The 57671-nt window shown below is 55.3% G+C and carries 53 protein-coding genes (2 of these 53 running past the window's edge); 44 read left to right on the top strand and 9 right to left on the bottom strand.

Going from position 1 to position 57671, the window contains the following annotated elements; translation table 11 throughout:
• The 21 genes from mnmE to ypfJ form a co-directional block, all read left to right on the top strand.
• Positions 1–249 carry the 3' end of a tRNA uridine-5-carboxymethylaminomethyl(34) synthesis GTPase MnmE gene (mnmE, locus tag FBR45_RS22930; RefSeq protein WP_138506706.1) on the top strand. Its footprint begins 1143 nt before the window's first position, so the window shows 249 of its 1392 coding nt (coding positions 1144–1392); the start codon falls outside the window, past its left edge; its stop codon occupies positions 247–249.
• Between the two features lie 316 nt (positions 250–565).
• Entirely contained in the window at positions 566–772 is a 207-nt protein-coding gene (locus FBR45_RS22925) for a helix-turn-helix transcriptional regulator (protein ID WP_138506704.1), read from the top strand.
• A gap of 4 nt (positions 773–776) precedes the next feature.
• Positions 777–1106, top strand: coding sequence for a HipA N-terminal domain-containing protein (locus FBR45_RS22920; RefSeq protein WP_138506702.1), 330 nt, complete (start codon positions 777–779; stop codon positions 1104–1106).
• Positions 1103–2113, top strand: a complete 1011-nt coding sequence (locus FBR45_RS22915; RefSeq protein WP_138506700.1) for a type II toxin-antitoxin system HipA family toxin — start codon at positions 1103–1105, stop codon at positions 2111–2113. Before FBR45_RS22920 ends, FBR45_RS22915 begins: the two co-directional genes overlap by 4 nt.
• A gap of 130 nt (positions 2114–2243) precedes the next feature.
• Positions 2244–2651, top strand: coding sequence for a hypothetical protein (locus FBR45_RS22910; RefSeq protein ID WP_138506698.1), 408 nt, complete (start codon positions 2244–2246; stop codon positions 2649–2651).
• Positions 2652–2787: 136 nt separating this feature from the next.
• Complete coding sequence (locus FBR45_RS22905) at positions 2788–3945, top strand: efflux RND transporter periplasmic adaptor subunit (protein ID WP_138506696.1); 1158 nt, start codon at positions 2788–2790, stop codon at positions 3943–3945.
• A 12-nt stretch (positions 3946–3957) separates the two neighbouring features.
• Positions 3958–7143 (top strand): efflux RND transporter permease subunit, encoded by a 3186-nt coding sequence (locus FBR45_RS22900; protein WP_138506693.1) that lies wholly within the window; start codon positions 3958–3960, stop codon positions 7141–7143.
• Positions 7130–8572 (top strand): efflux transporter outer membrane subunit, encoded by a 1443-nt coding sequence (locus FBR45_RS22895; RefSeq protein WP_246082353.1) that lies wholly within the window; start codon positions 7130–7132, stop codon positions 8570–8572. The genes FBR45_RS22900 and FBR45_RS22895 overlap by 14 nt, the downstream gene beginning before the upstream one ends.
• Before the next feature lie 131 nt (positions 8573–8703).
• Complete coding sequence (locus tag FBR45_RS22890) at positions 8704–9765, top strand: AI-2E family transporter (protein WP_138506691.1); 1062 nt, start codon at positions 8704–8706, stop codon at positions 9763–9765.
• A 261-nt stretch (positions 9766–10026) separates the two neighbouring features.
• Positions 10027–10866, top strand: a complete 840-nt coding sequence (gene aac(3) / locus FBR45_RS22885; protein WP_138506689.1) for an aminoglycoside 3-N-acetyltransferase — start codon at positions 10027–10029, stop codon at positions 10864–10866.
• A 43-nt stretch (positions 10867–10909) separates the two neighbouring features.
• Positions 10910–11827, top strand: coding sequence for a YihY/virulence factor BrkB family protein (locus FBR45_RS22880; RefSeq protein ID WP_246082352.1), 918 nt, complete (start codon positions 10910–10912; stop codon positions 11825–11827).
• 181 nt (positions 11828–12008) lie between these two features.
• Entirely contained in the window at positions 12009–12623 is a 615-nt protein-coding gene (locus tag FBR45_RS22875; protein WP_138506687.1) for an RNA polymerase sigma factor, read from the top strand.
• Between the two features lie 185 nt (positions 12624–12808).
• Positions 12809–13948 (top strand): FecR family protein, encoded by a 1140-nt coding sequence (locus FBR45_RS22870; protein WP_171044948.1) that lies wholly within the window; start codon positions 12809–12811, stop codon positions 13946–13948.
• 242 nt (positions 13949–14190) lie between these two features.
• Entirely contained in the window at positions 14191–17469 is a 3279-nt protein-coding gene (locus FBR45_RS22865) for a TonB-dependent receptor (RefSeq protein WP_246082351.1), read from the top strand.
• A 25-nt stretch (positions 17470–17494) separates the two neighbouring features.
• Entirely contained in the window at positions 17495–19144 is a 1650-nt protein-coding gene (locus tag FBR45_RS22860; protein ID WP_138506683.1) for a RagB/SusD family nutrient uptake outer membrane protein, read from the top strand.
• A gap of 108 nt (positions 19145–19252) precedes the next feature.
• Positions 19253–20596, top strand: a complete 1344-nt coding sequence (locus tag FBR45_RS22855) for a Gfo/Idh/MocA family protein (protein ID WP_138506681.1) — start codon at positions 19253–19255, stop codon at positions 20594–20596.
• A 171-nt stretch (positions 20597–20767) separates the two neighbouring features.
• Positions 20768–21430, top strand: a complete 663-nt coding sequence (locus FBR45_RS22850) for an arginine-tRNA-protein transferase (protein ID WP_138506679.1) — start codon at positions 20768–20770, stop codon at positions 21428–21430.
• Positions 21431–21499: 69 nt separating this feature from the next.
• Positions 21500–21760 (top strand): hypothetical protein, encoded by a 261-nt coding sequence (locus FBR45_RS22845; protein WP_138506676.1) that lies wholly within the window; start codon positions 21500–21502, stop codon positions 21758–21760.
• A gap of 260 nt (positions 21761–22020) precedes the next feature.
• The gene (locus FBR45_RS22840; RefSeq protein ID WP_138506674.1) at positions 22021–23013 is read left to right on the top strand and encodes an alpha/beta fold hydrolase; all 993 of its coding nucleotides are present in this window, start codon (positions 22021–22023) and stop codon (positions 23011–23013) included.
• An 82-nt stretch (positions 23014–23095) separates the two neighbouring features.
• Positions 23096–24151, top strand: a complete 1056-nt coding sequence (locus tag FBR45_RS22835; protein ID WP_138506672.1) for an SDR family NAD(P)-dependent oxidoreductase — start codon at positions 23096–23098, stop codon at positions 24149–24151.
• A gap of 157 nt (positions 24152–24308) precedes the next feature.
• Positions 24309–25178 (top strand): KPN_02809 family neutral zinc metallopeptidase, encoded by an 870-nt coding sequence (gene ypfJ, locus FBR45_RS22830; protein ID WP_138506670.1) that lies wholly within the window; start codon positions 24309–24311, stop codon positions 25176–25178.
• A 111-nt stretch (positions 25179–25289) separates the two neighbouring features.
• On the opposite strand, the gene FBR45_RS22825 is transcribed toward ypfJ, so the two are convergent.
• The 6 genes from FBR45_RS22825 to pgi form a co-directional block, all read right to left on the bottom strand.
• The gene (locus FBR45_RS22825; protein ID WP_138506668.1) at positions 25290–25841 is read right to left on the bottom strand and encodes a hypothetical protein; all 552 of its coding nucleotides are present in this window, start codon (positions 25839–25841) and stop codon (positions 25290–25292) included.
• Positions 25842–26014: 173 nt separating this feature from the next.
• Positions 26015–26581 (bottom strand): precorrin-2 dehydrogenase/sirohydrochlorin ferrochelatase family protein, encoded by a 567-nt coding sequence (locus tag FBR45_RS22820; RefSeq protein ID WP_138506666.1) that lies wholly within the window; start codon positions 26579–26581, stop codon positions 26015–26017.
• A gap of 90 nt (positions 26582–26671) precedes the next feature.
• Positions 26672–27577: a hypothetical protein gene (locus FBR45_RS22815; RefSeq protein WP_138506664.1), complete on the bottom strand. Its 906-nt coding sequence runs from the start codon at positions 27575–27577 to the stop codon at positions 26672–26674.
• A 157-nt stretch (positions 27578–27734) separates the two neighbouring features.
• Positions 27735–28571 carry a PorT family protein gene (locus tag FBR45_RS22810; RefSeq protein ID WP_246082350.1) on the bottom strand — a complete coding sequence of 279 codons (837 nt, stop codon included), beginning with the start codon at positions 28569–28571 and terminating at the stop codon, positions 27735–27737.
• Positions 28572–28709: 138 nt separating this feature from the next.
• On the bottom strand, positions 28710–29549 hold the full coding sequence (locus FBR45_RS22805; protein ID WP_138506662.1) for an outer membrane beta-barrel protein: 840 nt from the start codon (positions 29547–29549) through the stop codon (positions 28710–28712).
• Between the two features lie 141 nt (positions 29550–29690).
• Entirely contained in the window at positions 29691–31346 is a 1656-nt protein-coding gene (gene pgi / locus FBR45_RS22800) for a glucose-6-phosphate isomerase (RefSeq protein ID WP_138506764.1), read from the bottom strand.
• A gap of 199 nt (positions 31347–31545) precedes the next feature.
• On the opposite strand from pgi, the gene FBR45_RS22795 reads away from it, so the two are divergent.
• The 7 genes from FBR45_RS22795 (at position 31546) to FBR45_RS22765 (ending at position 40133) form a co-directional block, all read left to right on the top strand.
• A complete protein-coding gene (locus FBR45_RS22795; RefSeq protein ID WP_138506661.1) occupies positions 31546–33210 on the top strand; it encodes an ArnT family glycosyltransferase in 1665 nt (554 codons plus the stop codon).
• Between the two features lie 193 nt (positions 33211–33403).
• The gene (locus FBR45_RS22790) at positions 33404–33799 is read left to right on the top strand and encodes a hypothetical protein (protein ID WP_138506659.1); all 396 of its coding nucleotides are present in this window, start codon (positions 33404–33406) and stop codon (positions 33797–33799) included.
• Positions 33800–33929: 130 nt separating this feature from the next.
• Entirely contained in the window at positions 33930–36785 is a 2856-nt protein-coding gene (locus FBR45_RS22785; RefSeq protein ID WP_138506657.1) for a M14 family zinc carboxypeptidase, read from the top strand.
• Positions 36786–37417: 632 nt separating this feature from the next.
• Complete coding sequence (locus FBR45_RS22780) at positions 37418–38239, top strand: hypothetical protein (protein ID WP_138506655.1); 822 nt, start codon at positions 37418–37420, stop codon at positions 38237–38239.
• Positions 38240–38326: 87 nt separating this feature from the next.
• Positions 38327–38860: an SdpA family antimicrobial peptide system protein gene (locus FBR45_RS22775; RefSeq protein WP_171044947.1), complete on the top strand. Its 534-nt coding sequence runs from the start codon at positions 38327–38329 to the stop codon at positions 38858–38860.
• Positions 38857–39753 carry a sporulation-delaying protein SdpB family protein gene (locus FBR45_RS22770; protein WP_138506651.1) on the top strand — a complete coding sequence of 299 codons (897 nt, stop codon included), beginning with the start codon at positions 38857–38859 and terminating at the stop codon, positions 39751–39753. Before FBR45_RS22775 ends, FBR45_RS22770 begins: the two co-directional genes overlap by 4 nt.
• Positions 39750–40133, top strand: coding sequence for an SdpI family protein (locus FBR45_RS22765; RefSeq protein ID WP_138506649.1), 384 nt, complete (start codon positions 39750–39752; stop codon positions 40131–40133). Before FBR45_RS22770 ends, FBR45_RS22765 begins: the two co-directional genes overlap by 4 nt.
• 195 nt (positions 40134–40328) lie before the next feature.
• Here FBR45_RS22765 and FBR45_RS22760 read toward each other — a convergent pair whose 3' ends face one another.
• The gene (locus FBR45_RS22760) at positions 40329–40895 is read right to left on the bottom strand and encodes a hypothetical protein (protein ID WP_138506647.1); all 567 of its coding nucleotides are present in this window, start codon (positions 40893–40895) and stop codon (positions 40329–40331) included.
• A gap of 456 nt (positions 40896–41351) precedes the next feature.
• Here FBR45_RS22760 and FBR45_RS22755 point away from each other — a divergent pair, with 456 nt between their 5' ends.
• From FBR45_RS22755 to FBR45_RS22710, 10 genes are all read left to right on the top strand, one after another.
• Positions 41352–41672: an ArsR/SmtB family transcription factor gene (locus FBR45_RS22755; protein WP_138506645.1), complete on the top strand. Its 321-nt coding sequence runs from the start codon at positions 41352–41354 to the stop codon at positions 41670–41672.
• The gene (locus FBR45_RS22750; protein WP_138506643.1) at positions 41669–42160 is read left to right on the top strand and encodes an SRPBCC family protein; all 492 of its coding nucleotides are present in this window, start codon (positions 41669–41671) and stop codon (positions 42158–42160) included. The genes FBR45_RS22755 and FBR45_RS22750 overlap by 4 nt, the downstream gene beginning before the upstream one ends.
• 67 nt (positions 42161–42227) lie before the next feature.
• Positions 42228–42680, top strand: a complete 453-nt coding sequence (locus FBR45_RS22745) for a DUF5990 family protein (protein ID WP_138506641.1) — start codon at positions 42228–42230, stop codon at positions 42678–42680.
• Positions 42681–42741: 61 nt separating this feature from the next.
• The gene (locus tag FBR45_RS22740) at positions 42742–43797 is read left to right on the top strand and encodes an NHL repeat-containing protein (RefSeq protein WP_138506639.1); all 1056 of its coding nucleotides are present in this window, start codon (positions 42742–42744) and stop codon (positions 43795–43797) included.
• 177 nt (positions 43798–43974) lie between these two features.
• The gene (locus tag FBR45_RS22735; RefSeq protein WP_138506637.1) at positions 43975–44346 is read left to right on the top strand and encodes a nuclear transport factor 2 family protein; all 372 of its coding nucleotides are present in this window, start codon (positions 43975–43977) and stop codon (positions 44344–44346) included.
• A 97-nt stretch (positions 44347–44443) separates the two neighbouring features.
• On the top strand, positions 44444–45055 hold the full coding sequence (locus tag FBR45_RS22730) for a DUF6624 domain-containing protein (protein ID WP_138506635.1): 612 nt from the start codon (positions 44444–44446) through the stop codon (positions 45053–45055).
• Positions 45056–45123: 68 nt separating this feature from the next.
• Positions 45124–46062: an ADP-ribosylglycohydrolase family protein gene (locus FBR45_RS22725; protein ID WP_138506633.1), complete on the top strand. Its 939-nt coding sequence runs from the start codon at positions 45124–45126 to the stop codon at positions 46060–46062.
• A 145-nt stretch (positions 46063–46207) separates the two neighbouring features.
• A complete protein-coding gene (locus tag FBR45_RS22720) occupies positions 46208–46510 on the top strand; it encodes a DUF1330 domain-containing protein (RefSeq protein ID WP_138506631.1) in 303 nt (100 codons plus the stop codon).
• A 102-nt stretch (positions 46511–46612) separates the two neighbouring features.
• Complete coding sequence (locus FBR45_RS22715) at positions 46613–47029, top strand: hypothetical protein (protein ID WP_138506629.1); 417 nt, start codon at positions 46613–46615, stop codon at positions 47027–47029.
• A 157-nt stretch (positions 47030–47186) separates the two neighbouring features.
• On the top strand, positions 47187–47645 hold the full coding sequence (locus tag FBR45_RS22710; RefSeq protein ID WP_246082349.1) for a hypothetical protein: 459 nt from the start codon (positions 47187–47189) through the stop codon (positions 47643–47645).
• Between the two features lie 80 nt (positions 47646–47725).
• Here the strand turns inward: FBR45_RS22710 and FBR45_RS22705 are convergent, their stop codons facing one another.
• Complete coding sequence (locus FBR45_RS22705) at positions 47726–48910, bottom strand: S8 family peptidase (protein WP_138506627.1); 1185 nt, start codon at positions 48908–48910, stop codon at positions 47726–47728.
• A gap of 219 nt (positions 48911–49129) precedes the next feature.
• Between FBR45_RS22705 and FBR45_RS22700 the strand changes: the two genes are divergently transcribed.
• Together FBR45_RS22700 and FBR45_RS22695 are read left to right on the top strand one after the other, a co-directional pair.
• Positions 49130–51616 (top strand): zinc-dependent metalloprotease, encoded by a 2487-nt coding sequence (locus tag FBR45_RS22700; RefSeq protein ID WP_138506625.1) that lies wholly within the window; start codon positions 49130–49132, stop codon positions 51614–51616.
• Positions 51617–51937: 321 nt separating this feature from the next.
• On the top strand, positions 51938–52597 hold the full coding sequence (locus FBR45_RS22695; protein ID WP_138506623.1) for a hypothetical protein: 660 nt from the start codon (positions 51938–51940) through the stop codon (positions 52595–52597).
• Between the two features lie 73 nt (positions 52598–52670).
• Here FBR45_RS22695 and mdh read toward each other — a convergent pair whose 3' ends face one another.
• Entirely contained in the window at positions 52671–53606 is a 936-nt protein-coding gene (gene mdh / locus FBR45_RS22690) for a malate dehydrogenase (protein ID WP_138506621.1), read from the bottom strand.
• A gap of 316 nt (positions 53607–53922) precedes the next feature.
• Here mdh and FBR45_RS22685 point away from each other — a divergent pair, with 316 nt between their 5' ends.
• The 4 genes from FBR45_RS22685 to FBR45_RS22670 all read left to right on the top strand — a co-directional run.
• Positions 53923–54384 carry a YkvA family protein gene (locus tag FBR45_RS22685; RefSeq protein ID WP_138506619.1) on the top strand — a complete coding sequence of 154 codons (462 nt, stop codon included), beginning with the start codon at positions 53923–53925 and terminating at the stop codon, positions 54382–54384.
• 179 nt (positions 54385–54563) lie between these two features.
• Positions 54564–54773 (top strand): Sec-independent protein translocase subunit TatA/TatB, encoded by a 210-nt coding sequence (locus FBR45_RS22680; RefSeq protein ID WP_077921744.1) that lies wholly within the window; start codon positions 54564–54566, stop codon positions 54771–54773.
• A 119-nt stretch (positions 54774–54892) separates the two neighbouring features.
• A complete protein-coding gene (gene gatA, locus FBR45_RS22675; RefSeq protein WP_138506617.1) occupies positions 54893–56317 on the top strand; it encodes an Asp-tRNA(Asn)/Glu-tRNA(Gln) amidotransferase subunit GatA in 1425 nt (474 codons plus the stop codon).
• An 89-nt stretch (positions 56318–56406) separates the two neighbouring features.
• Positions 56407–57671, top strand: partial view of a lytic transglycosylase domain-containing protein gene (locus FBR45_RS22670; protein ID WP_138506615.1) — the 5' portion only. 316 nt of this gene lie beyond the right edge of the window; the window shows 1265 of its 1581 coding nt (coding positions 1–1265); it begins with the start codon at positions 56407–56409; its stop codon lies beyond the right edge, outside the window.

Genomic DNA, 57671 nt, shown 5'->3' with positions numbered 1-57671 from the left:
CATGTCCGCACCGATGCCGCCGTACAGACGGGTAGCGCCGTAGTGACCAACGCCCGTCATTACGAGCACCTCACCGGCACGGACAACGCTCTGGCCCGCGCCATTGCCGGCCTCGACACCGGCGTTACCCCCGACTGGCTGGCGATGGACTTACGGGTTGCCCTGCAACACCTGGGAGAGCTAACCGGCGAGATCACTACCGACGACCTGCTGGATTCGATCTTCAGCAAATTCTGCATCGGCAAGTAACCACACTCAGTAGATTAATACTTTATTTTCATTTTGAGCTATATTCCGTACACTAATGGAATGTACGTATACATGATGTTCAATACATACGTCTGTTTATCGGCGCTGGCTAACTGAACCAGATTCAGAAAATTTACCAGGGCCTCGCGTAGCTTATGTCCTGACTATTGCTTGTAGACCCTGACCCTGTGTTCCAAACAAATAAGCGGTCATTTTAACATTAGTCAACTAGCAACACGTGCACTATACTGCCCTTTTGCACATATATTTACGTTCTGTTCATATTTCACGATCAAAAAGGGCAACATAATGCACTATGGATAAACTAATCTCGGAACTCATTGCGCGTCGGAATACGCTACGCCTGACGCAGGAGTACCTGGCCGAGCTGGCAGGGGTCAGCCTGCGAACGGTAAAAGCCATCGAGTCGGGAGCGGGTAATCCCAGAGTGTCTACCCTGATCAAACTGGCCGACGTATTGGGTATGGAACTCAGATGGATCGTAAAACCACATAATCTGTAATCGCATGCGCCAGGCAGCCGTTTACCGAAACCAGGAACTGGCGGGTTATCTCACCGAAAAGACTACCCAACACTACATCTTCCGCTACGATGAAGGGTGGCTGGTCGACGCGCAAAAACCGGCGATCAGTCTGACCCTGCCTAAACGCCAGGCGCCTTATGAAAGCAATCAGCTCTTCCCGTTTTTTGCCAATCTGCTCAGCGAGGGCGTGAACCGGCGTTTGCAGAGTACTCAGCTGCACATCGACGAGAACGACAGCTTCGGTCTGCTGCTCGCTACGGCCCGATACGATACCATCGGCCCCATCACCGTACAGCCCCTGATTGCCCCATGAGTATACCTGCTGTTTCCTGTTGTCCGGGCACGCTCGCCGAGGGCTTTACAACCTATAGCCCCGCCTGTCTGCGCCAGCTGTTCAACGGCAAGCGGGTGAGCCACCTGTTGCCCTATGAACAGCCGCAGCGCGACGAGGCCGTGGCCGGACTTTTCCTGGAAAATCGTAAACGCATTTCCATATCGGGCGTGCAGGAAAAAGAAAGCCTGCTGCTGGACAGGAACCAACTCCGGCTTACCCAGGCCGGTGAGCAGGGAACGTATATTCTTAAGCCCATTCCGCGCGACGTCCTGAAGGTAGATCAGGTACCGGCCAACGAACACCTGACCATGCAGATTGCCCGGCAGGTGTATGGAATCGATACCGCTGCTAACGCACTGGTATTCTTCCAGGACGGCGCACCCGCCTACCTGACCAAACGCTTCGACGTAAAACCCGACGGGACTAAATGGGGCATCGAGGATTTTGCGTCGCTGGCGGGTAAGACAAACCAGAACGCCGGGCCTAATTTCAAGTACACCTACAGCTATGAAGAAGCGGGACTACTGATCCGGCAGTACGTGGCCGCCTGGCGGGTCGAGATCGAGCGGTATTTCAGGCTGGTCGTCTTCAATTTCCTGTTTTCAAATGGCGACGCGCACCTGAAAAACTTTTCGCTGATGGAGTCGGCCTACGGTGATTACCTGCTCAGCCCGGCCTATGATCTACTCAACACGCACCTGCATGTCAACGATACCGACTTCGCCCTGGACAACGGTCTGTTTGCCGATGGGTACCGATCGGCAATCTTTACCCGCACGAACCATCCGGGACTGAGCGACTTTACCGAGTTTGGCCGGCGGATCGGGGTGGCCGACAGGCGGATCGAACCGCTATTGGCGCCGTTTCGCGAGCGGCAGGCCAGCGTAAGCAGTCTGGTTGAGCGATCGTTTCTGAACGAAAGCAGCAAGCGGGCTTACCTGCTGCATTACAACACCAAACGGAACTACTTAAACACGAGAGAGTAATCACTCTCAGTCGGCAACAGGTAATTCTTCACCAATTAATCACGTACTCACGTGAACTTTATGAGCGGCCAGACCGCTTTGTAGATGTTGTAGCCTAACCGCTTAACTTTGCGTTGCATTAACTCCCCCGATGAACAAACGACGGTCTGGTAATCCGATCTGGCACCGATTATTCTGTCTGTTGATGGCGTTCTACGTCATTAACGTCAGTATCGATGCGCCCGACGGATACGTCACGCCGAACAGCCGGGGCGAATACCGCGAAGACCTCTCCTTTAACGAAATCGAAAGCTTCAGCGAGTTGGTACTGGAGACGATATTCGGCATTCAGGACGCCGTTCCGGAGCATGACGAGTCCGACGAGGAAGAAGACCAGGTATCCAAAATTTTTGTCGACTGGTCAGTTCCCGGACCGGTTGTCATGTACGAGTTTGCGGCTTCTGCCGGCTTTGTAACTGTGCCGGTTCAGGCATTTACCCACACGATCTACCGCTCCAGATCGACCGACATCAATACCCCTCCCCCCCAGATTGCGTAGCGACTAGTGCGCCTATTGGCCGATCAGGGCAGGTCCGTTCCGGGTCTGTGCAGGCTATGGCGCGTCCTGATGTACCGGCTCGTGGCTAGCCCGGTGCCTTTCCATCCATTTTCTCGTTCATTTTACCAAACAGACTATGTCTGCACAACTGGTGACCCGCTCTGGCCGGGTCCAATTGTCGGCGCTTGTCCTGTTCGTTCTGCTGGCTGTTGCCTTATTGCCAGGCTGCTCGAGCGAAACCAAACAGCAAGCTGCCCAAACCGAAACCTATCCGGTCATTCAGCCGGTCATTACCGATACGATCTACGCCAAAGAGTATGTTGCCGACATACAGGCCGTACAGAATGTTGAGATACGCACCCGTATTGAAGGCTATCTCGACCGCATTTACGTTGATGAAGGAACGTTCGTGCAAAAGGGACAACTGCTCTTCACAGTCAGCAACCCCGAGTGCCGGGAAGAACTCCTGAAGGCACAGGCCAGCCTGAAAAATGCCATAGCGGAAGCCAAAACCGCCGATGTTGAGGTCAAAAGTGTTTCCCTGCTGGCGGGTAAACAAATCATTTCAGGCATCGAACTGGAGAAGGCTCAGGCAAAACTAGCGGCCAGCCAGGCCAGAATTGACGAAGCTAGGACGTCCGAAACCGCAGCCAGACTCAAGCTGGCCCTGACCCAGATCCGCGCTCCCTTTGCCGGCACCATTGACCGGATTCCCAATAAAGTGGGGAGTCTGGTTGACGAAGGAACCCTGCTGACGACCCTCTCCGACAACCGGCAGGTATTTGCTTATTTCAACGTACCCGAAGGCGAGTATCTGGATTTCATGACCGCTCAAGACCCGCTGCAAAAACGGGCCGTATCGCTCCTGCTGGCCAATAATCGGCTGCACGGTAGCCCGGGCGCCATCGAAAAAATAGATGGACAGATTGACCGTAGTACCGGAAATATTGCCTTCCGCGCCCGCTTCGCCAACTCCCGGAACCTGCTCAAACACGGGTCGAGCGGTAAAGTTCGAATGAATCAGACCGTGACGAACGCGCTGCTTATTCCGCAGCAGGCGGCCTTCGAGCTCCAGGATAAACTCTTCGTGTTCGTAGTCGGAGCTGACAATAAAGTACAGATGCGGAGCTTCGTGCCCAGGCTTCGGCTGCCGCAGCTCTACGTAGTCGGATCGGGCCTGTCGGCCAGTGACCGGATCCTGTTCGAAGGCATACAAACCGTCAAAGAAGGTGATATCATCCAGCCCAGGCTGCTGTCGGCCCCGCAGGTCATGGCACAGTTAGCCAGGCAATAACTGACCCGTACTATGTTTTCCCGATTTATTGAACGCCCCGTACTGGCTATTGTCATCTCGGTGATTATTACCCTGCTGGGTCTGCTGGCGGTAACCCAGCTCCCGATGACCCAGTTTCCGGCCGTCGCTCCGCCGGAGGTCAACGTGACCACTGAATATACCGGCGCCAACGCCGAAACCTCCGTCAAGGCCGTCATCACGCCCCTCGAACGGGCCATCAACGGCGTACCGGGCATGAAATACATGTCGTCCGATGCCACCAACGACGGTGTGAGCGTCGTGCAGATCATCTTCGAGGTAGGCACCGACCCCGACGTAGCCGCCGTAAACGTACAGAACCGCGTGGCGGCCGTGATGGCCGAGTTACCGTCGGAGGTGATCAAAAACGGGGTAAAAATCGCCAAAGAAGAAAACTCGATGCTGATGTATCTGAATATCTTCAGCGACAATAATGCCCTCGACGAGAAGTTCCTCTATAATTTCACCGACATCAACATCCTGGCCGAGCTCAAGCGGATCAAAGGCGTGGGGTATGCCGACATCATGGGTGCCCGCGAGTATGCCATGCGGATCTGGCTCAAGCCGGACCGGATGCTGGCCTACAACATATCGGCCGATGAGGTGGTTGAAAAGCTACAGGCCCAGAACGTAGAAGCGGCTCCGGGCAAGCTGGGCGAAAGCTCTGACAAGCAGGGACAGGCGTTGCAGTACGTGCTGAAATACACCGGTAAATACACCACCGAAGAAGAGTACGGCAACATTCCCCTGCGGGCCAACACCGACGGGGAACTGCTCCGGCTCAAAGACCTGGCCGATATTGAGTTCAGCACGACGTACTACGATGTTGTATCGAAGCACAACGGGCGCCCGTCGGCTGCCATCATGCTCAGGCAACTGCCGGGTTCCAACGCCAGTGAGGTTATTGCCGGTATCAAGGCCCGCATGGCCGAGCTGAAGCAAACGCGCTTTGCCCCGGGTATGGACTACGAAATTACCTACGACGTATCCCGCTTTCTCGACGCATCCATTCACGAGGTGATCAAGACGCTCATCGAAGCGTTCGTGCTGGTCGCGCTGGTCGTGTTTCTGTTTTTGCAGGACTGGCGGTCTACGCTGATCCCGGCCATTGCCGTGCCGGTAGCGCTGATCGGCACGTTCTTCTTCATGCAGCTTTTTGGCTTCTCCATTAACCTCATCACCCTCTTCGCCCTGGTCCTGGCGATCGGGGTCGTTGTCGACGACTCCATCGTGGTCGTCGAGGCTGTTCATGCCAAAATGGAACAGGACGATCTGGACCCCTGGGCTGCGTCAAAAGCGGCCATGAGCGAGATTGGCGGGGCCGTCGTCGCCATTACGCTGGTGATGGTCGCCGTGTTTGTACCCGTCATGTTTCTGACGGGGCCGGTGGGTATATTCTTTCGGCAGTTTGCCGTGACGATGACCGTGGCTATTCTGATCTCGGCGGTCAATGCCCTGACGCTCAGCCCAGCCCTCTGTGCATTGATTCTGAAAAACACGCACGGCGAACCTAAACAAGGAATGCTCAGCGGCTTCTTTGACCGCTTCAACCGGGTCTACGACGGGCTGGCGCGTCGGTATCAGCGTCTGCTGCGGCTCATCATTAATCGGCGGGTGGTAACGTTCGGTCTGCTGGGGGCGTTCTGCGCGGGCATCTGGGGCACGAGCTCACAGGTAGCGCCGGGCTTTATTCCGAACGATGACCAGGGTACGTTCTACGCCAGCATTACCACCCCGGCGGGCGCTACCCTGGAGCGAACCCGGCAGGTCGTTGACCAGATTCAGCAACTAGCCAAAGGCATTCCCGCGATCAAATCGGTCTCCACGCTGGCGGGTAACAACATCCTCTCCGACGGTACAGGCGCTACCTTCGGCACCTGCCTGGTCAATCTCAAAGCCTGGGACGAGCGGACCGAATCGGTCGATGAGGTGATGGAAGCCCTGGCCGAGAAGACGCGCGGCATCAAAGGTGCGCAGATTGAGTTTTTCCCGCCCCCGGCCGTACCGGGCTACGGAAATGCCAGCGGCCTGGAGTTACGGCTACTCGACCAGACCGGCAAGGGCGACTACAAGCAGATGGAAAGCGTAGTTCGGCGGTTCGTACAGGATTTGGAAGATCGGCCCGAGATCGAAAACACATTCACCATTTTCGACGCCAGCTTTCCCCAGTATATGCTCTACGTAGACCCCGACAAAGCGGCTCAAAAAAGCGTGTCGGTCGGCGAAGCCATGCAGACGCTGCAAACCCTGATCGGTTCGGAGTACGCCACCAATTTCATCCGCTTTGGCCAGATGTACAAGGTGATGGTGCAGGCCCTGCCGAGCTACCGGGCGCAGCTGGATGATCTGCTGAAGTTATACGTCAAGAACGATAATGGTCAAATGGTCCCTTTTTCGGCCTTCATGCGCGTGGAGCGGGTATACGGACTGGAGCAGGCAACCCGCTACAACATGTACCCTTCTGCCGAAATCAACGGGCAGGCAGCGCCCGACTTCAGCAGCGGCAGCGCCATCCGGGCAGTTCAGGAAGTGGCGGCTACCAAACTACCCAAGGGCTACAGCATCGACTGGGCCGGTATCTCCCGCGACGAGGTGCAGTCGGGAAACCAGGCCGTGATTATTTTTCTGATATGCCTGGTGTTCGTTTACCTGATCCTGTCGGCCCAGTACGAAAGCTTCCTGCTCCCGATGCCCGTAATTCTGTCTTTACCAACGGGGGTGTTCGGGGCGTTTTTCTTTTTGTGGATCACGGGGCTGGAAAACAACATATACGCACAGATTGCCATGGTGATGCTGATCGGTCTGCTGGGCAAAAATGCCATTCTGATCGTTGAGTTTGCCAACCAGCGCCGGGCCGAGGGGCTATCCATTGTCCGAGCCGTCATAGAAGGCGCTCTGGCCCGGTTACGGCCTATTCTAATGACGTCCTTTGCCTTCATTGCGGGTCTGATCCCGCTCTGTATCGCTACCGGGGCCGGGGCCGTGGGCAACCGCACCATCGGTACGGCGGCAGCGGGGGGGATGCTGATGGGCACCGTATTCGGGCTGGTCATCGTGCCGGGCCTGTATGTCGTGTTTGCCAGCCTCGCCAATCGCTTCCGCAAACCGCGTTCGGGCTCCCATCAGTCGTCGGCCATCCGTACTTCCTCCACCAGCGCGCCCCTCCATGAACCGGTATAAACTCCATTGGTTATTCTTCGGCGGGTTACTTGCCGGTAGCCTCGGTGGCTGCCGGATCATGCATCAGCCCGCCCCTACACCGGTGATGATGACACCGTCTTCGTTTACCGGCAAAGCCGACTCCACCGGCATTGGGGAGCAGCCCTTCCGCAGCCTGTTTACCGACCCGAACCTGGTAGCGCTCATCGATACGGCCCTGGTGCGCAATCTGGACGTAAAGATCGCCCTGCAACGGATTGAGGGAGCGCGGGCTATGTACAGCATCAGCCAGGGCGCGCTGCTGCCGCAGGTCGACGCGGTAGCAGCGGCCGGCATAGACCGATTTGGTCGGTATACGCTGAACGGGGTCGGCAATTTCGATACGAACCTATCCGATAATGTGCGGGGTAATTTACGGATTCCGAACCCCACGCCTGACTTGTTTGCCGGTTTTCGAGCCTCCTGGGAGCTCGACATCTGGGGAAAACTTCGCAACCGTCGACGGGCAGCTTACAACCGGGTGCTGGCTTCGGTTGAGGGTCGCAATCTGGTCGTTACGGCCCTGGTTGCCGACATTGCCCGGCTCTATTATTCGTTGCTGGCCGACGATGCCGAACTGGAAATTATCCGCGACAATATCGAGCTGCAACAACGGGCGGTCGAGTTAGTGACCGTTCAGAAGCAGGCCGGGCGGGTAACCGAACTGGCGGTGCAGCAGGTCAACGCGCAGTTGCTGAACACCCGCGCCCTGGAAGGGCAGGTGCGGCAACAGATCGTCGAAACGGAGAACCAGCTCAATGGGCTGCTGGGTCGGTACCCTACGCCCATCCCGAGGGGTTCTTCTATTCAGGATCAGCAACTACCCGGATCGGTTCGGGCGGGTGTGCCAGCCCAGCTGGTACGTCGCCGACCCGATATCCGGCAGGCCGAGCGCGAACTGGAAGCGGCCAACGTCGACGTAGCCGTGGCCCGGGCCGAGTTTTTACCGGGGTTGACGCTGACTCCTTATCTGGGCCTCAACGCATTCCGGCCCGGGGTACTGCTGAATCCGGCGTCGGTAGCCACGGGCGTACTGGGGAGTCTGGTGGCGCCGGTGTTTAACCGACGACTGTTGCGGGGCAATCTGGCTAGTTCACAGGCCCAGAGCCGCGAAGCCTACTATGCTTACCAGCGGGCCATTCTGACGGGCGTGGGCGAAGTCGTGAATAGCTTGCAGGGCCTGGAAAACTACCGGGATGTGGCTGATCTGCAGACGCAGGAAGTGGCCGTACTTCGGCAAGCCGCAACGACCGCTAACGATCTGTTTTCCGCCAGCTACGCCACCTACCTGGAAGTAATTACGGCGCAACGATCGGTACTGGATGCCGAATTGGGGTTAATCAACACGAAACAGGCGCAGTTTACCGCCCTGATCGACTTATACCGGGCGCTGGGGGGCGGCTGGCAGTAAATAAACCACCAGATGTATTCATATAAGCCGACCTGATCCTGTCTCAAAGACGGCCTGAGAGAGTTTACCTTTACCGGTTCCCATTGACTACCTTTCGCCCGTCATCCGTTCGTTACGAAAAACCGTCTCCCATGAACACGAATCCAACGTCATCCCGGGTTGAGTTTGCCCGGCGGGTCTGTATTGCCGTCGGCATTGCGCTTTTCTTCGTTCTGGTGACCTGGTTACTGGGCGCGTCATTCAACGTGCTCCTGTTGCTCCTGTGCGCCATTCTGATTGCGCTGCCCCTGCGGGCCGCTGCGCGCTGGCTAAGCCAAAAAACCGGCTGGCGCGAAGGTATAGCCCTGATTGTTGTCGGGCTGACGTTGCTGGGAACGCTGGCCGGCGTTGGCGCCCTGGTAGCTCCGCTCATTGGCGAACAAACGCAGCAACTGCAGCAGGAGTTACCCGGCGTCCTGAAAAACGCGCAGCAGCAGATCGAGAAAACGAGCTGGGGGAAACAGCTGATTGGCCAGATTCCGGAGTCGCCCGAGAAACTCCTCAAAGGGGGCGGGGGCAGCCAACTGGCCGGGCGGGTCTTTGGCGCCGTTTCGGGAACGGTCAGTGTGTTTACGGACCTGTACGTCATTTTCTTTCTGGCCCTGTTCCTGGCTGCCGAGCCCCGGCTGTACACCGACGGGCTGGTCAAACTCATTCCCCCGGCCGGGCGGCAGCGCACCCGGCACATTCTGGCCCAGCTGGATGAGTCGTTGCTGGGCTGGCTGATCGGCACCCTGATCTCCATGGCTATCGTCGGGCTACTAAGCTGGCTGGGCCTCTCGCTGCTGGGGGTTCGGCTGGCCGGTATCCTGGCTTTGTTTGCCTCCCTGATCACCTTTATTCCTAACCTGGGTCCTGTGCTGGCGCTGATCCCGGCCCTGCTGTTTGCCCTGCTCGATGGCCCCCAGCAGGCGCTGAACGTTCTGCTACTGTACGTAGGTATCCAATTCGTGGAAAGCAATCTGGTAACGCCCCTGATCCAGAAGCGGCTCAACGACATTCCGCCCGCCCTGTTGCTGCTCGTGCAGATCATCGTGGGCGCGTTTGCCGGTACGCTGGGCCTGATCATGGCCGCGCCCCTGCTGGCCATTCTCATGGTGCTGGTCAGAACAATTTATCAGGAAGATATGCTGGGCGACAGTAGCGGGGATTAGGTCATGACAAACACCCTGTCGGTCGTACACTACCCATACGAGGTGGCGTTCGGGCAGAAAATGCGATCATAACCAGGCAAATTTGTACCCCATTTGTACCCTTCAACTTAGAGTAAGCCAGTACCGCACAGATAATCAGCGCATAAGAGACTGCCTTTATATTCTGCATCGGCAAGTAAATTTGCAACGTTATAACGCGCGCCAACACCAACCTGGCTTCATGTAATCGGTAGCGCTGATAGTCACTGTCCCCTGTCAAGTATGAACCGTAGCCCGCTACTGGTTGGCGATTGTCTCTACTGGACGCGCCGGGCACTCCGCAAACATATTGAAGCGCTTGGCGTTCGGGCAGGCGATGCCGTTATGGTACATGCCGGGCTCCGATCGGTAGGGCCTATGCTGCACGGACCCGACGCACTGATCGGGGCGCTACTGGATGCAGTCGGGCCAGCCGGCACGCTGCTTTGTTACGTGAACTGGGACCAGCAGTATGAAGATGCGGTGACGGACACGGGCCATGTACCCAACGCGCTCAAAGCCGACATTCCACCCTTTGACCGACTCGGGTCCAGAGCCAGCCGCGACCACGGTGCGTTTGCCGAGTTTGTCCGCACGACCCCGGGGGCACTACGAAGCCAGAATCCCGGTGCGTCGGTGGCGGCCATTGGTGGTCGGGCGGCCTGGTTTACCGCCGACCATCCGCTCCAGTATGGATATGGACCGGGTTCTCCCTTTGAGAAGCTCGTGCTGGCAGGCGGCTCGGTACTCACCATTGGCGCCCCGCTGGATACCATAAGCCTGCTGCATCATGCCGAGCATCTGGCCCGCATACCCGGCAAACGCATAGCCAGGCTGGAGGTTCCTATCCTGACCAATGGCCGCGTCGACTGGCAGATGGTCGAAGAGTTCGATACGAAAGACCCGGTCGTTGAGGGGCTCGACCCGGACTATTTCAAGACCATCGCCGATGCGTTTTTGCTGCATAAGGGTGGCCGGCAGGGGTTGATCGGCGATGCGCCGTCGGTACTGTTACCCGCTGCCGCGCTGGTTGCCTTCGGTGTCGACTGGCTGGAACGGCGTTTCGGCCGGGCGCATCCATAACCACAAGCCGGTTTTTGCAGTTAGGCTAATACAATGTCCTTCTATGGGTGTGCGTAAAATCGTGCCGATTCTTCAACTCCTGGCCCGGGCATTCACCAACCTGAGTGCGAATGATCCTATCCGCATGGCGGCTGCTACGGCCTTCTTTGCTTTTTTCGCCCTTCCTTCCATCCTCATCATTCTGTCGCAGCTGTACGGAGACTGGCTTACGGGCGATCGGCGGTGGGTAAACAGTCAGTTGTTTCGCGAACTGGCCGATCTGTTCGGTCCCTCCAGCGCCCGTCAGCTGCGCGACATTTCGCGTAGTCTCCAGAAACCGCGTTCGTCGGAGTGGCTTACCGCCCTGAGTCTGGTGCTGCTGTTTCTGGCGTCTACTACCCTCTTCACCACCATTAAAAACTCGCTCAACCAACTCTGGAATGTTAAGTCGACTGCCCAGGGCCGGGTCTGGCCGGGTTTACTGACCAAGCTGGTTGCACTGGGCATCATTATTTTCTCCGGCTTTCTGTTTACAGTCTCCCTAAGTCTGCACAAAGCGGTATCAACCCTCAGCGCCGATGCCTCGTCGTACGCCTGGCTGGCGCAGATAGCCCACCAGAGTTTGTCGGTGCTGGTGCTGACCATCTGGTTCGGGCTTGTTTTCAAATACCTGCCCGACGTTCGGATTCACTGGCAGGCGGTTTGGGTGGGCGGTCTGGTAACGGCCCTGCTCGTTGAACTCGGCGAGGTTGTTCTCGACCGGCTGCTGATCAACAGTCCCGTGCGTAGTTTTTACGGCTCAGCAGGCAGTACGATACTCGTGCTGCTCTTCGTTTTTTACTGTTCCCTGATCTTTTATTACGGGGCCAGTTTTACCCGTCAATATGCGCTCTGGCAGGAATTAGCTACCGAACCCGGCGCCAACTCGGTGGCCTACCAGATCAACGAAATACCTGATCAGAAGCCCCCTTCCACCAGCTAACTTGGTAGGATTTACTGAAAACGGGACGCAGCCTGTCGGTCTGTCAATCGGGTCTACCGGTCGAAGAAAATCGCTCTTTCGATAGATCGTCAAAATAAGGTCGGTATAATACTAGTATTTCTTACTTAAACCTTATTGCTTTGAAGCTTCAACCAGTTCTTCGTTCGTTTATTTTATGCCTATGTCCGGGCCATACGGATCGTCATCACCAGATAGTTCAGCCGAGCAGCAACTTTGGGCGCGTTTTCTGGCGGGTGAAGAACCGGCGTTCGACGCGTTGATGACCACGTACTACCGGCCGCTATTCCGGTACGCCACCCGTTTCTCCCGGGACAAAGAGTTTATCAAAGACTGCATTCAGGATCTGTTTCTATACCTCTGGGAACGGCGGGCCTCCCTCCGAACCGACGTCATGCTGAAGCCGTATCTGATGGCGTCGTTACGCCGGTATATGCACCGGCACTTACCAGGGGTGACGCCCGCCACCGAGTTATCGGATGACAAAACTCAGCTGTTCGACTTCGAGTTTTCGGTCGAAGAGCAGTTTATTGACCAGGAAACTACCTTCTACCGATCCCGGCACATGCAGCAGCTGTTGCAAACCCTACCCCGCCGGCAAAAAGAAGTCGTTTACCTGAAATTCTTCCAGGAGATGGAGCGCGAACAAATCGCCGAGGTGATGGACATTGCGCCCCAAACGGTTTCGAATCTCCTTCAGCTGGCCCTCAAACACCTGCGGCAATACTGGAAGATTGAACTCCTAACCCTGCTGGTGGTCCATTTCAACCTGTTTTAGAGCAGCGATTGGGCAGCCACGCCCGTCTGTGAAATTACGCCTGTTTGCCGACAAATAGCCTTCTATGGTATTGGTCTGGTGCAGCTTGCCGGCAGAATCAGAAAAAACCAGAAAAAAATTGCATTAAAAAATGGTATCCGGGGCGAGCTTCTGTCTATCAGCTAATGAGAGGCAGCATAATGGCTATGAAACGATACCTGCAGTACCGTATTGAAGACTTTGTCTGGGACCAGGCTTTCCGGCAGTGGGTGCTGTTGCCCACCCGCGAAACAGACGCCCGCTGGCAGCAGTGGCTAGCCGAGCATCCCGACAAAGTAGCCCTCGTTACGGAAGCCCGGGCTATGGTGCAGTCCCTGCAGCTACGGGAGTTACCGTTGAGCGATCAGGAAATTCGGTATGCCGTTCAGCGGACACTGGGCCAGGCCCGCAAACAGCAGGCCCCCTTCATCCCCGACGCCGACGGGCCCGTGCGTCGGCTTCCGTTCTACCAGCATACCTGGTTCCGGATTGCGGCTTCGCTGATCCTGATTGCCGGGCTTGGCCTCTGGGCCTGGACGGTTCAGCTACCCAGTCAGCTGAATGCGCTGATGCGACCCGACTTCAGCTATGACCAGCTGATCGGCACCCGCCAGTCTATGTTGACCGAAACCGTAAACCGAACCGGTAAGGTTATGCCGGTGAAGCTGAGCGACGGCTCGCTGGTTATCCTTAAAGCCGGCAGCCGCATCAGCTACGTACCCGGGTTCAGTGGCCGTGGCCGGGAAGTCTTTCTGTCGGGTGAGGCTTTTTTTGAAGTGACTAAAAACCCTGCCAGGCCCTTTCTCATCTACGCCAACGGGCTGGTTACCAAAGTCCTGGGCACCAGCTTCCTGATTCGCGCGTACCCCAAAGATCCGGAGGTTGTTGTAGAGGTAAAAACGGGCCGGGTAGCCGTATTTGCCCAGACAGACCCGCAGGCGAGTCGAAAAACGAGCGACCGTGAACTGGACGGAGTAGTGCTGACACCCAACCAGAAGATTGTCTTCGAACGCAGCGAAGTACGGCTGTCGAAATCGCTGGTAGCAGATCCGCAGGTCGTTGCGGGACCGGCCCAGCGCTTCAGCTTTGACGATACCCCGCTACCGACGGTGTTTGCTACTCTCGAACGGGCCTATGGCGTAGACATCGTTTATGACGAAGAGCTACTGGCCAACTGCCCCCTTACAGCCGAACTGGCCGACCAGCCCCTGTTCGAAAAGCTAGATGTGATCTGCCGGGTTATCGAAGCCAGGTATGAGCTGATTGACGGTCAGATTGTCATCAACAGCCGGGGCTGCAAACCCTAGCCGACTTTACAAACGTGATGCTAACCCCTAAACCCGAATCTATGACGTAAACGTACAACCCACAAGAACAAAAAAGTCGGCAATGCTGGAACATTGCCGACCTGAGTACTCCCCATGCCAAGCTGGAACCTGAGCCTATCCCAAGCGGGATAACGGGGATTGTTTTGTCTATTCTTAAACCAACAAAACTGACCAAAAGTATGCAAAAACGGGTACAACCTAAAACAGTACTGCGTAGGGTTATGCAAGTTACCTGTACACAATTAATACTGGCCATGCTGTTCGTCGGCGCGAGTTTTGCGAACGACGGCTTCGCACAGGCCATTCTGGATCAGCGCATTACGTTACAGGTGCAGGAAAAAGATGTCCGCACGGTATTACACGAGATAGAAAAGCAGAGCGACGCCCGGTTTGTGTTCAGTTCACGGCTGATCCAGACCAGCCGAAAAGTATCCATTTCGGCCAGTAACGAAGCTCTGGCCACGGTACTGAACCGGGTGCTGAAACCGCTCCAGATCGAGTACGAAGTAACGAAAAAGCTGATCATGCTCCGCCGGAGCGACGGCACTGGGTTCAAAGCCCCCCAGCCGACCGACAACCCGGAACAAGTGGCAGAACGCACCCTTACCGGCGCCGTTATCGACGAAAAGGGCGAAGGATTGCCCGGCGTAAGCGTCGTGTTGAAAGGATCGCAGCGCGGCACCACCACCGACGTAGCCGGCAACTACCGCCTGTCTATTCCCGACGACGCCACCGAGGCCGTGCTGGTTTTTTCGTTCGTCGGTTTTTTATCGCAGGAAGTAGCCGTGGGCAATCAGTCGGCGGTTAACGTGACGCTGAAGCCAGACACGCGCGCCCTCGACGAAGTGGTGGTCGTTGGCTACGGTACGCAGTCGCGCCGGAACGTGACGGGCTCAGTGGCCAAGGTCGATATGAAGCAGGTGGAGAATCTGCCCAATACCAACGTGACCCAGGCGCTGCGCGGCCGGGTAGCGGGCGTCCAGTTCACCGATAATGGCCGGCCGGGGCAGGGCGGCAGTATTCTCGTACGCGGCACCCGTTCCATTACCGCCAACAACGACCCGCTGATCATTCTGGACGGTGTTTTCTACAATGGGAACCTGGCCGACATCAACCCGAACGACATCGAAACGATGGAGATTCTGAAAGATGCATCATCGGCAGCCATCTACGGCTCACGCGCAGCAAACGGGGTTATTCTGATCACATCCAAAAAAGGCACGACCGAAAAACCGGTCATCCGGTTCAACGCCTACGCGGGCCTGTCGGACTGGAGCCGCCGGATCAAACTCCTCAGTCCCGAACGCTATATCGAGAAAACCCTCGACGTCCGGCGGCAGAGTGGCCAAACGGCCGACCCCGCCCAGGTAGCCAGCTACCTCCAGAATACCGAAGCCGAAAACTTCCGCAACGGCGTCACGATCGACCCCTGGGATGAGATTTCGCAGCAAGGGTCGATTCAGTCGTACGACATCAGCGTATCGGGCCGTACGGGCCGCACGTCTTACTTCATCTCGACAGCGCAGGTATACGAGAAAGGACTAATTTTCAACGACAACGCCAACCGCACGTCGTTCCGGATCAACCTGGAGAACAACATTACCGACTGGCTGCGGGTAGGTGTCACCTCGCAGTACGCCCGGCGCGACCTGTCGGGTAAAGAGTCGGATACGGGGCAGGGCTATACGCTGAGCCCGTTCGGCAAGCTCTATTTCGACGAAGCCAAAACGGACCCGGTCCCCTATCCCGTTGACGACCAGATTCAGCGCAGCCCGATCTTCTATCCCATGCTCGACAAAGACCAGGAGATCAAACACAACCTGTTCGCTAATTTCTACGCCACGGTCGATGTGCCTTTCGTGAAAGGACTGACCTACCGGGTCAACTATTCGCCGAACTACCGCTGGGAGCATCGCTACACCTCATCGCCCATCTACCGGCGCAACGGGCTGAATAACCTCGGCAGTGCCTCCAAGTACAACCGCGAAGATTTCGACTGGGTGCTGGAAAACATCGTCACCTACAGCCGCCAGCTGGCGCCGGATCACGACCTCGACCTGACGCTGCTCTACGGCCGGAATCAGCGGTACTGGGAATCGACCAATGCCAACGGCTCCAACTTCTTTACCGATGTGCTGAGCTGGAACAACCTGAACCTGGCTCAGGTACAGCAAGCCTTCTCGAATGCCCAGCAGGTAGACGGGATCTCATCCATGGCCCGGCTCAACTACCGCTTCCGGAACCGCTACCTGCTGACCCTGACCGCCCGGCGCGATGGCAGCTCCGTATTCGGTGCCAGCCACAAGTACGGTACGTTTCCGTCGGCTGCGCTGGCCTGGATCGCGTCGGATGAACCATTTATGCAGAAACTGCCGGTGTTCAACCTGCTCAAGGTACGACTCTCGGTCGGATCGGTTGGTAATCAGGCTATTGCCCCATACGGATCGCTCAGTACGGCCGGTACGACCCAGTACGTATACGGCGACGGTGGCGCTACGGTCAACGCGGTGTATACGGCTACCATGGCCAACCAGGACCTGCGGTGGGAAACAACGGTTTCCAGCAATGCCGCCGTCGATTTTGAGCTGCTGAAAGGCCGGATTGGCGGTACCCTCGAATATTACCACATGAACACCCGCGACCTGCTGCTGAACCGGGCACTACCCAGTCCGACGGGGTTTGCGCAGGTGCTGACCAACCTGGGGGCCACCCGGAATACCGGCTTCGAGTTTACCCTCAATACCAGCAATGTGCGCAGCGGTACGTTCGAGTGGTCCACCAACCTCAATTTTTCTACCAACCGCAACCGCATCACCCATCTGTACGGCAGCGACCTCAACAACGACGGCCGCGAAGACGACGACCTGGGCAACCGCTGGTTTATCGGCCAACCTATCAACATCAATTACGACTACGTTTTTGACGGCGTATACCAGGTAGGCGACGAACTGCCACCGGGCTACAAGCCAGGGTTCCTGCGCTTCAAGGACCTCAACCAGGACGGGAAACTCGACGCCAGCGACCGCACCATCATCAGCCAGCGGGAGCCCAAATACCGCTGGGGCGTCAACAACACGCTGCGCTACGGCAACCTGTCACTGTCGGTATTCCTGAACGCCATGCAGGGCTGGCAGCAGTCGTTCTACCTGCTCGACCCGGTCAATAACTACCCCAACCGACCGGTCAACATGCTCGACGCCGGCTGGTGGACGGCCGAAAACAAATCGACCACGCGACCGTCGCTGGTTTACACCAACCCGCTGGGCTACGGCTATTATACCTCCCGCGATTTTGTCCGGATTCAGGACGTGAGCCTGGCCTACGACTTTCCGAAACCGCTGCTGTCGCGGCTGAAGGTCAACTCGCTGCGGGCCTATGTGAGCGGCAAAAACCTGCACACGTTCACGAATTACGTTGGTCAGGACCCCGAAAGTGGCTACAACTGGGCGGGCTACCCAACGGCCCGTTCCTTCACGGCGGGGATAAACCTGAGTTTTTAGTCGACACTCCTCAAAAGCTTTACTCATGAAAACACCAACTGTATTACCCGGTCGATATACCGTTCTGAAGCGCGTGCTGCTCGGCCTGATGCTGGTCATTTCCGGCAATGCCTGTAAAGATTCGGTGCTGGACGAAGTACCCCTGGCCTTTCTGAACCCCGATGTGGTGCTGGTGAACAAGTCGGGCTTCGATACCTACATAGCCTCGATCCACGCCGTACTGCGGAGTGCTTATTTTGAAAATGACGATTACGGGTACGGTGCCAACGTCTGGGATTTTCAGGTTGGCACCGACGTAGGCATGACCGGCGACCCCGGTATCAACACCTATGTCGATTACCGCACCTGGGTTACACCCTCTGCCTCGCAGGTGAACCACCACTGGGAATGGGCCTATCTAAAAGCAATTCCGCGGGCCAATACGCTGATCGAATACGCCGAGAAGCCTGCTGCGGTCTGGAAAGACGAGGCTGAAAAAAACGCGGCTGTGGGCGAAGCCCGGTTCCTGCGCGCCTATGCCTATAACATCCTGGCCAACCTGTACGGTGGGGTGCCGATCGTTGACAAGGTTGCCAGCAGCCCCAAGCTCGATTTCGTGCGGGCCACGCGGGAAGAGGTACTGGCCTTCGTGGCTAAGGATCTGGAGTTTGCGTCGCAGTGGCTTCCCAAATCGACCACCCAGGATGGTCGCGTAGTCAAAGCAGCCGCCGACCACCTGCTGGCTGAAGTGTATAACAACCAGAAGCTGTACGACAAAGCGATTGCGAGTGCGTCGGCCGTTATTCAGGATGCGCAGTACCAGCTGATGACCACTCGGTTTGGCAAGTATACCGCCCAGCCCGGCGACGTGTTCTCCGACTTGTTCAAAGACAACAACCAGAACCGCACCACATCCGGCAACAAAGAAACCATCTGGGCGCTTCAGTTCGAGTTTCAGACACCGGGTGGCCTGCCCAAGTCGGGCGGAGGTAACGGCACCCTGCGCGCCTGGGGACCCCGCTATTTTGCCATTAAAGACCCCGACGGAAAAACGGCGATGACCGTTGCCGACAGCCTTGGCCGACCCGTGGGCTGGTATCGCCCCACGTCGTATTTCAATCACCTGATCTGGACCGACCCCAACGACATCCGGAACTCCCGCTTCAACATCCGGCGCGATTTTTACTATAACGACAAGTCGTCGAAATACTTTGGCCAGCGCGTTAACCCCAAAACCGCCAAGGATCTCGACACCATGTACTGGTATTACCCGTACATCCGCAAAATTGAGGGCGAGCCACTGGCCGGCGCTACGTATGGCCGCACCTTCAAGGAGTTTTACCTGATGCGCCTGGCCGAAACCTACCTGCTGCGGGCCGAAGCCTACCTCATGAAGGGAGACCTGCAGAAAGCCGCCGACGACATCAACGTGGTACGCAGCCGGGCCAAAGCCAAACCCGTAGCGGCCAGTGAGGTGACGCTCGACTACCTCCTCGACGAACGGGCGCGGGAGCTGATGCTGGAAGAACTCCGGCGGCTGACCCTCAACCGAATGGGCAAGCTCGTTGAACGGGTGCGCCGGTACAACCCACGCAGTGGCAGCACCATTCAGGACTACCACGCGTTTTTCCCGATTCCGCAGAAATTTATCGATGCCAACCTGGCGGCTAAGGTCGACCAGAACCAGGGCTACTAACCGTCTATCCACACCCAGTCGATCACGAGAGGGCGGCCGTAGCCGAAGTAGACAGGCGGTTGCGGCTCCCTTCTCGCTTATCCTGCATCTTTTTTCCTTCTTACCTCTATGTCCACGAGCGCACAGTTTAGCCGTCGCCATTTTCTGCGTACTGCGTCGGTAGCCGGTACCAGCCTGATCGTATCTCCTTCGCTGTCGGCGGGCGGTTTTTACCGGGGCAAACCCAATGACAAAGTGGTTGTAGCCATCATGGGAACCAACAGCCGGGGCGCCTTTCTGGCCAAAAACTTTGCCCGCATCCCCAATACGGAAGTCGCCTATATCTGCGATGTAGACGAGCGGGTACTGACCAAAACCTGCGCCAGCCTCGACACCCAGACCGGCCGGAAACCGAAAGGATTTACGGACATCCGGAAGCTGCTCGACCAGAAAGATTTCGACGCCCTGGTGGTAGCCGCACCCGACCACTGGCATGCGCCCGCAACGATTCTGGGCTGTCAGGCCGGTAAACACGTGTACGTAGAAAAACCCTGCAGCCACAATCCGCACGAAGGCGAAATGGCCGTTGAAGCCGCCCGCAAGTACAACCGGCTGGTGCAGATGGGCAGCCAGCGCCGGTCGTTCTCCAACGTGCAGGATGCCGTCAAAAAGCTGCACGAAGGCGTCATTGGCCGGGTGTATTTTGCGCGGGGCTGGTATACTAACTGGCGCCCCAGCATCGGTAAAGGCAAGGAAGTAGCGGTTCCGGCCCATCTGCATTACGACCTCTGGCAGGGACCGGCGCCCCACCGCCCTTACCGCGATAACCTGATCCATTACAACTGGCACTGGCTCTGGCACTGGGGTACGGGCGAGGCCCTCAACAACGGCACCCACGAGCTCGACGTCATGCGCTGGGGCCTGGGTGTCGACTACCCCAGCCAGGCCGTTTCGTCGGGCGGGCGCTTTGCTTTCAACGACGACTGGGAAACCCCCGATACACAAACCATTACGTTTACGTTTCCGAACAACACGGCCATGACCTGGGAAGGGCGCAGCTGCAACGGCTACGACTCCGAAGGCAGTGGGCGGGGCGTGGTATTTTACGGCGAGAAAGGAACGCTGGTCTACCCGGGTGCCAACAGTTACAGCATCTACGACCAGAAAAACAAACTGGTCCAGACCGTGACCGACAGCACGCCCTACGATGCGACTAATACTGTAAGCCCCCTGGAGCAGCTCGACGCCCTCCACCTGCAGAATTTCGTACAGACGATCCGGGGCGACGCCAGCCTGCAGGCTCCTATTGCCGAAGGACACAAGTCGACCCTACTTCCCCAGTTGGGCAATATTGCCTACCGCGTGGGGCGGGTGCTCCACTGCGACCCCACGAACGGGCATATCCTGAACGACAAAGAAGCGATGAAGCTCTGGTCGCGCGAGTACAGCAAAGACTGGGTCGTGCGGGTGTAGGCAGGGGCCACTAACCCTGTTATCCACTTAAGGCCAGTGATCAACTCTAGTACCCCCGTCAGCTCCGGAGCCGGCGGGGTTTTTGTTCGGGCTTTTTTACGGGCGGCAACCGGAAAATCCAGTAATTTTAGCCCAACGGGCGCTACCCACAGCCCAGACAGGCACCAAACCATGACAGGGAGAGAGTTGGACTTATACCTGAGCGAAGGTTATTTCCGCATGCAGCAGGACGTGTTTACCTGCCGGTTCATCCTGTTCGACAACCGGCTTTGTCCCGTTCACTGGCTCCGGCTCGATCTGGCGCGGGTCACCTACGGCAAAAGCCAGCGCCAGCTGCTGAAGACTAACGCGCGTTTCTCGGTCGATGTCCGCCCGTTTGTGCTCACCCCTGAGCTGGAGACGCTCTACGCCGAGTATCGGGACAGTATTTCGTTCGACGCTCCGCTGTCGGTAGAGGCCTGCCTGCTCGACGGGTCAGCCTACAACGTCTTCGACAGCTACGTGGTAGAAGTCCGGGACGGTACCCGCCTGATTGCCGCCGGCATCTTTGACGGTGGCGTCCGGAGCATAGCGGGCATTATGAACTTCTACCACCCCGACTACCGGCGCTACAGCCTGGGCAAATACCTGATGCTGCAAAAGATCAGGTACGCGCAGCAACAGCAGAAAGTTTACTATTACCCCGGCTACGTGGTGAGTTATTACCCGAAATTTGATTACAAGCTATACGCCTGCGAGTCGGCTACCGAACTCTTCGACCAACTGAGCGGCAACTGGCTGCCTTTTTCGTGGGAGACTATGAGCACCCTGGCGGCTGCCATGCTGGACGAATAATGGCGCGATACGGGCTGCCTCCAAAAACATCGACCCCGCCCAGCTGTTATGCTGTAAACAATCAATAGCATGGCCCGCCAGGATCCGCACACCGAATATATTGTCAGACAGGAAGACTACGCCAAAGCCCTGGCCAGCTTACCCGCCCGCGGCACAGAGCAGCAGAAAGCCCACTCCGCCCCCATCACCGCCCGTCAGTACCGGCAGAACACCAGCCAGACCATCAACGCCGGCAAATGGTCCATGTGGGGCATCGCCCCCGAATCCTTCGAGTTCGAGTGGCGCAACGGCGCCTGGCGCCCCCCCATCAACCTGGTCATATCCACGTAGGAGACGCAACCGCGACGGCGGCCCGGCCCTTGCGTCTCCTACGCGTCAGCAACCATATTCCTAACGGACGAACTGCTTGGATTGGATCAGGAGACGCAACCACACCGGTGGCCCGGCGCGACGGCGGCCCGGCCCTTGCGTCTCACTCGCGTCAGCAACCCACCCGCGTCAGCAACCCTCACCCACACTGCCCACTACCGGTTCAAGTAAGAACCCGGTCGGGTACCCTTTGCTAGTTGTTGATCAACCCCTACCGCTGTATGCGTACCCCTGTCACTTTACTCCTGTCTATTCTTTTTGTTACACCCGTTTTCGGTCAGCAGCGTTTTGCCGAGCTCGGCAACTTTACTCTGGACAATGGCCAGGTTATTCAGAACTGCCGCATTGGCTACCGGACCTTCGGCAAACTGAACGCCACCCGCTCAAACGCCATCCTGGTACCAACCTGGTTCGGTGGCAGCTCAGAAGCCAAAGCGTTCATAGCCAGTCCGGGCAATGCGGCCGACAGCACCAAATACTTTACCATTGTGGTCGACGCGCTGGGCAATGGTGTCTCGACATCACCATCCAACAGCAGCGCGCAGCCGGGGCCCCAGTTCCCGGCCTTCAGCATCCGCGACATGGTTCGATCGCAATACGAGCTGGTTACCAAAACGCTGAAACTCCCGCATCTGTACGCCGTACTGGGTATTTCGATGGGTGGCATGCAGTCGTTCGAATGGCTGGTCTCCTACCCTGATTTTGTCGATCATGTGGTGCCTATTGTCGGCACACCGAAGCAGAGCAGCTACGACCGGCTCTTCTGGGGCACCCAGCTCACCATCCTGGAACGGGGCAATTTCTCGGCCGAAGCCATGCGTACTGTCGGTAACCTGCACGAACTGAACCTGACTACTCCCAGCCATTTCCTGCGCACACTCAAAGCCGAAGACGAACCCGACTTTGCCCGCAAAAAAGAAGAAGGCTACAGCGGTCGAAACCCCTACGACTGGGCGTCGCAGCTGCGCGCCATGATTGGCCAGGATATTTACCGGGGGCGTACCGCTGCCGACCTGAAAGCGCTCATCAAAGCCCGGCTGCTGGTCATCGTGGCCACGCAGGATCACATGGTCACGCCCGGCACGGCTACCGAACTGGCCCGCGCCCTCAACGTTCCCCTGGTTGAACTGACCGGCGACTGTGGTCACCTGGCTACCGGTTGCGAATCGGACCGGATCAACACCGAAATCGGCGCGTTTCTGGGGCGACGCTAGCCTGGCCGGGTTTCCATACAATCGGTTCCGTCAACCTTCTATTCAGCCGGGGGTTTAGTGTCTATCAACGATATGAATCCCTATGAATCTTCTGACAAAAACCATCGGCTGGACACTGGCGGGCCTGGGAGCCTGGGCTGCTACCAAAGCGTATCTGGCGCAGAAACGAAAGATCGACTTTCGGGATAAAACCATCATCATTACCGGCGGTTCGCGCGGGCTCGGCCTCGAAATGGCCCGGCTGCTGGCGCTGGAAGGGGCTAACCTGGCCCTCTGCGCCCGCGATCAGGACGAGCTCGACCGCGCCCAGTCGGAGCTGAGCCAGTATCAGGTGGATGTATACACCGAAGTGTGCGATATCACCAACAAAACCCAGATCGAGCGATTCGTTGAAAACGTCCGGCAGGCGCTCGGTCCGGTCGATGTGCTGATCAACAACGCGGGCGTGATTATTGTGACGCCTTATGAACACGCTACCGAAACCGATTTCCGGCAGGCCATGGATACCAACTTCTGGGCCGCTTTTCATATGGTCAACGCCGTTCTGCCGCACATGATGGCCCGGCCGGCCAGTGAGCACACCCGGGGGCGTATTGTCAACGTGGCGTCGTTTGGCGGTAAAGTGGCCGTACCCCATCTGGCCCCCTACTCGACCAGCAAGTTTGCGCTGGTTGGTTACTCGGAGGGGCTGCGGGCCGAGCTACTTAAGGATAACATTCAGGTAACGACCATCTGCCCCGGCCTGATCCGGACCGGCAGCCCGCGCAACGCCATCTACAAGGGTCAGAACGAAAAAGAATATACCGTCTTCAAGATTGGCGATTCGCTGCCGTTCGTAACCATCGACTCGACCGACTGCGCCCGTGAAATTATCGACGCCTGCCGCTACGGAGAAGTTGAACGGATTATTACCCTGCCGGCCAAGCTGGGAGCCGCGCTGGAGGGCATTGCCCCGAGTTTTATTGGCGAAACAATGGCCCTGGTCAACAGGCAGCTACCCGGCCCCGGCGGCATTGGCGAGCAGCGAGCTTTCGGCCGCGACAGCGAAACGCCCCTGTCGCAGTCGTTTATTACCCAGCTCACGAACGAAGCCGCCGAGCAGAACAATGAACTAGGTCGCGATGCGTCGGGGCTGTAAACCGGCGGCAGGGCCATAAACAGACCGAACCGGCTACCGTTACAGATTCGATCTGGCGTCGTCTAGTCAGTACAGCAAACAATTTGCGCCGGAAAAAGTAATCGATGGGGGCCTTTGTTCCCAGCTACATAACTACACGACTAAACGAATACACATCATGCGTTGGTTAGGAGGACGCGAAAGCGATAACGTTGACGACCGCCGGGGAAGCGGTGGCGGAGGACTACTGGTTGGCGGTGGCATCGGCACTATTGTCATTGCCATTATCGTCACCCTGCTGGGGGGCGACCCATCGGATATTATCGGTAACCAGCCGCAAACCCAGAGTCCGACCATGCCAGGCTCACAGCGGGCTACCGGACCACAACCCGACGATCAGGCCGCTCAGTTTACGCGCCGGGTACTGGCCAGTACCGAAGATACCTGGACCCAGCTGCTGGCGAAGGAAGGGGGACAATACCGCCCGCCGACGCTGGTGTTTTTTCGGGGACAGACGCCGTCGGGTTGCGGAGCAGCTTCGTCGGCCTCGGGTCCGTTCTACTGCCCCGGCGACAAAAAACTATACATCGATCTGTCCTTCTACGATGACCTGGCCCGGCGCTTCAACGCCCCCGGCGATTTTGCCATGTCCTATGTCATTGCCCATGAAGTCGGGCATTACCTTCAGGATCAGATGGGAATCATGGACAAGGTCCGGGCCGCTCAGGAACGCATGAGCGAGACCCAGGCCAATCGATTGTCGGTGCGGCTCGAACTACAGGCAGACTTTCTGGCTGGCGTCTGGGCGCACCACGCGCAGGGAAAAAGTTTCGTGCTGGAGCCGGGCGATGTGGAAGAAGCCCTAACGGCCGCAAACGCTATCGGTGATGACCGCATCCAGAAAGAAACCCAGGGCTATGTTGTACCCGACGCGTTTACGCACGGCACGGCTGCTCAGCGCGTGTACTGGTTCTCGAAAGGCCTGAAAACCGGCGATATCAACCAGGGCGATACCTTCAACAGCCGCGAAGACGCTAATCTGCAATAGTCGTTTTGATAATGGTATAGAGGGAGGGCGCCCTCCCTCTATGCCTGAAAGCCGTTTTACAACGGTACAGGGCTAACTCTATAAGAGCGCGTGGGCCAGGCGGCTATGCTTTTACTTGTGCCAGCTCCAGACGAATGACCCCTGTAGGCTGGGCTGCTCAGAGCCGTTTCTGGTGAGTTTGCCATACTTGGCAACGCCTTCGATGGAAAAACGGCGGCCCAGGGCGTATTCGACCCCAACGAGCGCATTAAGTTTGGGGCTGTAGTAGGGCGCAGGATCATTTATTGAGCTCCCGTCCAGGTTAAAAACCCGGTCGTGGTACCAGCCGTAGGTAATGCCCCCGCCTACAAAGCCGGACACGAAACTTCCGCTCCAGAGGTAGTAGCGGGCAAACACCCCGCCCTCCCGACGTTTGGCAATCAGATTATGGTATTCGGCTTCTACGCCTACCCAGGTCCGGTTGGCAACAAAGCGCCCTCCTTTGGCCGTTGCGCCCAGCAGCGTCAGGCCAACGCCCGCCATCCAGTTTCCTTTCTGCTGATGCAGGGCGGCTACGGACTTCCATTCCGAATCCTGAATAGGTTGGTCAGCGACCGTTTGCCCCTGACTGCGACCAGCCAGCATACCGAGCAGGCAAGCCAGTAATACGTATCGGTTTTTCATACAGATAAGTGTGGATTTAATTGGTTGTCAATGACAAAACAACACGATAAGAGGCTGGGTAGCAAGGCGTCAAATCAAAAATTATTCATATTTTTAGTATATGGTATACGAGCCATAAAGAGACCGTCTTGAGGCTAACAACAGGGCTACCTGGTTTAGCCAACGAGCAGCCACTATCGCAGAACTTTGGTGATTTCGTTCAGCTTTTCCATCTTCTGCACGAAATCCCCTTTGAGTTGATTCCGGATGGCGGTCAGGTTGTCGAGGGTTTCCTGCAGGCTGTCGGGGAGAATGTCTTCCAGCACTTCGCGGAATCGCTTGGCGAAGGTGGGCGATTTGCCGTTTGTTGAGATAGCAATTTTCAGGTCGCCTTTTTTCACGACCGAGCTCAGGTAAAAATCGCAGAGGTCTGGGGTATCGGCCACGTTGACCAGTATACGACGGGCTTTACAGTCGACCTGCACCTGCCGGTTCACGGCTTTATCATTAGTACCGACAATAACAAGGTCCTTGTCGTCGAGATGTGCGGGCGTGTACGGCTCCTGAATAAGCTGCACATGGGGCGACTGCCGGGCTATCTCCCGAATCTCATCGCGGATCTCGGGCGCTACCAGCGTAGTGCGGGTATCGGGGGCGTTTCCTAGCAAGGCGGTCAGTTTCTCCAGCCCTACGTAGCCCCCCCCCACAATCAGGATATGTAGTTTTTCGGCCTTGACGAAAATAGGAAAGAGTGTGTTCATAAAAGCCGTAGTGGTTAGTCGATAGCGATTAGCTGCGTTCCTGCAAACTTACCACTATTGACTAACCACTACCGGAATAAAGGCTGATTTTTAAAACTTAAAGCCCAGGTTTACGCCCAGCACCCGGCGTTTGGTGTTCGTAACGTCTTTGAGCACATCGGCAAAGCCGTAATGGTACACAAAATCGATGAACAGCGGCCCTGCATCAAAACCCAGGTTAGCCAGGCCATTGATGGTAGCCGCCCGAAAATCCCGCTGCTGAAAGTTGAATTCGTTGTCGCCCACACCCAGCGGAGTAGCATATTCAGCACCGATCTGCAACCGAACGGCCGATACCCCCCGCTCCGACTGCGCCAGCTTCACGCCGATGTAGGCCGGAATATGCAGGTACTTTTGATCAACGTTCGAGGTGATATCTCCAATACTGCCTACCTGCCCATCACCGGCGCGGTAGAAGTCCGAACTCGACGTCAGGTATTCGGCGCCGATCTGTCCGTATACGCGACCACCACCCCGCACGAAGATACCCAGCTGATACCCCAGCCGACCGGCCAGATCGTTACCACCTACGTCTTCGCCCTCGAAGCGGGTCGAGTTAGCACCCCCATAGAGCCCAAACGTAAAGTTCTTGTAGTTCTCCCGGCGCTCCTGACGCTCGGCCACCTCCACACTGCGCTGTCCGTCTTCAAAGCCTTCGTCATAAGCCTGGCTCAGGTCGCGCTCGTCGTACCGGTTTTCGTTGCGGTTACCCCGGTCCATCCGCTCTTCGTAGCGATTGTCGTACCGCCGATCTTCATTGTTGCGACGCATAAACTCACGGCGTTCATCGAAGCGGTCGTTCATACGCCGATCTTCCATCCGCTCATCCCGACGCGACGGGCGATCGTATCGATCATCGTTGCGGTAGCGATCGTCGTACGAGTTTCGCTGCGCATACACGAGTCCTGTACTGCACACCCCCGCCACTAGCAGAGCTGTTTTTGCAAAAGTTTTCATAACGTGTTGAGTTGAGTATATTGACTGCTACCAATCAACGGTTAAACCCCTCCCTGACCGGAATGTTTGCATAACTAATCGTAGACAGAACCGGGCAGGCACAAAAAAAGGGCCGCTTCGTTTGAAACGGCCCCCGCTGTTGATGAAGAACGGCGGTTTAGAATCGGAAACCCAGGTTCAGCGCCAGGATGTTACGCTTGGTATCGTTGGTATCGAATACGTTCTGCAAACCATGGTTGTAAACGGCATCCAGCGTCAGCGGGCCGAGGTTGATACCAGCACCCACCAGCCCGTTCAGGATGGTCCGGTTGAAATCATCTTCGCCGATGCCGAAGCGGTTTTCCGGATTAACGACCAGGGCCGACAGTTCGGCACCCGCCTGAATGCGCAGACCCAGCGCACTACCAATCCGCAGACCTACATAGGCCGGAATAGCGACGAAGTGCTGGTTGATCTGACCGCTAACATTACCCGGCGTTGGGGTTGGCTGACCAGCACCCGACCGAACCAGGTTAGTGGTCGAGTTCCGGTATTCCAGACCGATCTGACCGAAAACGGTACCGCCCGTACGACCGTAGATACCAGCCTGCCAGCCGGCGCGGTAAGCGCCATCCGGAATCGGCTCGTTAACGAAGCGCGAGAAGTTTACCCCGGCGTATACACCAAACTTACCTTCTTTGCCCCAGGCTTTGTCGTCCCCATCCCGACGGGTGGTAGTGGCGGTGTTGGCGTCGCTATTGTAGGTGGTGGTGGTCGTGGTGGTCGTGCCGTAAGCCGGAGCCGCCGTGTTCGTCGTTGCGTTGCTGTTCATCATCGAACTGTTGTTGTTCATGTCCGATGTGCTGGTGGCGGCATTGGTCGTGTCGGTCGTTACCGGTGTCGCGTTGTATGTCGATGTCGTCGTGGTCGACGAATAGGTATTGGAGTTGGTCTGAGCCGTTGCCATACCCATGCTAAACAGGCATAAAGCCAATAGTGAATGTTTACGTTTCATAACGTGAATGTGTTAATCGTTGAGTTGTACAAAAAAAGGGTGTAATCGAAATTACACCCCATTAACAGCCCATCGGCCAGTATTGTTTTTGATTATTCCAACTTCGCCCGATTTCGTTACTCAGTTGAACTACTTAGCTTAGAATTTAAAACCGACGCTGGCGCTCAGGATACGGCGCTGCGAACCGGCAAAGCCCGTGTTGTTCACGGCTTCGATCGAATTGCTGAAACCATGATGGTACGTCAGGTCAATAAGCAGAGGACCAATGTCGAAGCCCAGCTGACCCAGGCCGTTGAACGTACCACTCTTAATCTCTGAATTGGACAGATTGAAGTCACCACTGTTGGAGTTAATCCGGTTGGCGTACTCCAGACCCGCCTGCAGACGAATGGCTGAAATTCCCCGATCCGACTCCAATAATTTGTACCCGATATAAACCGGAATCTGTACGTACTGAATGTTGATCTGGTCACGGATCGTAGCCGCCGAGGTGCCGTCTCCGGCCGTAAAATAGTTCGAGCTCGACGCAAAATACTCGGCCCCCAGCTGACCGTATAACCGGCCGCCACCCCGAACAAAGAAACCAGCCTGGTAACCCAGTCGGCCACTCAGCCGATCGCCGTTTACGTCTTCTCCCGCGAAACGGGTTGAGTTGGCTCCGGCATACAAACCGAAAACAAAGTTTTTGTAGTCTTTCGTATCCCTGGGTCGGGTCGATGTGCTGTACGTATCCGTCGTGGTGGTTGTGTACGTGGGCGATGCGGTACTGTTGGTCATACTGTTCGTACTGCCATCGGTCGAGTTGTACGACGACGAGGGTGACGAGCTGTTGACGGCGTTGGTACTGTCGGTCGTTACCGGCGATGTGCTGTAGGTCGAATTTCCGGACGTTGACGAATAACTATTCGTTGTCGTTTGGGCCTGAGCGAGCCCGAATGAGGCAATACCGATTGCCAGTAGTGAGACATGACGTTTCATTGCGTTTTTCAGTTGTTAGTTGAGTAATAAAAAAATGGGTGCAACCGAAGTTACACCCACTTAACAGGTAGAATATGTATGTTGTTATTTATTAACCCAACTATCTGGCCCGGACTACAGGCTTTCCAGCGGGGCGGGTTCTTAGTGTCGCATTGCTTTGAAGGCATTCATCAGCCCGTTGGTCGAGCTGTCGTGGGTCGACACGGGCGCATCGTCCTTTAGTTCGGGCAGAATCCGGCTGGCCAGCTGTTTACCCAGTTCTACGCCCCACTGGTCGAAGCTGAAGATATTCCAGATTACTCCCTGCGTAAAGATTTTATGCTCGTAGAGGGCAATCAGGCGGCCCAGCGTACGGGGCGTGAGCTTTTTAAACAGGATGGAGTTGGTAGGCCGGTTGCCCGTAAACATTTTGAACGGCGCCAGAGCCGCAATCTCGGCCTCAGACTTGCCGGCCTGGCGAAGCTCGTCGGCCGCTTCGACTTCGGTTTTACCGTTCATCAGCGCTTCGGTCTGCGCAAAATAATTGGCCATCAGAATGGTATGGTGCTCCCCGATGGGCCGTTGGCTAACAGCTGGTGCCAGAAAATCGCACGGAATCAGCTTGGTACCCTGGTGGATGAGCTGGTAGAACGCGTGTTGACCGTTTGTACCCGGCTCCCCCCAGATGATAGGCCCGGTCTGATAATCGACGGGCTGGCCGTTGCGGTCAACCGACTTACCGTTGCTTTCCATGTCGCCCTGCTGAAAATAAGCCGCAAACCGGTGCAGGTACTGATCGTAGGGCAGGATAGCCTCCGTCTGCGCCCCGAAGAAGTTGTTATACCAGATGCCCAGCAGCGCCAGGATAACCGGCAGGTTTTGATCCAGGGGAGCGTCGCGGAAGTGCAGATCCATATCATGCCCACCAGCCAGCAACTCTTCGAACTGATCGAAGCCGATATACAGCGCAATGGACAACCCGATGGCCGACCAGAGCGAATAGCGACCACCTACCCAATCCCAGAAACCGAACATATTGGCCGGGTCGATCCCGAATTTCTCCACGGCCGACTGGTTGGTCGAGAGCGCGGCAAAGTGTTTGGCAATGTCGGCCTCCGAGCCGCCGTTGTCCAGGAACCACTGGCGGGCCGTCTGGGCGTTGGTCATGGTCTCCTGGGTTGTAAACGTCTTGGAGGCAATCAGGAACAGGGTTGTTTCGGGCCGAACGGTTTGCAGGGTTTCGTAGATATGAACGCCATCGACGTTCGACACGAAATGCACGCGCAGCTTCTGATCGTCGGCATAGGGTTTCAGGGCTTCGGTGACCATGACCGGACCTAGGTCCGACCCACCGATGCCAATGTTGACGATATCGGTAATGCCCGCGCCGGTATAGCCCGTCCACTCGCCCGACCGAATCCGGCCGGTAAACGATTTCATCCGGTCCAGCACCTCGTTCACATCGGGCATTACGTCTTTGCCATCGACCAGAATCGGCGTGTTGGCACGGTTACGCAGTGCCACGTGTAGCACGGCGCGGTCTTCGGTCTGGTTGATCCGGTCGCCGGCAAACAGCTTGCCAATGGCGTCGGGCAGCGCGGCCTCTCCAGCCAGTTGCAGCAGCAGGTCGAGGGTGTCGGCGGTGATCCGGTTCTTCGAAAAGTCGAGCAGGATATCGTCAAACCGACGGCTGAACGTGTCGAATCGGGTCGCGTCTTCGGCAAACAAATCCCGAAGGTGCCGGTCTTTCAGCAGGTCATAATGCGCTTGCAGCTGGGCGTAGGCCGGCAAATCGGTAAAGCGATGGTTGGCGAGCATAAACAGGTTCTGGTTTTTGGTTTTCAGTGCGTAGCCTTCGGTTTGCAGGCCGGATTGGCGATGAGCAAACCGAACAGCGTGAGCAGGCACCGGTTGTCGGCGCGAATATCGGCAATCCCCGCAATCTTTTTTTCGGCTAATTTTGCGGGCTCGTAGTTCGATGGCAATCCATCGGCTATCGGCTAACTACTTCGGGTTGATGAATCAAAAACTATTTTATTCGCTACTGCTGGCTGGTTTAGGCGCCTTGTTTTTCCTTCCCTTTCTGGGGGGCGTTCGGTTGTTCGACTGGGACGAAATCAATTTTGCCGAAGCCGCCCGGGAGATGGTTACGTTGGGCGACTACCTGCGCGTTCATATTGATTATCAGCCATTTTACGAGAAGCCGCCTTTCTTTTTCTGGTGCCAGTCGCTTTTTATGAACCTCTTCGGGGTCGACGAGTTTACGGCCCGGCTCCCGAATGCGTTCTGCGGCATCGCCACCCTGATTTACCTCTATCATCTCGGCAAAAAGCTACACGGCCACCGGTTCGGCCTGCTCTGGTCGCTGGCTTATCTGGGCTCGGTAACGCCCCATCTGTATTTCCGGTCGGGCATCATCGACCCCGTTTTCAACCTGTTTATTTTCGTTGGCCTGGTCAATTTAATCTTCGCGTCCTGGAAACGGGAGCGGCTGAGCAGTGCGCTGCTGGTGCCCAAAAGCGAATGGACGTACCTGCTCATCGGTGGTTTTTCGCTGGGGCTGGCCATACTGACCAAAGGGCCGGTGGCGCTGCTGATCCTGGGGCTGGTGGTGCTGACGTACTGGCTGCTGAGCCGGTTGCGGTGGTTTCTGTCGATCGGGCAGGGGCTGGTTTTTGTGCTGGCGGCTTCGGTGCTTCCGCTGGCGTGGGTCGGTCTGGAAACCTACCTCCACGGCCCGGTTTTTGTCAGCGAGTTTCTGACCTACAACATCCGGCTCTTCAGCACACCCGATGCAGGTCATGGCGGCTTTCCGGGTTATCATGTCATCGTCCTGCTGGTGGGCTGTTTTCCGTCATCTATTTTTGCACTGCGGGCCTTTTCACCCCTTTTCATCGAGCGCAACTACCAGCGGGAGTTCCGGCGCTGGATGCTGATGCTGTTCTGGGTGGTGCTGATTCTGTTCAGCATCGTGCAGTCGAAGATTGTGCATTATTCATCGCTGTGCTACTTCCCCATCACCTACCTCGGCGCCCTTACCCTCTCACAGCTTGAAGACCGGAAAATTCAGTTCAGCGGCTGGCTGCGGGCCGGGCTGATCATCGTTGGCGGCATTTTTATTGTAGCCACCATTGGGGCACCCATACTGGCCCAGCGGATGGATATTGTGAAGTCACTGGCCGACAAAGACCCGTTTACGCAGGGTAATCTCGACGCGGCCATCAACTGGACGGGCTGGGAAGCCCTGCCCGGCGTCTGGCTGCTGCTACTGCTGGCGGTAACGATCTACTGGTTCAGCCACCGGCAAACGGCCCAGGCCGCGCTGGTTCTTTTTGTGGGTATGGCCGTATTCGTCACGCTCACGCTCTGGTTCTTCATCGGGCGTATCGAAGGGATCTCACAGGATGCTGCCATGCGTTTTTTCGAGCGGTCGCAGGGGCAGGATGTGTACGTAAAGACCTACGGCTACCGCAGCTACGGACCTTTCTTCTACACCCGCAAGCCGCCCGTCACCAACCCTAATTACTACAACGACGACTGGCTCATGCACGGCCGCATCGACAAAGACGTGTGGTTTATCCGTAAAGCCCAGGAAACCCCCACCCACCTCGACTCTCTGCCCGACGTCCGACGAACCGGTGCCGAGAACGGCTTTATCTTCTACCTCCGAAAAGCCCGCTAGATTGTCGTACATAACCTACTCCAGACTCGGCCCACCATCACCCGTTGCCGTGGGGACACGGCAACCCCTGCGTCAGCCAAACCAACTGGTAGAGTACCACCTGCGCCCCCCGGCAACGTCACGCCAACGGAGCAGCGATCCAGTAGGGTAGTCAGTAAAAAAAACTGTTACCGGCAGAAACGGTTATGCTTGCATGAACCAGCCACAACCTCGTCAATTCGCCGTCTCTTTCTGCCAGCTCGTCTGTACCATCGCAGTGATCACCAGCCTGGCGGCCTGCCGGATGGGCGCCGGTTCAGGAAGCGCCCGCCCTATGAAAGTAGCCGTCGGCGCCATCCAAGAGGTCACGCTAACGGGTAAATCGGTGGTGGGCACGTCCGATAACCAGGAAGTAGTCGACGTGACGACGAAGCCCCTGTCGTCGGCCGACAGCAGCGCCCAGGCGCAGGGCAAAGCCGTGGCCACTACCTTTCTGATCAAGGGGGTTACGGTAGGCACAGCCCGGGTCGTTTTTGCCGAACAGGCGGCCGACAGCTCGCCCGATGGCCGGGTTCGCCAGACCTATGCCGTGCAGGTCGTGAGTCAGTAAAGCGCGTCCGGTTTCGATGCCTGCGCCATACAGATCGGGATAATTAATGACCAGCCGACTCTTTACGCCCTAAAACGCGTATCTTGCTTACGGTCAAAACAACCCGTAATTCCTCACTTACCCCAACTGTATGAAGGTTAAACAGCTACCTGCCCTACTGGCGGCACTGGCCGGTCTCACTATGTCGATTTCGCCCGTCGGGGCGCAGCAGATCGACGAGGTGTACAACCAGAAAATCCGCGAGTACACCACCGATCCGCGTTTCCTGCCCGCATCGGTCCTCAACCTGCCCGACGACCCCACGGTGCCCTCGCCCCGGAAACATTTCGGACAGATCATCGGCACCCCCGGCATCCTGCACCGTACACCCGAGATCTACGGCTACTTCAAAAAACTGGCCGATACCTCGCCCAACGTCAGCATGGAGCCGGTCATGACCAGCGAAGAAGGGCGTCCCATCAACCTGATCGTCATCGGCAACGAAGACGCCCAGAAACGACTCGATCACTACAAACGGCAGCTGGCCCTGCTGGCCGACCCGCGCCAGGTAAATCCTCAGAATCTGAACGCCATACTGGGCGACACCAAACTGGTTTATTACCTCAACGGCGGCATGCACTCGCCCGAAATGGGATCGCCCGAGATGCTGATGGAACTGGCCTACCGGCTCGCTACTGGGCAGACCGAAGAAATCCGCACCATCCGCGATAACATTATCGTGATCATCAACCCCGTGTCGGAACCCGACGGCTGGGACAAGCAGGTCGACTGGTACTACCGCTACTCCAAAAACCGGAAAGACTTCAACGACGGCTTCCCCGGCGTACCGTACTGGGGCAAATACGTTTTCCACGATAACAACCGCGACGGTCTTCAGAACTCGCAGGCCATTACCAAAAGCCTATACAAGATCTACTACGACTGGCACCCCGTAGCCTCTCTCGACCTGCACGAGTCCGTACCGCTGCTCTACATCTCGACCGGCACCGGCCCCTACAACGAGACCATCGACCCCATCACCATCGGCGAATGGCAGATCATGGCCCACCACGACATTACCTCGCTGGCGGCTCAGGGCCTGCCCGGCGTCTTTACCTGGGCGTTCTACGACGGCTGGTATCCCGGCTACGGCCTATGGATCTCCAACAACCACAACTCGGTAGGCCGGTTCTACGAAACCTTCGGCAATGCCGGCGCCAGCACCTACCTCCGCGACCTGGCCGAGCAGAAATACGCCGGCGACCCCGCCACCAGCAAGGAGTGGTACCGGCCCGTACCACCCACCGAAAAAGTGTACTGGTCATACCGCAACAACATCAACTACATGCAGGCCGGGGTACTGGCGTCGCTTTCTTACGGGGCCACCAACAGCCGGCTGATGCTGAAGAATTTTTACCAGAAAGGGCTGAACAACATCCGGAAAGGCACCGAAGAAACGCCACGCGCGTTCGTGATCCGGAAAGACCAGCGCGATCCGGCTATGGCGGCCTACCTCGTCAACCAGCTGCGGGCTCAAGCCATTGAAGTTCACAAAGCCGAAACCGGCAAAAACGCGGGCGACTACGTGGTGCTGCTCAACCAGCCCTACCGCAACCTGGCCATCTCGCTGCTGTCGAAACAGAACTACCCCAAAGAAGCCAAATTTCCGCCCTACGACGACATTGCCTGGACCCTCGGCTACCTTTATGGTGTCGACGTGAAAGCGCAGGACAGCGTGGCCTACGCCCCCACCGACCTCAAAATGCTGACCAGCGATATACAGTACGCCGGCAACCTGACCGGCGAGGGCACCAGCTACGTCCTGAACTACAAAGCACAGAATACCGTGCTGCCCGCCCTCTACTGGGCCAGAGCGCAGAGCAAAACCGCCAGAGCCACCGTCCTCGACGAACGGATAGCGATCGACAAAGACACCCTCCAGGCCGGTTCGGTCGTGTTCAGCGGCCTCTCGCCCGAGCAGGTGCGGAAACTATCGACCCAGTTCGGACTCGACCTGCAGGCCGTTAAAACCCTGCCAAACGGCAAACAGCACGACATAACCCTGCCTCGCGTGGCTATTTATCACAACTGGTACAGCACCCAGGACGAAGGCTGGGCCCGCTATACCTTCGACCAGCGCGGCATTCCGTACACCTCCATCGACAAAGACGACCTCAAAGGGGGCGACCTGCGCAAACGGTTCGACGTAATCCTGATGCCACGTTCGCGGGGAACAGCGGCCGATTTCATTCACGAGATCGACAAAAAATACAGCCCGATGCCGTTTACCAAAACTCCTGAGTTTCCGGCCCATGGCCTGCCCGACGCTACGCCCGACATGACCGGCGGACCGGGTTTCGACGGGGTCAATAACCTGAAAGCGTTCGTAGAAGCGGGTGGCCTGCTCGTCACCCTCGACAATACCTCCATGCAGGTAGCCGAAGCCGGGGTTGTGCGTGAGCTGCGCACCAACACCAGCGCCCAGGCAGCCGGATTGTTCCACCCCGGCTCGGTCGTTATGGCGAAGGGCCGCAAGCCGTCGAGCCCGCTGCTGTACGGCTATCCCGAGAGCTTCCCCATTTTTCGGGGTATCGCGCCCCTATTGCAGACCGAGAAGTACAACCGCGACCTGATGGTGCTGCAGTATGGCAGCAAGCCACTCAAAGACGAAGAAGAATACAAAGGGCTGATTATGGGCATGCCCGACCGGAAGCCCGTCAAAGAACCCGAGACCAAAACCCCGAAAAAAGAAGAGCCTTATGTGCTGTCGGGTATGGTGCGCAACGAGCAGGCTATCATCGGTCACGGCGCCCTCTTCAACGTGCCGGTCGGTGCCGGTCGGGTGGTTGCGTTTACCTTCGACCCGCTACACCGCTTCCTAAACCACCACGACGCCCCGCTGGTCTGGAACGCCCTCATCAACTGGAACCACCTCGGCCCCGATACCAAGCCAGCCCCTGTATCGGCCCTGGGTAGCGGCCCCAAAGCCAAAACCGGCGGTCAGTAAATCCGTCGTATAAACCGGCTCGTTACCGAACCCGCCACAGCCTTTCTGGTTGTGGCGGGTTTCTTTATGGGTAATTCACAGTCTAAGCACCAGGACTGATACATAGAATACTATCAACTTGACAAACACAACCCAGCTTTGTTGACCGTATTGGTCGACCCTGAAGAAGTAATTCGGATAGCTATTAATGTCCCCAAACCGAACTATCGAAGCTGGCTCAACTAAATACTTGCTTATCGAGTAAAAATATCTAAAAAATACGATTACTTACTTTCAAGTAAGTACTCTTTCAATTTACTTTGGCCAAAGGCAACAGCATACAGAGCAAGTTATACCCAACAATCGTCGCGGAACTATAAATAGTCAATTATGTGCAACTTCTAGTCTAGCGACTTTACGTACAATATTGGCTGGGGGCATCGGCCAAAAAGTAGTGCTCGTTTGCGATCTACCGGGCAACAGGATGCAGACCGCCGAGGTTAAGTTTCTTACTCATTGTGCGGGGTTGAAACAGCCTTAGTTAAGTAAATTGATCTCAAGTATCGTAATTCGTAACTCTTGTCAAAAACAATAATACCATGATTAAACTTATGCGTACCTAGGCTCAAAACAGATGGCTCATCTTCTCCTTGGTGGGGTCAGTACTTTTCCTTACCACTAACTGTCAGAACCAAAGCAAAGTTATCCCCTCCAGTCTGACTGGTGAAGAAATATTCAGGGGAGTATTCTTTCTTGAGGGCAACTTCGTTGATAAAATCGGAACGCTGAAAAATCAAAAAGAACTATTTACTGAGGTGAAGGAAAAATACCTGACAAACTTTGGGGCGCAAGAGGCCGCGAAAGTCAAGGTTTTCCAAGAGGGAATAATGGTGCATATAAAAGATAGCGACTCTCGGTTTTTTCTAGACTTTCAAAAGGCTATGACCAGCGGAGACCCATATACAGTGAAGCAGGGCATGATTGAGGCACAGCAGAAGGTAAATACTTACTGGAAGACAGTGAATATGTCTGCTGAGGAACTCGAGCACAGCAAACAAATGGCAAAGGAAATTCTGCAAAGTGATGAAGCAAAAGCTTTCATAAATAAAAAAAATGCAACGATAGATGAGAAAAAAGTTTTTGTAGCTTCCGTCACAGAAAAAGTTGCAAAGGAAAGTAAAAGGCAGTCTTCGTATAATGGTCGAATAGCCAGCCCGAACGGTGCCGATTGTATCGTGTTAGGCTTTGTGTTTCTCATAGCAGCCGTGTTTCTCATCGTTTTGGCAGTTGTTCTGGCATTCGGAGTTGTATTAGTTGGAGCGGGTGCTATTGCAATCGTAGGAGCTTTGTACGAGGAGTGGGCTGTCGAGTTTTCAGGTGTTCGTACTTTTGACGTCTATTTCTCACCAGAAGGGAAAGATATGCTTAGTCATGACGTATTCATCAACGAGTTAGCGGTAAATCTAAGCCTGTAGTTTATTCAACAGCCCGATGCTGAATATGTCTCATCAGCATCGGGCTGTTGAATAAACCGCCATAAATATTTTAACATGTGTCGTTCAATGAATAAGACGAGTATTAAAATGCTTTTTACGTTAATGTTGCTGTGTGGGCTGTCAATCATGTTTTTAATTATGATTATTCCTCACTCACCTTTGACGTTTAATTTCTCAACAAATAAAATTATTGGCTCCTTTCTACCCCAGGGATGGAGTTTCTTTACTCGAAATCCCAGAGAAAAAGTATATGATGCCTTTTATTTGGAAGCAGGCCAGATGGTTTCTGTTTTCACACCTGCTATGTCGCCGACCAACTATTTTGGTGCTAGTAGGTCACAAAGAATCAAATTTTCAGAACTTATGCAATTAGTAAATCAAGTTCCAGATTCCTGTTGGATAGACTCTTCAACTGAGATGAGTAAGGCGGTAAAAAACCGCTTTCGATTAGTGACCTTGAAGAATAAAATCTCTTACCCCAGCCTCAAGGGAGAATATTATTTAACTACCCAAGAACAGATTCCTTGGGCTTGGATCGTCACTGTGACCAGTAAGAACATTTCCCCTCATTATAAAATGGCAAAAGCATTAATTCAATGAAAGTTGGTATAAGTTCACAATTTAATATATGGGTAAACGATCAACTATCTACGGTTGATGACATATCCTTTCTGGGTATCAGTAGAAGTTTACTAGCTCTATCAACGATGTTGACCTTGCTGTGCAATGGCCCAGAAATTATTTTTGCCAATCTGGTGGGTGACAAGATGACTATTAAAGAAGATTTAATTGGAATCAGCTTGTTTTATTTGCTAGGCTGTAATCATGTTAAGATCGCCTATCTCGTTGCACTATGCATTTTATTCATCGTGATCATAGGTATCTTACCAAGATATACAGCTGCATTGCACTGGTGGGTAAGCTACAGTTTGTTCTCTTCAGGTCAGGTATTAGATGGGGGGGATCAGATTACGAATATACTAACTCTTTTCATGATGCCTATTCTATGGCTTTACGATACGAAGTGGCATTGGCAGACCAAGCGTCTATTCAAAGCGAATGAACGTGTATACACTTACTTTTTTGTGATTTTAATGAAAATGCAGTTTTGCTTTTTGTATTTTCAAGCTGCTACCTCAAAATTTTTGGTGCCAGAGTGGAAAAACGGAACTGCCGTTTACTATTGGCTGAACAATCGTGCATTTGGCAATAAGGATGTGTTTCTCTCATCTGTACTGACATCCAGTGCATTGGGTGTAGTATTATTGACTTGGGGTACGATACTGATCGAGTTAATCCTTAGCGCAGGATTTTTTATGAGTAGTAGATATTGGGATATATTATTTTGGATAGGAGTTTTATTTCATTTATTTATTCTTATCGCTATGGGTTTGACAAGTTTCAGCATTGCTATGAGCGCCGGGCTTATAATTTACTTTCAACCCCGTATTTTGAGTAGACTTGCCGTCCCTTATAAAACCCTACTGTCATGATTTGGATTTTGCCAGCCGTTATTGTTCCGTTGGTTATTCTATTTTGTGGAATACTGTATGCTACATATCCACCTAAAAAAATAAATTTTCTCTACGGATATAGAACAAAAAAATCCATGCTAAATAATGATATTTGGACTACGGCAAATAGTCTTGCTGCTAAATCGCTGATAATAGTTCAAGTATCGATACTTATCATCATTATTGTAATTGCACTCTTAGAAAGAACACATATAATAAAATTGTTCAGCAAAGCGACAGATTTTTACCTTGTTTCAATGGTTGTATCTACTGTCTCAGTTTTGCTTCCCATTTTCATTGTTGAGTTTGAACTGAAGAAACAGTTTTACAAAGATGGCACCCGAAAGATTAGCAAATGAAATTTGAAAACGTATTGTCATCGCTCCGTTTTGGCTGATCTCCGGCGACATGTAGCACGTCCCGCATTTGAAGCTTGACAGCCCAACCTTCCATGTGTGTAAATGTCTCGCTAAGCTCGTCATCACACATGGAAGGTTGAGTGTACACAATACCCAATACCATAGTAGCTGGGCTTCGATCGACGAAGGGCTCGGCTAGCAACCGCCTTTTCTGGGAGCACGCTTGTACATTAGTTTACCATCTCGTTCTACGTAGTCTCCCGATAGTATTGGATAGGCATACTTGGGCGCGTGCGATACAGTATGGCTTCTTATAATTAGTTTATCGTTCACTTTCAGGCTATGCAGTGGCTGAAATTCGTTGGTCAGGTTTCCCGAATTTTTGCCAGTTTTCTCCGGTCCAAAACTAAGGATATAATTATCATCGTTAATCCTGACCATCAGGCCAAAACCTAGTCGTGAGCCTGGCGGAAGAGAAAGAGAAGTGACAACGGCTTCCATATTGGTAAAAGCGTTTAGATGCTTCCTTATTTTAGCTTCACCGGCATATACTTTTTTACCTTCGGGAGACGCTTCCCATTTTTTGTACGCTATACCATCGGGGGTAGCTTCCCATCTTTTCAACGCAGCTTTTCGTTCAGCAGCAGAGAGTGGTTTTGAGGTTACTTTTTTAGACGCTTCATGTTTACGTTCACGATCGGCAAATACCAGTCCGCTGACCACAACCAAGGGTACGATCAGCGCATAAATTATTTTTTTCATCTGTTTTGTCGGTTTAAAAAAAGTAAATCTGTATTCTGATCTTATCAGATCCGTTGAAGGATTTCAGCAAAACTAGAAGTTTGTATTCTGTCGTCTGTCACTGATTAGTAAAAGAATGTTAACGACATGTAAAAGTTGCTTTTTACAGACTGCTATCCATTGTAGCTTCTACACGGCTGGATACATTGTACTCAGCCAATCAGGCTTACGTTTTAGGAATTCCCCTTGGCCAAACGAAAGTTTCTGTAAGCAGGACTCGACATAAATACAGCTGCACAAACTACGCATTTCGCACTACTATACTGAAAGTGGGGCCATTGTCGAGTCGGCCGCCGTTTTGCGATGCCCCCCTCCAGACCGATTAGCTCAACTGATTTTCTTTCAGAAAGCTTGCGAAACCGAATGGTTGCACATAAATTTGCAACCATTCGGTTTCGCAAATAACTCAAAGACGGCATGAGACGAGATATTTTTCAGGCAATAGCCGACCCTACAAGACGGGCCATCCTCACCCTGATTGCCTTGCAGGCCATGACCCCGAACGCCATTGCGGAGAACTTCAATACGACCCGACAGTCGGTTTCCAAACACCTCCGCATCCTGACCGAGTGCGAACTGGTAAAACAGGAACAGCAAGGCAGGGAGATCTACTACTCACTCGAAGTAGAGAAAATAAAAGAGGTTGACGAGTGGGTGAGCCAATTCCGGAAACTGTGGGAGACCCGTTTCAACCAACTTGACGATGTATTATCAACCCTCAAACAACAACACAAATGAACGACTTCACCGTTGACAAAACAACAAAAATGGTAACTTTCTCCAGAGAGTTTGATGCCGACCTTTCGCTGGTATGGGATGCTTACACGAAGCCAGAAATCCTTGATCAATGGTGGGCACCTAAACCCTGGACGTCAAAAACAAAGTTTATGGACTTTGTCGTTGGCGGCCGACGGTTTTATGCAATGGTGAGCCCCGAAGGCGACGAGCGCTGGTCCATTCAGATATATACGTCCATTAGCCCGAAAACCAATTTCAAATTGCTGAATGCGTTTGCCGACAAAGATGAAAACCCGGAGCTGCCCGGTTCTGAGTGGGATTTGACGTTTAGCGAGCAAGACGGAAAGACAACCGTACGTGTCAGTATTTACAATGAATCGCTTGCCCGCCTGGAGAAAATGCTTGAGATGGGATTCCGGGAAGGCACGGCTATGAACTTGAAAAATCTGGACGAATTACTGGCTATTTTATCGCCACAAAAAGGATAAATTGCCTTCGTCACGGGCAACAACCGGCTGGCCGGTTGTTGCCCGTATTCAATCCTGATCCTGATCTATGGCGAACGAAATTAACTTGAAAATCCTGCTGCAAAACCCGGTTGACGGCCTCGTGTATGGCTTGCAGAAAGGCAAAGGTGTTCAGAACGAGATTGTGCAGGCACAAATAGGCAATGGCCGGGATCTGACCTTTCGGTTTGTTATACACCTGAAGCAGCCCAGCGAGTCGGCTCTTTCGCTTACGGGTCCGTTCGTGCAGGGCCCTCCTGGAAACCGCTTTGTCTATATCACCATAGGCAGCTATGCCGGACAGGCCGGCACCGCGTCTAATGGCCGACTGAAAGTTCCCCTTCCCGAAGCAGCCTTCCAGGACGCGCTAGCGAGAGGCAGCGCGTATGGCTGGTCCTGCAAAGTCCCCGGCAGCACTAAAGATGGAAAGCCTGTTTATGCCACTGTAAAGCCTTTTGGCGGATGGGTTATGGAAAAGCTCTCTGATCAGACCGGCACATAGCCTACTATGGCCACAGGCAGGACTGACGGGATGCTGATAAACTGACGGATCTAACTACCACATGAACTATACGTTACTCTGCCTATTGGTTAGTCTTTCGTCACTGACCACTGCCCAGGACAAAATCTCTTTTTCGGGGAGCCGTTGTCTGGTGGTCGACAGTAAAAATAACGTGCTTGTGGGCGTCCGGGATAAACTGGTTAAAGTTTCGCCGGATGGCAAGGCTACCGTGGTGCTGGACGGCTGGAAAAACTTTATTAAGAACCTCACGGTCAGGATCGACTATATGGCTATCGACACGCAGGATAATCTGTACGTCATCGCCAGTCGGGATAACCTTATCCGCAAAATCACGCCGGACGGCAAAATTACCCGGTTTGGTGGTCAGCCCTATACGTACGGGGTGATTGACGGGCCACTGGCCACGGCCAATTTTAGAAGCCTGGATCATATTGCCATCGACCGCGCCGGAAATCTGTACGTGCTGGATGCCGACGAAGAAAGCGAAAAAGCAAACCTGAGCTACCGCCGGTACGTCATCAGGCGAATTGATACCAAAGGCACTGTAACGACGCTGAACGATGCCGTTACCCGCGAAAGAATAGCGTTGAAACGCATAGAGGGCTTGTCGGTCGATGCGTCGGGAAACCTGTTCGTCAGTGATTTAGACGATCGATGCATTAAAAAGATAACGTTGACGAGCGGAAGTACTGCCACCGTGACGGTTGTAGCGGGTTTGTGCGGAAAGCGGGAGTTTAACCCGGTTTATACGCCGGGCGATGTACGTACGGCCGAACTGTTCACCCCCGGACCGATCGTTTTTTCGGCAAAAGGCGACCTGATTTTCGCGGACGTACGGCTGCATCGACTCATCAAAGTTGCCGATAACAAAGTCAGTACGGTAGCCGGCAACAGTGTCATCCAGCGGGGCGTCAATATGGGGGGCCGCGCTACGGAAGGCTACAAAGACGGGCCTGCTCTACAGGCACTCTTTAATTTCCCCCTGGGCGTAGCCCTTGCTTACAACAGCAGCGGCACCCTGTACATTATCGATGGAGGCAACGACTGCATCCGCACCTTATCGCCCGGAGGAATGGTGGCTACGTTCATAAAGTAACGACCTCGGGGAACAGAAGGCCGGGGTACGCTCATCTATTTTTTGTCGGAATTTGCCTAACAAGCCAAACACGGGTGTGTTGTAGGGTAAAGAGTCGGCCGATCCTGCATCGATGGCGCAAACGAACTCATTTGGCAGGCACAAAACGGCTGTATCTGTGACAAGACAGGCTGTACCATGACCGAGAACAACAAAGCCCTGTTACTGAAGGGCAACGCAGCTATTGCCGAGGGCAACTATGAAGGCTTTCTGGCGCTCTGCACCGACGACACAGAATGGACATTTGTCGGCGACACCGTCCTGAAAGGAAAAGAAGCCGTGCGCCAGTGGATGGCAACGAACTATACCGAACCACCCCTTGTCACGGTCGAAGATTTACTGGCGGAAGGCGACTTTCTTGTAGCGGTTGGCAGCGTAACCATGAAGAACGAAAACGGAAACCCCACTCACTACGCCTACAGCGACGTATGGCGTTTTCGGGACGGCAAACTTGCCGAATTACGGGCGTTCGTTATCAACATCGACCCTGACAATGTGGCCAGGCGGTGAAAACCTCCTGTTTTTTGGCGCCTGGCCATCCGACGCCAGACTGTACAAACGCAATTAAATACAGGCCAGCTACGTCGTCCTGTTAAATTTCGATGACATGTTGTATCCTGATCTGGCCCGCGAGCTGATCGAACGACGCGGGCATGACCTCCGCGTCAGACAGCGACTGATTACAGAGGGTAAGCTTTTCCATGGCTACAATCCCGAGATGGAAGCGGTGCATCTCGATAATGCCCATTGGCTTCAGGACATAATCAGCCAGATTGGCTGGCCCGCTCAGGAACAGGTAGGCGAAGAAGCCAGCCAGGCGGCCTGGTTAATTGTTCAGCACGCCATCAGCTTACCTTCGTTTATGAAAAGTGCGCTGGCTCTCATGAGCGAGCAGCAAAAGACGAGAACCATCGATCCCGTCAGTATGGCTTTCCTGTCGGACCGGATTGCCCTGTACGAGAATCGGCCCCAGTCGTATGGCACTCAGTTTGTAGATGACGAACAGGGCCAGCTGGTGCCCCATCGGCTCGACGATTCTATCGACCGGGTCAATCAGCGTCGCCAGTCGCTGGGGTTAAACACCGTCCAGGAGCGCCTGGTCGAACTAACCGCCCAGCTGAACGCTGAGCAGACAACCCAGCTCACAGCCAGCGAAAGGCAATCGAAGCAGGCTGAGTATGATGCCTGGCGCAGGAGAGTCGGGTGGCTTACCAGCTGATGAGCTAGACTAGAAAAAAACAATGAGAAGCGTGCGGTAGCACATACGTTCAATCCAACTAGAAATAGATGAAGAACCGGGTAAAAGGGGCATTGATGGGAGCAGCGGTTGCCGATGCGCTTGGCGTACCTGTCGAATTCAAATCACGGGAGTACCTGGCCCAGCAGCCCGTCACCGATTATATAGGGTACGGCACCTGGAACCAGCCGCCGGGTACGTTCTCCGACGACAGTTCGATGTTGCTCTGTACGGCCGAAAGCCTCTGCCGGGGCCTCAGCCTCGATGATATAGCCAGTCTGTTTTCGCGCTGGCTACAGGAGGGCCACTGGAGCGCCCGGGGTCAGGTTTTCGATATCGGAAACGCCACCCACATGGCCATTCAGCAACTGATGCTGGGTGTGTCGCCACTCGATTCGGGCGGCCGTTCAGAACACAGCAATGGAAATGGGGCACTGATGCGCATACTGCCCCTGGCTATTTCGCTCCGCACAGAACCAGATAGGGCTGCCCGCTACGAAACGGTTCGCCAGGTTTCCGGCATTACCCACGCCCACGTGCGGTCTGTACTGGCCTGCTTCATCTATGTCGAGTTCGCCATAGCCCTACTGAACGGGCAGCCGAAACAGGCTGCGTATGCCCAGACCCAACAGCAGATTACTTCGTTTCTGACCGAACAGCTAATCGACAAATATGAGGTCAGCCTGTTCGACCGCATCCTGAAGGCAGACCTGTCCGCCCTTGATGTATCCCGGATTCGCAGTTCGGGTTATGTGATCGATACGCTGGAAAGCAGCCTGTGGTGCTTCCTGCGCTCGTCTACCTACAGCCAATCGGTGCTGATGGCGGTTAACCTCGGCGAGGACACCGATACAACTGCCTGTGTGGCGGGCGGCCTGGCGGGCATTTATTACGGCTATGAGGCCATACCAATCCATTGGATAGACGGCCTGGCCCGGCATATGGATATTATCGATCTGGCCGAACTATTGGCCAAGCGCTACCCATAAACCGACCGCTGGGCGTCCGCCCCGTTACCTTAGTCTTGATTAAGCTGGTAAATTAATAGTAGTACTTTTGGTTGGTGTATAGTTGACAATAATCACAACCCCTTAGACCTTTTGGGGACAAAGGCCTGACTTACCATTTGCCGCCATGATCTATTTCACCCAGCTTATCTACATCAACGAAGGACAGGAAGACGTCTTTCATGCGTTCGAAGCGGTAGCTATTCCACTCATCGCCACCTACAATGGTCGGCTGCTGGCCCGCATTCGTCCTACCGATGACGTCTATATCGAGTCACAGATTGACAAACCCTACGAAATACACCTGGTCGAGTTTGACAACGAATCTGACTTCACCGCCTTCATGCAGGACGAGAGCCGCAAACAGTTTCTGCACCTGAAAGAACAATCGGTCAGGACGTCGGTCCTGATCAAGGGGGTAAAATTATGAGGTTGAGATTTCGGCCCGGACAGAAGCAGTCGATTTTCGGGTTGGCGAAAACGGTTTTATCAGCCCGGTAGTTGTAGTCAGCAACAACCAACGACCGAAAGCATGACCAAATCCATTGCGGCCAAAATGGGCATCAGACCCGGCGGACGGGCTCTGTTCATCGACGCACCCGCCGAAACCATAAGCGGCCTCGAACTCCCACTCCTGGATGTTTCGTCGACACCCGACGGTTTGTTTGATTACATCTTTCTGTTTATAACAAGTCAGCAGCAGATGCACGCTCAGTTTGCCGCTTTAAAAGAGCACCTGAACGTTGGCGGCATGCTTTGGGTATCGTGGCCCAAAGGGCGGCAACTGGGAACAGACCTCACCCTGCCGAAGGTGATCGAGATCGGCTACACCTATGGGCTTGTTGAGAGTAAATCACTCAGCCTGGACCCGGTCTGGTCGGCGCTAAAATTCACCCACCCCATCCCGGGCAAAACGTATGCGAACAGCTTCGGTAAACTTAATCTATGAATCAGCCCGTCGATCCAAACGACCGCTGATCAGTCAGTACGACCCGCTTAACTCAATCATTCAGGTAAATGAAGAAGCTTGGCACGCCGGTTTAGTCTAACTTGCCCGCCAGTCACTACCAGGCGCCGGTTGGCGCTACACAATGGACCTATTCACTATGCCGAACTTCCGAATGGACCGGGCTGCCCTGACACTACTAACCGGTATGGCGCTCTACAGCTGTCAGACAAAACAAGCCGATATACCCCTCGCAGGCACCTGGGAGCTGGTTTCGGCCACCACGATCGAGAAAGACAGCTCGTTTTCTACCTTCGATCCGACCCACAAAATGATCAAGATTCTCAACGCAACCCATTTTGCGTTCCTGAATCATGCCGTCAATGTCCCGGCCGATTCGTCCCACGCCTTTACGGCCGGTGGCGGTACGTATACCCTCACCGACAGCACCTACACCGAAAACCTGGCGTATTTCTCGGATAAAAAGTGGGAAAATAACGCCTTCAAATTCACCGTCCGCATCGTTGGCGATACGCTGATTCAGAAAGGAATAGAAAAAATTGAGAAGCTCGGCATTGACCACGTCATTATCGAAAAATACAAACGGGTCGGCAACTAAGCCTCAATAACGATCTGCCTGATTCTGGTGCGGGCAGACCGTTTACAACGGAGGTTTACAACGAAAGTTTATCTGGCCGGTTACTGCGGAGCGCGGACCATACCGGTACCAATATCGAACGGATCGAAACCGACCGCCAGGTTGGTTGTAACACCTGACGCTACCAGCCGCGCGGTTAGCGAATTGGGGGTTAACATGCCATTGGTTTTCAGCTGCTCAGCCCACAGAGCCGCAACCCCCGCTACGTGTGGCGTAGCCATGCTGGTACCGCTCATGTTGACGAGTCCACCCCCGGCTTTGGCCGACGTAACAGCTACGCCCGGCCCCGACACAATGGCTCCGGTATTGGAGAAAGGCGCTACCGAAAACGTCGATCCGTTCTGCCCCAGAGCCGCCACCGAGATAAACCCATCCGATACGGCAGGCGGGCTGACGGCAATCTCGAACCGGGGGCGCTGGCTTTCGTTACCGGCGGCTGCCACCAGCAGGGTCGTCTGGAAAAAGCCGCTGCTAGCCCGAACGAGCTGGGCCATTTTCTCGAACAGCTGTACGTTGGCCCGGTAGCCTTCCAGTGCCTGCGAGGTAGCCAGTTCGGCCGGCATACCCTGATCGATGAGCTGACCAACCAAACCGGGAAAGTCGATCCCCAGCGACATAGACATCACGTTGGCGCCGTTCTGAAGAGCCCACTGCATGGCGTTGATGATGCCCGCGCTGCTGCCGCCCTCGTTGCCGATTACTTTGCCAATGAGCGCCTTTTGCACACCCGGAGCCACGCCGATACGGGTACCATTTACCGCCCGGCCAAAGATCGTTCCGGCGCAGTGGGTGCCGTGGCCGTCCTGGTCGCCGTCGCCTTCACCGGTAAAGTCCTGTTGCACCAGGGTTACGCCCGCAAACGCCGGGTGGGTAGCATCGATACCCGTATCCAGCACCGCCACAACGATGCCATTGCCCGTAAATGGCGACGTGTCAGCGCCTACAGCCTGTACGCCCCAGGCGACCGACGTGGCCGTTGGCTGCAGCACCTCCTGTACCTCGAACGGTTTGATCAGCTTCATGGGAATATTGGCCGCTACCGCTACCACGTCAGGGCTGCGGGTAAGGTCGACCAGGTCGCGCCGGTCGATGTTCTGCACCTCAACGGTGAGTCCGGCAGCGGCTGATTCCAGGGTTTCGAACGGGGTTCGGGTGCTCGGGCGGCCCGAAAAAATGTCGCGGGTAGATACGGAGGGAGCGCGGAGGATGATGTGTTCTTCGTTCATGGGGCAGTCGGGTTAGCTGACCAGATAGTTACGCAGAACAGCCCCCGGATGAGCCATAAATTGATTGATCGGGCATTAAAGTTAGTGTCTATCAGTCCGTAATCTCATATCAGTACCTACCGGAGCACCAGTAATGGGATTGGGCGTTAACAGCGCCTGCTTCGTGCGAAATCCGTCGCAAATCGCTTATCTTGAGCGGGCAATACAATCTACAGACGCATGAAGAACAAACTACTGCTTTTGATCGGTCTGGCAACGGCCGGTTGTTCAGTACGGGCGCAGCCCGCTAACCCACCCAACAGCATTGCGGCCGCTACCGCCGGTATGGAGCGCAACCCCGGCTTCCTGACCTTTTACTGGGATGCCAAAAAAGGCAAGGTCTGGCTCGAAATCGACAAGTTCGATACCGAACTGCTTTACTACCCTACCCTGGCTCAGGGCATCGGTTCCAACGACATCGGCCTGGACCGCGGGCGGCTTGGCCAGGAACACGTGGTCAAATTTCAGCGCAGTGGCAACAAGGTCCTGATGATCGAACCCAACTATGCCTACCGCGCCATCAGCAACGACCCCCTCGAACGCCGGGCGGTAGAAGAATCGTTTGCCAAATCGGTTCACGCCGGTTTCGACATCACGGCCGAAGAGAACGGGAGAGTCCTCGTCGATCTGACGCCGTTTCTGATGCAGGATGCCGTAGGAGCGGCTCAGGCCATTGCCCGCACCCGGCAGGGCACCTACCGGCTCGACGCCACGCGCAGTGCCTTGTACATGCCCCGCAGCAAAGCCTTCCCGCAGAATACCGAATTTGAAACGATCATTACCCTCACCGGCGATTCGCCCGGCGAGTACCTGCGGGAGGTGGTGCCAACCCCTTCGACCGTTACCATGCACCAGCACCATTCGTTTGTAGAGCTGCCCCCGCTGAGCGGTCCGGATGCGTACCAACCCCGTTTGTTCGATCCCCGCATCGGCTACGGCGGCATCGAGTTCTTCGACTACGCCACGCCCGTCAGCCAGCCCATTACCAAGCGGTACATCTCGCGGCACCGGCTGATCAAGAAAGACCCATCGGCCGCGGTCAGCGAAGCGGTTAAACCCATCGTGTATTACATGGATCCCGGTGCGCCGGAACCCATCCGGTCGGCCCTCATGGAAGGCACGGCCTGGTGGAATCAGGCCTTCGAAGCGGCCGGTTTCCGCAACGCCTTCCAGGTTAAGCTGTTGCCGCCCGATGCCGACCCGATGGATATTCGCTATAACCTCATCCAGTGGGTCCACCGCTCTACGCGTGGCTGGAGCTACGGCGCCAGCATCATCGACCCCCGCACCGGCGAGATTCTGAAAGGTAAAGTAACCCTTGGTTCGCTGCGCGTACGCCAGGATTACCTCATTGCACAAGGCCTGGTTGGTCAGTTCGATACCGACAGCTCGCACGTGACTGAACTCATGCAGATGTCGCTCGATAGGCTCCGGCAGCTGGCCGCCCACGAAGTGGGCCATACGCTTGGCCTGCCCCACAACTACATAGCCAGTACGCAGGGCGGTGGCGAGTTTGGCCGGGCCTCGGTGATGGACTACCCCACTATGGTAGCGAAGCTGAAAGGCGCTAAAATTGACCTCTCCGATGCCTATGCCAAAGGAATTGGCAGTTACGACAAATGGAGCATCCGCTATGGCTATGAGCAGTTTGCGGCCGGCACCAGCGAAAAACAGGCGCTGAACAAACTGGTACAGGATATGCAGGCAACCGGCCTGTCGTTTCTGACCGATCAGGATGCGCGTCCCGAGGGGTCGGTACACCCCGCCACGCACCTGTGGGACAACGGCACCAACGCGGTCGATGAACTCCAGCGGGTCATGGGCGTTCGCCAGGCTGCGCTCAGTAACTTTACCGATAAGAAGATTCCGGCGGGTATGCCCATGGCCACCCTCGAAGAGGTGCTGGTACCGATGTACCTCTTCCATCGGTATCAGGTAGAATCGGTGGCTAAGGTCGTCGGCGGGCAGACCTATACCAATGCCCTACGGGGAGATGGCCAGGCGGTGTTGTCTGTAGTGCCAGCCGCCGAGCAGAACCGGGCCCTCAACGCGCTCATCACTACCCTCGACCCGGCTACCCTGGCCGTTCCGTCGACCATACTGGCCATGATTCCGCCCCGCCCGTTCCGCTACGATCCCAACATGCGGGAAGTATTCAAACGCCGTACGGGACTCGCCTTCGATGCCCTCAGCCCACCCGAAACGGCCGCTGGCATGACCTTACGGATGCTGCTCAACCCCGAGCGCTGCGCCCGGCTGATTCGTCAGAAAGCCCTGAGTCCGGCACTACCCGGCCTGAGCGATGTTCTCGACAAACTCCGCGATGCCATCGTCAAATCGCCGTTCATTAATCAGGATGGGTACAAAGGCGAGATTGCCCGCCAGACCGAGCGGCTTTACCTGGACCAGCTGATCAAGCTGGCCACCAGCAAAGAAGCCGATGGCAGTGTACGGGCCACCGTCCATGAAGCCCTCATGCGGCTTAACACCCTGTATGCGGGTAGTAAAGCTACATCGCCCTACCGGTATGACTACCACCGCTGGCTGATTGAGCAGTATCGCAACTCGCCCGACCGGGTGGTCAGCGTAGCGGCCCAGGCCCCACCCGACGGAGCCCCCATCGACCCCGGTCAGGAGTGGTTACCCGACTGCGACTGGCAGCCCTGACCGTTCGGGCGTTTACGGAAGCCTCTGTGCACCGCTAATTAGTAATAGGATATAGCCAGGTGCTTCTGAAACAGAAGCGAAATTCAGCTAACCGCACGGCTTGTAACCAAGCCGTGCGGTTTTGTTTGTACCTGTTACCTCTCTGCTGCTTGGCAAGACCATTGCCCATCAGCCCGCCTACGCCGATGCTTTCGTGTACAGACCCGGAATTCTATGTATCAACTATTTATATGATAAAACTACCGTATACGAAACGGATTTGGGCAGAAATGCTCTTTTTATGCAGTTTAGCAACCTAAACTTAAAAGCTGTTTCGTTTCTATGAAGTCATTATCCGTACTTGTCCTTTGCCTGCTATCAGGTTCCCTTGCCTATTCCCAAACCCGCGAAATTTATACGAACGCCAATTTCAGGACGCTGGCCAAAGAGCATAAAGTACTGGCCATACTGCCCTTTAAAACGACACTGAGCCTTCGTCCGAAAGAGGTAGAAAAAAATGGTGGTCCCGCCGGGGTAGCCGCTCTCGAAAAACGCGAGGGGCTGGGCGTGCAGAGTGCCGTTCATTCTTACTTCCTTAAACGCAAAGAAAGCCGGGATCTGGTAGTTGACGTTCAGGACCCCGCCCGGACCAACGCGCTGCTGGAACGAAACGCTATCACGTACGAAAATATGGCCGGCTTCACACCCGAAGAACTGGCCAAGATACTAAACGTAGACGGCATCATTTCAGGAACGTTTGAAAGCAACCAGCCGATGTCGAACGGCGCTGCGGTGGCGCTGGCACTGACCGTCGGGTTCGGCGGGGCTACGAATACGGGCAAAACGACCATCAGCATCAACGATGGCAAAACCGGGGAATTACTCTGGAAATATGACAAAACATTGTCGCGCGGACTAGGAAGCGATACTAATTCGATCATCACCACGATTATGCGGAAAGCCTCGCGCCAGCTACCCTACGACAAAGACTATCGCGACTAGAAAGTTCTTTCGTCAAAAAAGCCGCCTGGTAGCTACCAGGCGGCTTTTTTGGCGAAATCCAGCTATCAATCGGTTAGATTTCCAGTGTGCTCAGCACGTTGTTCATGCTCCGAACGGCATCGGCCGATTTGTTGAAAGCCGCCTGCTCGTCGTCGTTCAGTTTGTAATCGATAATCTCTTCCCAGCCATTGCGGCCCAGCACTACCGGTACACCCAGGCAGATATCCGACTGGCCGTATTCACCTTCCAGCAACACGCAGGATGGAATTACGCGCTTCTGGTCGCGTACGATGGCTTCGACCATATAGGCGCCGGCCGCACCCGGTGCGTACCAGGCCGAGGTACCAATCAGACCGGTCAGGGTAGCGCCCCCTACCATGGTATCGGCGGCTACTTTCTTCAGTGTCTCATCGTCCAGGAACTGACTGACCGGCACTCCTGCTTTGGTAGCCAGGCGGGTCAGCGGGATCATGGTCGTGTCGCCGTGACCACCAATTACGCTAGCCTGCAGGTCGTTGGGCGAGCAGTTGAGCGCCAGCGACAGGTAGGTTTTAAAACGAGCCGAGTCCAGTGCTCCGCCCAGGCCGATGACCCGGTTCTTGGGCAGTCCCGACGATTTCAGCGCCAGATACGTCATCGTATCCATCGGATTTGATATGATGATGAAGATCGCATCGGGCGAGTGCTTCAGAATATTCTCGGTAACCCCTTTGACAATGCCAGCGTTGATGCCAATCAGGTCTTCGCGGGTCATACCCGGCTTGCGGGGTAAGCCCGAGGTAATAACGACCACATCTGAACCTGCCGTTTTGGCGTAATCATTGGTCGATCCGGTGATTTTTACGTCGCAGTCGAGCAAGGTCGATGCCTGAAGCATATCGAGCGATTTACCTTCGCTGATGCCTTCTTTGATATCCAGGAGCACCACTTCCTGCGCGAGTTCCCGGCGGGCAATGTTGTCGGCACAGGTAGCCCCAACGGCTCCTGCTCCTACTACGGTCACTTTCATAGCGTATTCGGAATTAAAGGGTTAACAACAGGGCGCAAAAGTACAGTTGCGGCCCCGCACAAACCAACAAAATAACCCACAAGTTTAGGCTGGGGACCAGGGAACGGGCTGGGAATCGCCTGCGGTGACGGACGGCGTGATGGGTGATCATTTTTCCCGCACCCACTCTCGTATGATCAGCACCGTTCATCCGGTCTATCGTCCACAGCCGCGGCCTTTCAGTCGAATTATGGACAATTCTGGTAAAAATATTGTTATACGCTCAGACTGAATGGCGTCGTTAGCGTTCAGTCGATCTTTTGACAACTATTTACCAATGGCAAACAAAAGTCTCATAACCCGAATCCTAAGTTCTATCTTTTTCAAGCGGGCGAACCTCGGTGCGGTCCGCTACGCCCGCAATACCCGCAGTCTGTACCAGCTGATCCGCGACGCCCTGAACAAAAGTGGCGGTCTGTCGGGCAAAAATATCGCGACTTTTCGCGAACAGCTGGGTATTGTTACCCGCCTGCTCAAAGCCTATGCGTCGGGCGAATACCGGCAACTGCCCTGGAAAACGCTGATCCGGGTGATTGCGGTGCTGATCTATTTCGTATCGCCGATCGATATCCTGCCCGACTTTCTGCCGATTGTGGGACTGACCGATGATATTGCGTTAATGCTCTGGCTGTTCAGCGGTATGAAAGACGATATTGACAAGTTCAGGCAGTGGGAAATGACGGCCAATACTCCGCAGGACGAGGCCCCTCGTCGGCCCGAAACGATTAGAATTGGGTAATTACGGCGTTTAGTCAGGCAGAAGTCAGCCGGTCCGACCTGGTTTCGGCGGTGGCTTCTGCCCCCAATTACGAACCGGGAAACAAACTAATCGCTCTGTTTCTGCGTAAGTTTCACCAGGTTTTAATCGATAGTCCACTAGAGTTTTCTATTTTTGCATACATTCAAATCCCAGTAATCATGATTTCCGCAAACGTATTGGCATTTATGGGTTTGGGCGGTCAGGAGATGGTCTTCATTTTCCTGGCGTTGCTCCTGTTGTTCGGCGCGAAAAAAATTCCCGAACTGGCACGGGGTCTTGGCAAAGGCATTCGCGAGTTCAAGGACGCTACCAAAGACGTCCGTGAGAATATCGAAGACGGTCTGAAAGAATCAGATCCAACGAAATAAAGTTTTCCGTTCAGAAGCAGACAACTGAGCCGCCCCACTGCCGGAGCCGCTCAGTTGTCTGCTTTTAATTTATCAGCCCGGAGCCCGCCTGCGCTCCAGACTGACAAACGTGCCTTCCTGTGACCGTATACCGTAGCTTTACCTCCGTTCAGGCTGATCTTAAAACCGGGGCCGTCACCTGCCGCCAACTGGTTGAGCACTATCTTACCCGCATTGCCAGCCATCAGCACCTTAACGTATTTACCGACGTATACGCCGACGAAGCCCGTCAGCAAGCCGATGCCGTTGATCAGAAACTAGCCAGCGGCACCGCCGGTCGACTGGCCGGTATGGTCATTGGCCTCAAAGATGTTCTCTGCTATGCCGGCCACGGCGTTCGGGCTGGCAGCCGGATTCTGGATGGGTTTACGGCCCAGTTCACCGCCACCGCCGTAGAGCGGCTCCTCCGCGAAGATGCCATTATTATCGGTCGGCAGAACTGCGACGAGTTTGCCATGGGGTCTTCTAACGAGAACTCCGCCTTCGGTCCGGTACGCAATGCCGCCGATCCCGAGCGGGTGCCGGGCGGGAGTAGTGGCGGGTCAGCGGTAGCCGTACAGGCCGGTTTATGCCTGGCCAGCATTGGCTCCGACACCGGCGGTTCGGTACGCCAGCCCGCTGCGTTCTGCGGGGTAGTCGGTCTTAAGCCAACATACGGTCGTGTCAGCCGCTGGGGCCTGATTGCCTATGCGTCTTCGTTCGATTGTATTGGCCCCATAGCCAACAACCCCGACGATGCTGCGCTGCTGCTGGAGGTGATGGCCGGCGCCGATGAATTTGATAGTACCGTATCGAGCCAGCCCGTATCGGCCTATGCCAGCGCGCAGCTCCCGGAGCGCCCCCTCCGGATTGCCTATCTTCGCGACGGAATTGAGAGCACTGGCGTTGATGCCAGCATCCGGGAAGCGACCCGGCAAACGATCGATGCGCTGCGCGGGGCGGGCCACACGGTCGAGCCGGTCGAGCTTTCGCTGCTCAACTCGCTCCTGCCTACCTATTATATCCTGACCACCGCCGAAGCATCGTCGAACCTGTCCCGCTTCGACGGCGTACGATATGGATTCCGCGATACATCAGTAACGGACCTTTTGTCGTTGTACAAAAAAAGTCGAACGGCGGGCTTCGGTGCCGAAGTACGCCGGCGAATTCTGCTCGGCACGTTTGCCCTGAGCGCCAGTTATTACGACGCCTATTATACCAAAGCCCAGCAGGTACGACGCCTGATCCGCGAAGAGACCGAGCGCGTGTTTGCTGAGTATGATTTCCTGCTGTCGCCCACCACACCCACAACAGCCTTTAAGCTGGGAGAAAAGACGGAAGACTCGCTGCAGATGTATCTGGCTGATATCTTTACAGTTCAGGCCAATGTGGTAGGGTATCCGGCCCTCTCGATCCCGAATGGAACCGACCCGGCGGGTTTACCGATCGGTCTGCAACTGATGGCTCCCCCCTTTCAGGAAGGAGCGCTGGTAGCCCTGGCAAGACGTTTGTATAGCGGAGTTTAGTACTGCATCATTTTTGTAGCTATTTTTTTGGTAGGCGGTGCCGACAGGCCCGCGCTGGTAAATATGAATTAACCTAACCTGATTAACGCATGACGCTATTGAACCGTAGCTTGTTGATGGTGGGAGTACTGAGTGTGGCGCTGGGATTGACAAGTTTATCGGCCCAGGCTACCACTACGTTTCAGGCTGACTCACTGAGTCCCAAAAAAGACACTATTGCGGTAGTGCCAACCGTACGCGACAGTTTGCTGATGCAACGGCTGGCGCAGTTACAGAAAACGATTCCGCTACCCTACCATTCGGTCGTACAGAGCTACGTCGACTATTTCGTATTCCGCAAACCGAGCTACACCCGTACCATGCTCGAACGGATGCCCCTCTTCTTTCCGCTTTACGAAAAAATGCTGGCGCAGTATGACCTGCCCGATGAACTCAAATTTCTGTCGATCGTCGAGTCGGCTCTGAACCCCCGGGCTGTTTCTCATGCGGGTGCCGGTGGCCTCTGGCAGTTCATGCCCGGCACCGGCCGCGACATGCGCCTGTATCAGGACGATTACATAGACGAGCGGATGGACCCCGTCAAAGCCACCGAAGCCGCCTGTAAGTACCTCCGCGATCTGTATAACATCTTTGGTGACTGGCATATGGCCCTGGCAGCCTACAACAGCGGCCCCGGTACGGTAAAACGGGCTATGCGCCGGTCGGGGGGCGATTCGTTCTGGACCATCTACAACCACCTGCCCAAAGAGACCCGCGCCTACGTACCGCAGTTTATCGCCATCACGTACCTGATGCATTACGCCAATGATCACGGCATCTTCGGCGAGAATTTCGAATACCCTATTCCGAACGACACCATCCAGATTTCGGGTTATTTCAACCTCGAGAGCTTCGCCAAACACAGCAACATCCCACTGGCTAATCTCCAGAAGCTGAATCCGGCGGTTACGACAACCATGCTGCCCGAGTACACCCAACGGTATCCGCTACGGGTGCCTCGCGAGCAATTCGCCTATTTTTCGAGCCGTCGCCGGGCTATCATGGATTCGGCCAGCCGGCTCCCGGTAGCCATGCCGCACGTGCTGCTGGCGCATGCTGAAGCGATTCAGTACGGTACCGACTCCATGACGAACTGGGCCAGCCTGGGAGGTAATCCCCTGGCCGGCATGCGGTTGGGCGATGAGCTGGACGAGGCCAAAGTAGCTAAAGTAGCCGCCCAGCTGACCGATGCCGAGCCCGTCAATGAGTCGGACGAAGATCTGGAAACGGTCGTTCTGCGCAAACCCAAGAAACAGACCTATACCGTACAGCGGGGTGACAACCTCATCAGTATCGCCAATCGGCACCATGTGGA

The sequence above is a fragment of the Spirosoma lacussanchae genome, assembly GCF_005870035.1.
Lineage (GTDB): Bacteria > Bacteroidota > Bacteroidia > Cytophagales > Spirosomataceae > Spirosoma > Spirosoma lacussanchae.
This window is presented reverse-complemented; position numbering and strand designations above follow the sequence as displayed.

Bases quoted from the DNA above. Each gene is read 5' to 3' on its own strand.
- FBR45_RS22785 (WP_138506657.1), top strand. From the start codon at position 33,930: ATGAAGGTTAAACAGCTACCTGCCCTACTGGCGGCACTGGCCGGTCTC.
- mdh (WP_138506621.1), bottom strand. From the start codon at position 53,606: ATGAAAGTGACCGTAGTAGGAGCAGGAGCCGTTGGGGCTACCTGTGCC.
- FBR45_RS22735 (WP_138506637.1), top strand. From the start codon at position 43,975: ATGACCGAGAACAACAAAGCCCTGTTACTGAAGGGCAACGCAGCTATT.
- FBR45_RS22705 (WP_138506627.1), bottom strand. From the start codon at position 48,910: ATGAACGAAGAACACATCATCCTCCGCGCTCCCTCCGTATCTACCCGC.
- FBR45_RS22680 (WP_077921744.1), top strand. From the start codon at position 54,564: ATGATTTCCGCAAACGTATTGGCATTTATGGGTTTGGGCGGTCAGGAG.
- ypfJ (WP_138506670.1), top strand. From the start codon at position 24,309: ATGCGTTGGTTAGGAGGACGCGAAAGCGATAACGTTGACGACCGCCGG.
- FBR45_RS22745 (WP_138506641.1), top strand. From the start codon at position 42,228: ATGGCGAACGAAATTAACTTGAAAATCCTGCTGCAAAACCCGGTTGAC.
- FBR45_RS22865 (WP_246082351.1), top strand. From the start codon at position 14,191: ATGCAAGTTACCTGTACACAATTAATACTGGCCATGCTGTTCGTCGGC.
- FBR45_RS22915 (WP_138506700.1), top strand. From the start codon at position 1,103: ATGAGTATACCTGCTGTTTCCTGTTGTCCGGGCACGCTCGCCGAGGGC.
- FBR45_RS22880 (WP_246082352.1), top strand. From the start codon at position 10,910: ATGGGTGTGCGTAAAATCGTGCCGATTCTTCAACTCCTGGCCCGGGCA.
- FBR45_RS22845 (WP_138506676.1), top strand. From the start codon at position 21,500: ATGGCCCGCCAGGATCCGCACACCGAATATATTGTCAGACAGGAAGAC.
- FBR45_RS22750 (WP_138506643.1), top strand. From the start codon at position 41,669: ATGAACGACTTCACCGTTGACAAAACAACAAAAATGGTAACTTTCTCC.
- FBR45_RS22835 (WP_138506672.1), top strand. From the start codon at position 23,096: ATGAATCTTCTGACAAAAACCATCGGCTGGACACTGGCGGGCCTGGGA.
- FBR45_RS22855 (WP_138506681.1), top strand. From the start codon at position 19,253: ATGTCCACGAGCGCACAGTTTAGCCGTCGCCATTTTCTGCGTACTGCG.
- FBR45_RS22710 (WP_246082349.1), top strand. From the start codon at position 47,187: ATGCCGAACTTCCGAATGGACCGGGCTGCCCTGACACTACTAACCGGT.
- FBR45_RS22720 (WP_138506631.1), top strand. From the start codon at position 46,208: ATGATCTATTTCACCCAGCTTATCTACATCAACGAAGGACAGGAAGAC.
- FBR45_RS22695 (WP_138506623.1), top strand. From the start codon at position 51,938: ATGAAGTCATTATCCGTACTTGTCCTTTGCCTGCTATCAGGTTCCCTT.
- FBR45_RS22860 (WP_138506683.1), top strand. From the start codon at position 17,495: ATGAAAACACCAACTGTATTACCCGGTCGATATACCGTTCTGAAGCGC.
- FBR45_RS22805 (WP_138506662.1), bottom strand. From the start codon at position 29,549: ATGAAACGTCATGTCTCACTACTGGCAATCGGTATTGCCTCATTCGGG.
- FBR45_RS22715 (WP_138506629.1), top strand. From the start codon at position 46,613: ATGACCAAATCCATTGCGGCCAAAATGGGCATCAGACCCGGCGGACGG.
- FBR45_RS22740 (WP_138506639.1), top strand. From the start codon at position 42,742: ATGAACTATACGTTACTCTGCCTATTGGTTAGTCTTTCGTCACTGACC.
- FBR45_RS22925 (WP_138506704.1), top strand. From the start codon at position 566: ATGGATAAACTAATCTCGGAACTCATTGCGCGTCGGAATACGCTACGC.
- FBR45_RS22725 (WP_138506633.1), top strand. From the start codon at position 45,124: ATGAAGAACCGGGTAAAAGGGGCATTGATGGGAGCAGCGGTTGCCGAT.
- FBR45_RS22810 (WP_246082350.1), bottom strand. From the start codon at position 28,571: ATGAAACGTAAACATTCACTATTGGCTTTATGCCTGTTTAGCATGGGT.
- FBR45_RS22755 (WP_138506645.1), top strand. From the start codon at position 41,352: ATGAGACGAGATATTTTTCAGGCAATAGCCGACCCTACAAGACGGGCC.
- FBR45_RS22870 (WP_171044948.1), top strand. From the start codon at position 12,809: ATGAAACGATACCTGCAGTACCGTATTGAAGACTTTGTCTGGGACCAG.
- FBR45_RS22875 (WP_138506687.1), top strand. From the start codon at position 12,009: ATGTCCGGGCCATACGGATCGTCATCACCAGATAGTTCAGCCGAGCAG.
- FBR45_RS22685 (WP_138506619.1), top strand. From the start codon at position 53,923: ATGGCAAACAAAAGTCTCATAACCCGAATCCTAAGTTCTATCTTTTTC.
- FBR45_RS22890 (WP_138506691.1), top strand. From the start codon at position 8,704: ATGAACACGAATCCAACGTCATCCCGGGTTGAGTTTGCCCGGCGGGTC.
- FBR45_RS22815 (WP_138506664.1), bottom strand. From the start codon at position 27,577: ATGAAAACTTTTGCAAAAACAGCTCTGCTAGTGGCGGGGGTGTGCAGT.
- FBR45_RS22795 (WP_138506661.1), top strand. From the start codon at position 31,546: ATGAATCAAAAACTATTTTATTCGCTACTGCTGGCTGGTTTAGGCGCC.
- FBR45_RS22820 (WP_138506666.1), bottom strand. From the start codon at position 26,581: ATGAACACACTCTTTCCTATTTTCGTCAAGGCCGAAAAACTACATATC.
- pgi (WP_138506764.1), bottom strand. From the start codon at position 31,346: ATGCTCGCCAACCATCGCTTTACCGATTTGCCGGCCTACGCCCAGCTG.
- FBR45_RS22700 (WP_138506625.1), top strand. From the start codon at position 49,130: ATGAAGAACAAACTACTGCTTTTGATCGGTCTGGCAACGGCCGGTTGT.
- FBR45_RS22730 (WP_138506635.1), top strand. From the start codon at position 44,444: ATGTTGTATCCTGATCTGGCCCGCGAGCTGATCGAACGACGCGGGCAT.
- FBR45_RS22790 (WP_138506659.1), top strand. From the start codon at position 33,404: ATGAACCAGCCACAACCTCGTCAATTCGCCGTCTCTTTCTGCCAGCTC.
- FBR45_RS22920 (WP_138506702.1), top strand. From the start codon at position 777: ATGCGCCAGGCAGCCGTTTACCGAAACCAGGAACTGGCGGGTTATCTC.
- FBR45_RS22910 (WP_138506698.1), top strand. From the start codon at position 2,244: ATGAACAAACGACGGTCTGGTAATCCGATCTGGCACCGATTATTCTGT.
- FBR45_RS22775 (WP_171044947.1), top strand. From the start codon at position 38,327: ATGAATAAGACGAGTATTAAAATGCTTTTTACGTTAATGTTGCTGTGT.
- FBR45_RS22760 (WP_138506647.1), bottom strand. From the start codon at position 40,895: ATGAAAAAAATAATTTATGCGCTGATCGTACCCTTGGTTGTGGTCAGC.
- FBR45_RS22840 (WP_138506674.1), top strand. From the start codon at position 22,021: ATGCGTACCCCTGTCACTTTACTCCTGTCTATTCTTTTTGTTACACCC.
- FBR45_RS22900 (WP_138506693.1), top strand. From the start codon at position 3,958: ATGTTTTCCCGATTTATTGAACGCCCCGTACTGGCTATTGTCATCTCG.
- FBR45_RS22895 (WP_246082353.1), top strand. From the start codon at position 7,130: ATGAACCGGTATAAACTCCATTGGTTATTCTTCGGCGGGTTACTTGCC.
- FBR45_RS22765 (WP_138506649.1), top strand. From the start codon at position 39,750: ATGATTTGGATTTTGCCAGCCGTTATTGTTCCGTTGGTTATTCTATTT.
- FBR45_RS22770 (WP_138506651.1), top strand. From the start codon at position 38,857: ATGAAAGTTGGTATAAGTTCACAATTTAATATATGGGTAAACGATCAA.
- FBR45_RS22825 (WP_138506668.1), bottom strand. From the start codon at position 25,841: ATGAAAAACCGATACGTATTACTGGCTTGCCTGCTCGGTATGCTGGCT.
- FBR45_RS22905 (WP_138506696.1), top strand. From the start codon at position 2,788: ATGTCTGCACAACTGGTGACCCGCTCTGGCCGGGTCCAATTGTCGGCG.
- FBR45_RS22850 (WP_138506679.1), top strand. From the start codon at position 20,768: ATGACAGGGAGAGAGTTGGACTTATACCTGAGCGAAGGTTATTTCCGC.